Annotated in this window: 48 protein-coding genes (1 of these 48 only partly in view); 23 read left to right on the top strand and 25 right to left on the bottom strand. The window is 62.2% G+C overall.

The genetic code is table 11. The features are described 5' to 3' along the window. The first annotated feature begins 461 nt into the window (after positions 1–461). A complete protein-coding gene (locus tag ACQY7R_RS11050; protein ID WP_428305658.1) occupies positions 462–983 on the top strand; it encodes a GNAT family N-acetyltransferase in 522 nt (173 codons plus the stop codon). Positions 984–1,028: 45 nt separating this feature from the next. Here the strand turns inward: ACQY7R_RS11050 and ACQY7R_RS11045 are convergent, their stop codons facing one another. The 5 genes from ACQY7R_RS11045 to ACQY7R_RS11025 form a co-directional block, all read right to left on the bottom strand. Continuing rightward, positions 1,029–4,967: an FtsK/SpoIIIE domain-containing protein gene (locus ACQY7R_RS11045; RefSeq protein WP_428305657.1), complete on the bottom strand. Its 3,939-nt coding sequence runs from the start codon at positions 4,965–4,967 to the stop codon at positions 1,029–1,031. Between the two features lie 73 nt (positions 4,968–5,040). Continuing rightward, positions 5,041–5,265: a hypothetical protein gene (locus tag ACQY7R_RS11040; protein WP_428305656.1), complete on the bottom strand. Its 225-nt coding sequence runs from the start codon at positions 5,263–5,265 to the stop codon at positions 5,041–5,043. Beyond that, a complete protein-coding gene (locus ACQY7R_RS11035) occupies positions 5,265–5,882 on the bottom strand; it encodes a hypothetical protein (protein WP_428305655.1) in 618 nt (205 codons plus the stop codon). The genes ACQY7R_RS11040 and ACQY7R_RS11035 overlap by 1 nt, the downstream gene beginning before the upstream one ends. Positions 5,883–5,985: 103 nt before the next feature. Further along, positions 5,986–6,258 (bottom strand): WXG100 family type VII secretion target, encoded by a 273-nt coding sequence (locus tag ACQY7R_RS11030; RefSeq protein WP_152100103.1) that lies wholly within the window; start codon positions 6,256–6,258, stop codon positions 5,986–5,988. A 266-nt stretch (positions 6,259–6,524) separates the two neighbouring features. After that, complete coding sequence (locus ACQY7R_RS11025; protein ID WP_428305654.1) at positions 6,525–10,037, bottom strand: aminotransferase class I/II-fold pyridoxal phosphate-dependent enzyme; 3,513 nt, start codon at positions 10,035–10,037, stop codon at positions 6,525–6,527. A gap of 907 nt (positions 10,038–10,944) precedes the next feature. On the opposite strand from ACQY7R_RS11025, the gene ACQY7R_RS11020 reads away from it, so the two are divergent. Next, the gene (locus tag ACQY7R_RS11020) at positions 10,945–11,133 is read left to right on the top strand and encodes a hypothetical protein (RefSeq protein WP_152100102.1); all 189 of its coding nucleotides are present in this window, start codon (positions 10,945–10,947) and stop codon (positions 11,131–11,133) included. A 200-nt stretch (positions 11,134–11,333) separates the two neighbouring features. On the opposite strand, the gene ACQY7R_RS11015 is transcribed toward ACQY7R_RS11020, so the two are convergent. After that, complete coding sequence (locus ACQY7R_RS11015; protein ID WP_428305653.1) at positions 11,334–12,722, bottom strand: BBP7 family outer membrane beta-barrel protein; 1,389 nt, start codon at positions 12,720–12,722, stop codon at positions 11,334–11,336. Between the two features lie 535 nt (positions 12,723–13,257). Here ACQY7R_RS11015 and ACQY7R_RS11010 point away from each other — a divergent pair. The 4 genes from ACQY7R_RS11010 (at position 13,258) to trmB (ending at position 15,875) form a co-directional block, all read left to right on the top strand. After that, entirely contained in the window at positions 13,258–14,226 is a 969-nt protein-coding gene (locus tag ACQY7R_RS11010) for a hypothetical protein (RefSeq protein ID WP_428305652.1), read from the top strand. Between the two features lie 161 nt (positions 14,227–14,387). Then, positions 14,388–14,486 carry a 50S ribosomal protein bL37 gene (locus ACQY7R_RS11005; protein WP_369299135.1) on the top strand — a complete coding sequence of 33 codons (99 nt, stop codon included), beginning with the start codon at positions 14,388–14,390 and terminating at the stop codon, positions 14,484–14,486. A 132-nt stretch (positions 14,487–14,618) separates the two neighbouring features. Beyond that, positions 14,619–15,137 carry a 3-hydroxyacyl-ACP dehydratase FabZ family protein gene (locus ACQY7R_RS11000; RefSeq protein WP_428305651.1) on the top strand — a complete coding sequence of 173 codons (519 nt, stop codon included), beginning with the start codon at positions 14,619–14,621 and terminating at the stop codon, positions 15,135–15,137. Positions 15,138–15,233: 96 nt separating this feature from the next. Continuing rightward, positions 15,234–15,875, top strand: coding sequence for a tRNA (guanosine(46)-N7)-methyltransferase TrmB (gene trmB / locus ACQY7R_RS10995; RefSeq protein WP_428305650.1), 642 nt, complete (start codon positions 15,234–15,236; stop codon positions 15,873–15,875). A 108-nt stretch (positions 15,876–15,983) separates the two neighbouring features. Here trmB and ACQY7R_RS10990 read toward each other — a convergent pair whose 3' ends face one another. The 3 genes from ACQY7R_RS10990 to ACQY7R_RS10980 form a co-directional block, all read right to left on the bottom strand. After that, positions 15,984–17,576 (bottom strand): amidophosphoribosyltransferase, encoded by a 1,593-nt coding sequence (locus ACQY7R_RS10990; RefSeq protein WP_428305649.1) that lies wholly within the window; start codon positions 17,574–17,576, stop codon positions 15,984–15,986. A 188-nt stretch (positions 17,577–17,764) separates the two neighbouring features. Beyond that, positions 17,765–18,571 (bottom strand): serine hydrolase, encoded by an 807-nt coding sequence (locus ACQY7R_RS10985; RefSeq protein WP_428305648.1) that lies wholly within the window; start codon positions 18,569–18,571, stop codon positions 17,765–17,767. Positions 18,572–18,820: 249 nt separating this feature from the next. After that, positions 18,821–19,585 carry a DUF2817 domain-containing protein gene (locus tag ACQY7R_RS10980; RefSeq protein ID WP_428305647.1) on the bottom strand — a complete coding sequence of 255 codons (765 nt, stop codon included), beginning with the start codon at positions 19,583–19,585 and terminating at the stop codon, positions 18,821–18,823. Between the two features lie 268 nt (positions 19,586–19,853). On the opposite strand from ACQY7R_RS10980, the gene ACQY7R_RS10975 reads away from it, so the two are divergent. Continuing rightward, positions 19,854–21,764 (top strand): mucoidy inhibitor MuiA family protein, encoded by a 1,911-nt coding sequence (locus ACQY7R_RS10975; RefSeq protein ID WP_428305646.1) that lies wholly within the window; start codon positions 19,854–19,856, stop codon positions 21,762–21,764. Positions 21,765–21,880: 116 nt separating this feature from the next. On the opposite strand, the gene ACQY7R_RS10970 is transcribed toward ACQY7R_RS10975, so the two are convergent. The 3 genes from ACQY7R_RS10970 to ACQY7R_RS10960 form a co-directional block, all read right to left on the bottom strand. Beyond that, positions 21,881–23,203 carry an alpha/beta hydrolase gene (locus ACQY7R_RS10970; protein WP_428305645.1) on the bottom strand — a complete coding sequence of 441 codons (1,323 nt, stop codon included), beginning with the start codon at positions 23,201–23,203 and terminating at the stop codon, positions 21,881–21,883. A gap of 249 nt (positions 23,204–23,452) precedes the next feature. Beyond that, complete coding sequence (locus tag ACQY7R_RS10965) at positions 23,453–24,370, bottom strand: permease prefix domain 1-containing protein (RefSeq protein ID WP_428305644.1); 918 nt, start codon at positions 24,368–24,370, stop codon at positions 23,453–23,455. After that, positions 24,367–24,723 carry a PadR family transcriptional regulator gene (locus ACQY7R_RS10960; RefSeq protein ID WP_428305643.1) on the bottom strand — a complete coding sequence of 119 codons (357 nt, stop codon included), beginning with the start codon at positions 24,721–24,723 and terminating at the stop codon, positions 24,367–24,369. Before ACQY7R_RS10960 ends, ACQY7R_RS10965 begins: the two co-directional genes overlap by 4 nt. Positions 24,724–24,942: 219 nt before the next feature. On the opposite strand from ACQY7R_RS10960, the gene ACQY7R_RS10955 reads away from it, so the two are divergent. Further along, entirely contained in the window at positions 24,943–25,512 is a 570-nt protein-coding gene (locus tag ACQY7R_RS10955) for a PEP-CTERM sorting domain-containing protein (protein ID WP_428305642.1), read from the top strand. Positions 25,513–25,549: 37 nt separating this feature from the next. On the opposite strand, the gene ACQY7R_RS10950 is transcribed toward ACQY7R_RS10955, so the two are convergent. Further along, a complete protein-coding gene (locus ACQY7R_RS10950) occupies positions 25,550–25,927 on the bottom strand; it encodes a DUF2237 family protein (protein ID WP_428305641.1) in 378 nt (125 codons plus the stop codon). Here ACQY7R_RS10950 and ACQY7R_RS10945 point away from each other — a divergent pair. Then, positions 25,926–26,048 (top strand): hypothetical protein, encoded by a 123-nt coding sequence (locus ACQY7R_RS10945; RefSeq protein WP_428305640.1) that lies wholly within the window; start codon positions 25,926–25,928, stop codon positions 26,046–26,048. The two genes, ACQY7R_RS10950 and ACQY7R_RS10945, sit on opposite strands and share 2 nt — an antisense overlap. On the opposite strand, the gene ACQY7R_RS10940 is transcribed toward ACQY7R_RS10945, so the two are convergent. Beyond that, positions 26,038–26,856, bottom strand: coding sequence for an alpha/beta hydrolase (locus tag ACQY7R_RS10940; protein ID WP_428305639.1), 819 nt, complete (start codon positions 26,854–26,856; stop codon positions 26,038–26,040). The genes ACQY7R_RS10945 and ACQY7R_RS10940 overlap by 11 nt on opposite strands. Before the next feature lie 265 nt (positions 26,857–27,121). On the opposite strand from ACQY7R_RS10940, the gene ACQY7R_RS10935 reads away from it, so the two are divergent. Further along, entirely contained in the window at positions 27,122–28,141 is a 1,020-nt protein-coding gene (locus ACQY7R_RS10935; protein ID WP_428305638.1) for a class I SAM-dependent methyltransferase, read from the top strand. Positions 28,142–28,246: 105 nt separating this feature from the next. On the opposite strand, the gene ACQY7R_RS10930 is transcribed toward ACQY7R_RS10935, so the two are convergent. Next, a complete protein-coding gene (locus ACQY7R_RS10930) occupies positions 28,247–29,656 on the bottom strand; it encodes a zinc-dependent peptidase (protein ID WP_428305637.1) in 1,410 nt (469 codons plus the stop codon). A 188-nt stretch (positions 29,657–29,844) separates the two neighbouring features. Here ACQY7R_RS10930 and ACQY7R_RS10925 point away from each other — a divergent pair, with 188 nt between their 5' ends. From ACQY7R_RS10925 to flhB, 5 genes are all read left to right on the top strand, one after another. After that, on the top strand, positions 29,845–30,936 hold the full coding sequence (locus ACQY7R_RS10925) for a flagellar biosynthetic protein FliO (RefSeq protein ID WP_428305636.1): 1,092 nt from the start codon (positions 29,845–29,847) through the stop codon (positions 30,934–30,936). Between the two features lie 109 nt (positions 30,937–31,045). Continuing rightward, positions 31,046–31,807, top strand: coding sequence for a flagellar type III secretion system pore protein FliP (fliP, locus tag ACQY7R_RS10920; RefSeq protein WP_428308890.1), 762 nt, complete (start codon positions 31,046–31,048; stop codon positions 31,805–31,807). 44 nt (positions 31,808–31,851) lie between these two features. After that, a complete protein-coding gene (gene fliQ, locus ACQY7R_RS10915) occupies positions 31,852–32,118 on the top strand; it encodes a flagellar biosynthesis protein FliQ (RefSeq protein ID WP_152100083.1) in 267 nt (88 codons plus the stop codon). A gap of 67 nt (positions 32,119–32,185) precedes the next feature. Continuing rightward, positions 32,186–33,064: a flagellar biosynthetic protein FliR gene (locus ACQY7R_RS10910; RefSeq protein ID WP_428305635.1), complete on the top strand. Its 879-nt coding sequence runs from the start codon at positions 32,186–32,188 to the stop codon at positions 33,062–33,064. A 9-nt stretch (positions 33,065–33,073) separates the two neighbouring features. After that, positions 33,074–34,159, top strand: coding sequence for a flagellar biosynthesis protein FlhB (flhB, locus tag ACQY7R_RS10905; RefSeq protein ID WP_428305634.1), 1,086 nt, complete (start codon positions 33,074–33,076; stop codon positions 34,157–34,159). Between the two features lie 519 nt (positions 34,160–34,678). Here flhB and ACQY7R_RS10900 read toward each other — a convergent pair. Beyond that, positions 34,679–35,830 carry a sulfotransferase family protein gene (locus tag ACQY7R_RS10900; protein ID WP_428305633.1) on the bottom strand — a complete coding sequence of 384 codons (1,152 nt, stop codon included), beginning with the start codon at positions 35,828–35,830 and terminating at the stop codon, positions 34,679–34,681. Positions 35,831–36,306: 476 nt separating this feature from the next. Here ACQY7R_RS10900 and ACQY7R_RS10895 point away from each other — a divergent pair, with 476 nt between their 5' ends. Continuing rightward, the gene (locus tag ACQY7R_RS10895; protein ID WP_428305632.1) at positions 36,307–39,441 is read left to right on the top strand and encodes a hypothetical protein; all 3,135 of its coding nucleotides are present in this window, start codon (positions 36,307–36,309) and stop codon (positions 39,439–39,441) included. A 101-nt stretch (positions 39,442–39,542) separates the two neighbouring features. After that, a complete protein-coding gene (locus ACQY7R_RS10890) occupies positions 39,543–40,598 on the top strand; it encodes a tetratricopeptide repeat protein (RefSeq protein ID WP_428305631.1) in 1,056 nt (351 codons plus the stop codon). Between the two features lie 95 nt (positions 40,599–40,693). Here ACQY7R_RS10890 and xerD read toward each other — a convergent pair whose 3' ends face one another. Beyond that, the gene (gene xerD, locus ACQY7R_RS10885; protein WP_428305630.1) at positions 40,694–41,632 is read right to left on the bottom strand and encodes a site-specific tyrosine recombinase XerD; all 939 of its coding nucleotides are present in this window, start codon (positions 41,630–41,632) and stop codon (positions 40,694–40,696) included. A gap of 204 nt (positions 41,633–41,836) precedes the next feature. On the opposite strand from xerD, the gene ACQY7R_RS10880 reads away from it, so the two are divergent. The 3 genes from ACQY7R_RS10880 (at position 41,837) to ACQY7R_RS10870 (ending at position 44,578) form a co-directional block, all read left to right on the top strand. After that, positions 41,837–43,048: a 1-acyl-sn-glycerol-3-phosphate acyltransferase gene (locus ACQY7R_RS10880; protein WP_428305629.1), complete on the top strand. Its 1,212-nt coding sequence runs from the start codon at positions 41,837–41,839 to the stop codon at positions 43,046–43,048. A gap of 12 nt (positions 43,049–43,060) precedes the next feature. Continuing rightward, a complete protein-coding gene (locus ACQY7R_RS10875) occupies positions 43,061–43,387 on the top strand; it encodes a hypothetical protein (RefSeq protein ID WP_428305628.1) in 327 nt (108 codons plus the stop codon). A gap of 66 nt (positions 43,388–43,453) precedes the next feature. Further along, positions 43,454–44,578 (top strand): 3'-5' exoribonuclease YhaM family protein, encoded by a 1,125-nt coding sequence (locus ACQY7R_RS10870; RefSeq protein WP_428305627.1) that lies wholly within the window; start codon positions 43,454–43,456, stop codon positions 44,576–44,578. Here the strand turns inward: ACQY7R_RS10870 and ACQY7R_RS10865 are convergent. The 4 genes from ACQY7R_RS10865 to rpmE form a co-directional block, all read right to left on the bottom strand. Continuing rightward, the gene (locus tag ACQY7R_RS10865; RefSeq protein WP_428305626.1) at positions 44,575–45,351 is read right to left on the bottom strand and encodes a DUF4261 domain-containing protein; all 777 of its coding nucleotides are present in this window, start codon (positions 45,349–45,351) and stop codon (positions 44,575–44,577) included. The two genes, ACQY7R_RS10870 and ACQY7R_RS10865, sit on opposite strands and share 4 nt — an antisense overlap. Beyond that, on the bottom strand, positions 45,351–46,313 hold the full coding sequence (prmC, locus tag ACQY7R_RS10860) for a peptide chain release factor N(5)-glutamine methyltransferase (protein ID WP_428305625.1): 963 nt from the start codon (positions 46,311–46,313) through the stop codon (positions 45,351–45,353). The genes ACQY7R_RS10865 and prmC overlap by 1 nt, the downstream gene beginning before the upstream one ends. A 10-nt stretch (positions 46,314–46,323) precedes the next feature. Next, entirely contained in the window at positions 46,324–47,397 is a 1,074-nt protein-coding gene (gene prfA / locus ACQY7R_RS10855) for a peptide chain release factor 1 (protein WP_428305624.1), read from the bottom strand. A gap of 161 nt (positions 47,398–47,558) precedes the next feature. Continuing rightward, positions 47,559–47,813: a 50S ribosomal protein L31 gene (gene rpmE, locus ACQY7R_RS10850; protein ID WP_428305623.1), complete on the bottom strand. Its 255-nt coding sequence runs from the start codon at positions 47,811–47,813 to the stop codon at positions 47,559–47,561. Positions 47,814–48,859: 1,046 nt separating this feature from the next. On the opposite strand from rpmE, the gene ACQY7R_RS10845 reads away from it, so the two are divergent. Then, positions 48,860–50,146, top strand: coding sequence for a reverse transcriptase domain-containing protein (locus tag ACQY7R_RS10845; RefSeq protein WP_428305622.1), 1,287 nt, complete (start codon positions 48,860–48,862; stop codon positions 50,144–50,146). Positions 50,147–50,559: 413 nt separating this feature from the next. Here ACQY7R_RS10845 and mgtE read toward each other — a convergent pair whose 3' ends face one another. After that, a complete protein-coding gene (gene mgtE, locus ACQY7R_RS10840; RefSeq protein WP_428305621.1) occupies positions 50,560–51,942 on the bottom strand; it encodes a magnesium transporter in 1,383 nt (460 codons plus the stop codon). 384 nt (positions 51,943–52,326) lie between these two features. Between mgtE and ACQY7R_RS10835 the strand changes: the two genes are divergently transcribed. Together ACQY7R_RS10835 and ACQY7R_RS10830 are read left to right on the top strand one after the other, a co-directional pair. After that, positions 52,327–52,860 (top strand): DUF5662 family protein, encoded by a 534-nt coding sequence (locus tag ACQY7R_RS10835; RefSeq protein WP_428305620.1) that lies wholly within the window; start codon positions 52,327–52,329, stop codon positions 52,858–52,860. Positions 52,861–53,007: 147 nt separating this feature from the next. Continuing rightward, positions 53,008–54,033 carry a dockerin type I domain-containing protein gene (locus ACQY7R_RS10830; protein WP_428305619.1) on the top strand — a complete coding sequence of 342 codons (1,026 nt, stop codon included), beginning with the start codon at positions 53,008–53,010 and terminating at the stop codon, positions 54,031–54,033. 118 nt (positions 54,034–54,151) lie between these two features. On the opposite strand, the gene ACQY7R_RS10825 is transcribed toward ACQY7R_RS10830, so the two are convergent. From ACQY7R_RS10825 to ACQY7R_RS10815, 3 genes are all read right to left on the bottom strand, one after another. Continuing rightward, positions 54,152–55,237 (bottom strand): hypothetical protein, encoded by a 1,086-nt coding sequence (locus tag ACQY7R_RS10825; RefSeq protein WP_428305618.1) that lies wholly within the window; start codon positions 55,235–55,237, stop codon positions 54,152–54,154. Positions 55,238–55,512: 275 nt separating this feature from the next. Beyond that, positions 55,513–56,391 carry a transposase gene (locus tag ACQY7R_RS10820; RefSeq protein ID WP_428303583.1) on the bottom strand — a complete coding sequence of 293 codons (879 nt, stop codon included), beginning with the start codon at positions 56,389–56,391 and terminating at the stop codon, positions 55,513–55,515. 210 nt (positions 56,392–56,601) lie between these two features. Beyond that, positions 56,602–57,243, bottom strand: the 3' portion of a protein-coding gene (locus tag ACQY7R_RS10815; RefSeq protein ID WP_428305617.1) for an MFS transporter. Its footprint extends 543 nt past the window's final position; the window shows 642 of its 1,185 coding nt (coding positions 544–1,185); its start codon lies off the right edge, out of view; its stop codon occupies positions 56,602–56,604.

Below are 57,243 nucleotides of genomic sequence, written 5' to 3'. Positions count from 1 at the left end.
CGGAGGCCTGCAGCCGCCCGCCGCCGATTATACCCTGAGTGCCGCTTCCTAGCCCCGGGCTCCGCCCGGGGGTGAGTTTCCACGCCGTTAGATGCCGCCCCTCGTGCACTGCCATGTCCCACCAGCGAAGCCCTTCCCCCAACATGAGGGTGGCCGAAAATCGGCGCCTGCTTCCCCTCGCCTACTCTGCTAGGCTGCACCTATCCGCGGACATGCTACGCGCCGAGTGAACGCGCCACACATCGCGCGGTTCGTGAGATGGCAACGATCAGAAGCAAGGTTCAAATGACATTCATGTCGCCCCGACCTGAAGCGTGTCGCCTATTTGCGACATCGCAACGCGAGCGACGAAAACAACTTGCGCTTAGTGTCGCCAAAAATGCAAAACACGACATCAAGCGACACGAAGCCTAGGACTCGCTTCGGCATCGACTCCCAAAAGTTTTATACGGTGATACGCTTTGGAAATAATCACGAACCGGCTCGTCTTACGACCGGCAACGGTCGAACTGGCGCGAGCGGAACTCTACGATCAGAGTGAATTTGCACGGCTCCTGTCGGCGAGAGTGCCAGCGTCCTGGCCGCCTGAGACGCTGGCCGACGCCCTTCCGCTATTCTTGAGCTGGCTCGAAGCGGCGCCTGAGCAGGTCGGTTGGTTCGGCTGGTATGGACTGGAGTTAGCGGCAGACGAGTCTCAACCGACGCTCGTCGGCAGCTGTGGATTCCTTGGTCCTCCAGCAGAGGGAACCGTGCAGATCGGCTACTCCGTGCTGCCGGAGTTTCAACGTCGCGGGTTCGCGACGGAGATGGTGAATGGCATCGCCGCGTGGGCTGCCGCGCATGCCGAAGTTAGTCGGTTGGTCGCAGAGACGGAGTGGGCGAATCCTGGATCCGTGCGAGTTTTGGAGAAAGTTGGATTTGTTGCGGATGGTAGCGCTGCCGAACCCGGCGGACAACGATTTCACTTAGTCGTCAATGCGTAGTGCGCCGCTCCAGCGGGTCGTTGACCCGCGGCTGCTTGGCGAAGTTTATTCCGCGATCACCGATCGCGGCTTTGTTTGTTCGGCGATCCAGGCGAGCCATTCCTTCGCCGGCGGGCCGTAGGGGCGGAACTTGGTTTGCGTGCCGATATCGTCGCGATAGAGCAGCGCCCGGTTCTCGCCCAGTAGCGTCGCCGCCGGCGAGTCGATAAGGCTCGTCGAGTCGGCGCCGCTCATTTGCATCGCGACGCGGAACTCCACCTCGCGGAGCGACAGCCGATCGACCGCACGAGTGAGCGAGTTGTACGATTCGCACCACAGGAGCACATGCACGCCGACGACAGGACCCTCTTTGAGGATCTCGCGGAACCGTCGATCGGGCGCCGGCGGGGCGTTTTTATCTTTGCCGAACGAGAAACTAAAATCGTCCTCGGTCTGGCGCAGATCGCGGATTTGGGCGACGTCGTAGATGATGAGATAGAGCGACGGGTAGCGTTCTTCAGGCGATTCGCCGCGACGTTTTACTTCGTCGGCGAGGGCGTGGATCGCGGCGGCCGCGCCGCGCGGCGGAACGACTTCGACCGCGTCGCCGACCGCGGCGGCGACGTTGCCCCACATGCCGGGGACGTGCGACTCGGGCCGCGTGCCGTCGAGGATGGTGAACCGAGCGCCTGCCTCGCCATGCTGCGCGGCGAGCGCAATGACGATGTTCGCCAACACGCCCGCGGCCATCTCTTCGTCCTGGCCGATGACGATGAGATTGTGACCACCTTGCCGGCGTAGAACGAGATGCGTTGAGGGTTCAATGCGCACTGCCGAGCCGAGCCACAGCGTCGGCTCGAGATGCGTCGTCCGCTCGGGACGGGTGATCGCCGCGATCATGTCGGGATTGTCGAACGGGTTCGCGGGAATGTTTCCTTCGAACACGATCGTCGGTTCTTCGGTCGGCATCCGCGGCGTCGGTTGCGCCAACAGTGCGGCGAGGTAGGCCTGCCGCTGCGGATCGGGGAGCCACACGACTTGGAACGGATGGTTGCCGGCGACGAGGCCGTTTTGGTCGTTGTAGATCGCCTCGCCCGGGCGATTGAGCAGACGGGCGGCCGTGTTTTCATCGCTGAGGATGAGATGGGCGTCGGCTTCGCTGCATTCGAGCGCGATGCGGACGGCCATCTGACCGAGCGTGCTGCGGGCGAGCGAGTAGGCGCCGGCCAGCGTTTGCGAACCGAGCATCACATGAATACCGAACGCGCGGCCTTGCCGTACGAGGCGATCGAGCAGCAGCGCCGCGTCTTGGGCAAGTTTATCGTCGGCGACGAACAGTTCCTGGAATTCGTCAACGATCAGCATCGTCCGCGGCATCGGAATCTCTGGCGCCGCGCGACGGAAGCCGCCGAGATCTTGCACGGCATACGAACGGAACAACTCGCCGCGACGGCGCAATTCGGCGTCGAGCCGTTCGAGCACGCTGACGCCAAACTCCCGTTCGCTCTCGATCGCGATCACGCGCGCGTGAGGCAACCGGCCGTTGGCGTACGCCTTGAATTCCACGCCCTTCTTGAAGTCGACAAGGTACAACTCAACCTGATCGGGAGCGTAATGAAGCGCCACGTTTGTAATGAGAGCGTGCAGCAGCGTCGACTTGCCCGAGCCGGTCTTGCCGGAGATCAGGGCATGCTGAGACGTGCCGACGCCAAACCGCAGCGACTGCAATTCCTTCGCGCCAGCGCGGCCAATGGGGACGACCAGCTCGCGCGAGCTATCTTCCTCCCACAGCCGGTCGGGCGGCGGTGCCACCATCGAGAACGGCACCTCGACGCGGCTCGCCTTGCGCGATTGTTCGCCAGCGATGCGAAGGAGCGAGTTCAACTCCTCCGCCTGCGGCATGCGATCGAGCTCAAGCGGCAGTTTTTCGAACAGTGGATACTTCCAGACGAGTCGCTTATCGATCCACTGCAGGTGGACCGCATCGTCGAGGAGCGGCTGCAGCCGAAACTCATGCGGCAGTTTCACATCCGTGTCGATACTCAGGAGCGTGAAGGCGCCGCACCGCGGGCCGCTCTGCGAGATCGAAACGAGCTTGCGCGCCGCCGCATCGGAGAATCCATGCGGGAAGTTGGCGGCGACGATCACATGGTACGGCTCGGCGACTTCGCCGGCGCTTTCGTTGTACTCATGGATCGTGGCGAACTCGTTGCGGAGGTACTTTTGCAGCACCTTTTCCATGTGTTGGCTGATGATCCCAAGCCGTTCGTCGATCTGCTTGTAGTCGGTGAGGATTCGGGCGGCGACGAGCTGCTCGTCGTAGTCGGCCAGATGCATGAACGCGGCGAAGTTCTCGCCGAGCCCAGCCGGATCGATGATCGTAAACCGCAGCTTGCCGGCGGGCATTGACGTAAGGAATCGCAGCATCATCAGCTGCAGCACTTCGGCAGCCGCGCGGCGCCCTGCCCCGTCGGCGGTGATCACCATCCGCGGTTGTTCTTTGAGCGGCATCGTCGCCGGCAGCACCAACCGTCGCACGCCAGGATCGAGTCGCGGATCGTCCGGCACGCCATGCTTCACCGCCTGCAGCGGCAGCGGGCAAAGGCCGAAGGGAATCGCTTCCGGCGGCTCTGTGGGGCGTTGCCACGCGGCGAGATCGGTCGTCGACCAATCGGGGAACAACTCACGGCAGCGGGTCTGCATCGCGGCGAGTTCATCGGAGACCTCGCGGAAGCCAGTGTGCCACGCATCGGCCATCTGCTGCCAAGCTGACGATTGCTTCGCATGCGCCGCAGCGCGACGAGCATCAAAGCGTTCGGCGTTCGCGCGCTCCTCTTGCGCGCGTCCGGCAACGGCCTGTTCGATGAGCGGCGGGTACTTGGCTTCGGCGGCCGACAGCGCCGCGTCGCGTTTTGCTGAGATCTCGGCGATCGCGGAGGCGACTTCCGCCTCGACGCGAGCGAGTTCCGTAGCATGCGCTGCTTGATACTCCGCTTGCTTCGTCGCGAGTTCATTGCGAGCGTGCGTGACGTCGCGCTCGCGTCGTCGAACGTTTTCTTGCGTGAGACGCTCGCTGTGGGCTTTCGCCTCGGCGAGCGTGGTCTGCTCCAACTGCTGGCATTGTTCAAGCAGCCGTTGGATCCGGCCGAACTGTTGCAGCGAACGCCTCCGCCCGCGCGGCACGGCGACCGCCACGAGGGCGCCGCCGCCGATCGAGCCTAGTGCCAATCCGGAAACTAGGCCGATGATCCAGCCGAGGCCCGCTAGAGCTCCGGCGACAGTTCCAAAAATGGCGCCGAGCGCTGCCGCTCCGCCGAGCCAACCGAGCCAGCGTTTCCCTTCGATGAAGAGTGAGGGGAGCTTCTGATCCTGTAGGTCGAGGACCGCTTGTTTGAGTAAGTTGAGCGTCTGTTGCAACCGATCGTCGGCCGTTGCCGCTGCGGGAGTCTCGGCCGTCGACAACTCCGTTGCGGGATCGGCGCGCCAGTCGAACGCAGCGGCCGCTTGCGTTTGATCACGCAATTCAAGCAGCGTGTTGGCATCGCGTTGCAACCCTTCGGCGATGCGCCGCCGCGATTGCAGACGCTTCGTCGTCTCTTCAACTAGCTGCAGCGGTTGCCCTTTATGGGCTTCGAACACGGTGTTCGCTTGCCACTCCAACTCCTGGGCATGATGGTCCGCCGCGGCGAGGTTCGCATTGCGGCGGTCGTCATTGCTCTTGAGCGCCGTTTTGTGCCGAGTCTCCGCCTGCCGGATCGCTTCGTCGTGAGCAACGATCGCCGCTTGGCTAACGGTCGCATATTCCTCTTCGAGGACGCGCGACTTTGCCGAGTACGATTCGTTCAGCTTTCGCGCCGTCTGCTCGAATTCCTTTTCGGCCGTTTCGAGTTCCGCACTGATTGCGGCCGCTAGGATGCGCTCCTCGCCCGCGCGTTTGTCAGCGACCTGCTGCAGTTGCTGCATCAGCTCGAGCTCGCGGCGGGTGGAAAGGCGTGGCGTCGTCAAAGGCTTAAACGTGGGAATGGGAAAGGGGAAAGTGGAAATGAAGCGTGGTCAACAATCTCCCTGGCTCCTGGACTCACTGTTCACACTCATTGTGCATGTGGGCGACCATCACCCCCATCCGCTGCATCGAGTCGAGGGCCAGTTTGACGGTCGGGCCCAAAGGTTCCAAGTGATTTTCGCAAAAAGCGCGACTGACGCCGTCGTTCCACTGCTCCGAGACATCCATCCAAGCCTTCTGCAGGTCTTCGAAGGCGTCGCGAATATAGGCGGCGTTAGTATGCAGGTCGGCGGGACGCATCAGGTTTCGTCCTCCGTGTTCAATGCCGTGTCGTCGGTCGGCAAAGCCGCGACCGCCGGTCGCGGTGCAGCGCTAACCGGCGCCGCATTCGAAACCGGCGCCGCCACCGGCTCAGCCGGCGTCTGCGCCTCCGGCGGACGTTCAATCTGATATTCATCAAGCCGCCGGACGATTGTCTTCAGCAGTGCTTGCGCTTTCGGGACGTCCAATTCCATCATGCGGCGCAGCTGCCCAATTCGGCCATCGTATTCGAATTGCTCGTGCCGAAAGCTACGCTGCCACCGTTTGACGGCCTCGCATTTCTCCTGGCAGTAAGCGCGATGCGCCTTCGCGGCCACGAGTGCAGCCTTTTGCTCGCGGCAGGTCGGCCGCTCGCCGGCGACGGTCATCAACAGGCAGCGTTCGAGGTCAAGTTTGGCTTGATGCACCGCATCCTCGGCGAGATGGGTTTGGCTTTTCCAATGGGAGGGGCGATCGTGTTCCACCCAGTTCGATGCACGATGGAGTTCCCCGTCGAGCGAATCGATCGCATTCTGCACCCGTTCCTGAAACTTGACCAATGCGAGGCGAAAGGCCTCGATGGCTGCAGTCGATCGGACTTGGGCGGGGGAAGACATTGATAGGAATGCTGAAGGATGAATGCGGAATGCTAAAGGGTGCGATGCGGGTGGGAATGGCGAGCAGCCTTCCTTCTTCCGCATTCGTCGTTCAGCATTGGCTCTATCGCTGCGTCAGATACTCTTCGATCCGCTCTGCCTTGCGCAGCAAGAACGGCGCGTATTCGTTGGTGGCTTCGATCGAGCGGCTGATCAGCTTCATGTGCTGTTCGAACTCTTCGCTGAACTTCTTCTGCTCCTGGTCGCGCCAGGTGACGTTCAAGGCGTGAAGTTGACCTGCGAGCGTGGTCATCCGCTCTTCGAGTTCCGCGTTGAAGAGCTTGAGCTGATGGGCGAAGCGGCGAAGCTCCGCCGGGTCGACGACTGCCTGCGACATGATGAGGCCTCTTTCTCCGGGCGTGTTCCGCGGCGACGGCTGGAGGCAAGAAAACGAACGTCGCACCGCCCGTAAGTTTGATTCTAACCCCCTTCAATTAGAGGGTAAAGAAAACGCCTGCGCAACGGCCAGTTCGGGGAGCGACGCCGGACGCTGGGCCCGATCGAGCGGGTTGTACCGGTTGTAGCGGCACGAAACGCTTAGCCCCCGGTCGAATGACCGGGGGCTAAGGCAACGTCAGATTAATGGTTCAGCCAAGGGCTGCGTTACCGTGGCGGCAAGGCGGCCGTCCGGGAATCGAACGGCGTCTCCAAAAGCTCCGGCAACGGGCGATCGGCGCCACGGTAGGAAGGATCGATCGAGTCGAGTTCCTCGGCAACGGCCCGCACCGTGTAGTGGATTTGCTCCGGCGTGTGGTTGCTCGTAATAAAGAACCGCAGCCGGGCGGCCCGCTCTTCCACGGCCGGGTACAGAATCGGCTGCACGTTGATCCCGCGGCTCCGCAGCAGTTGCGACAGCACAAGCGCGTGTTCCGAGTTGCCCGTGATCACTGGCACGACCGCCGTGTTGTTGCTGCCGCCGGTGTTCAGGCCGGCGTCTTTCGACAGGCGGAGGAAGAGCCGCGAATTCTCAGCCAAGCGGGCGACCCGCTCTGGTTCCTCTTGCAGCAGGTTCAGCGACGCCAATGCCGCGGCTGCATTCGCCGGGGACAGGCCGACGCTGTAGACGAAGCCAGGCGCCGTGTACTTGAGGTACTCGACGATTTCCTTCTGAGCGGCGATGTACCCGCCGCAGCTACCGAGCGACTTGCTGAGCGTGCCCATCCACAGGTCGACTTCGCGCGGGTTGATGCCGAAGTGCTCCGACATGCCGCGGCCGTGCAGACCCATCGTGCCGAGCGAGTGGGCCTCGTCGACCATCAGGTAAGCCTTATGACGCTTTTTGATTTCAACGAATTGCGGCAGATCCGGGTAATCGCCGTCCATGCTGTAGACGCCTTCGACGACGATCAGCACGCGGCGATACTCGTGGCGAATCTCACCGAGGATCTTTTCCAGAGCACGCCAGTCGTTGTGCGGGAACGGCCGACGACGGGCGCCCGACAGGATGGCGCCCTGCATGATGCTGTTATGCGACAGCGAGTCGTGCAGGATGAGGTCGCCCGGGCCGAACAAGTGGCCGATGACCGTCTCGTTCGTCGAGTGACCGCCGACGAGCACAATCGCCGCTTCGGTCCCGATGAAGTCGGCGATGCCGCGTTCGAGCGCGCCGTGGAGCGGCTTCTCGCCCGAAACCAACCGGCTGGCCGAGACGCTGGTGCCGTACCGAGCTACAGCGTCGCGGGTCGCGTTGACGACCACGGGGTCGCCCGACATGCCGATGTAGTTGTAGCTGCAGAAGTTGATGTACTCCTGCCCGTTGATGATCGTGCGATCATTCATGATCCCTTCATGCACCGTGAAGAAGGGATTCGACATGCCATGCTGTGTGGTGAGCTTGAAGTTCTCCTGCAGGCGGAGGTACTCGGCACACTTGGCGAATTGGTAATCTTCCTCGGCGACTTCGTACGCCGCCGGTGCGCCGGTGCGAACCTTGAGTTCGCCGCCCATGAACTGCTCGATCGCTTCGACGACCTCGCCGCAGGTTTCCATCGACGGCAGGACCGAATCCGGGAAGCGGCCGCCGAACGCTTCTTCCAGCGAGGCGACGATTTCCATCCGCTCGAGCGAATCGAGGCCGAGCTCGACGATGTTCGTGTCCCAGTCGAGGGCGCCGACGCGCTCGCGGCCGATTTCGCGAACCTTGGCGTAGACGACTTCGATGATTTGCGGACGGTTGCCGGTGAGGCGCGGGTCAGCGCCAGCGGGAGCAGCGACTTTAACTGGCGCCGGCTTGTGAGCGGCGAAGCCGTTGATCGCGGCCGGTGCTGGGGCTGGCTTCTGCGGCAGGTCGGCGGCGACTTCCAGGCCGTCCGATTCGTCGTCGCCTTCGTCGCTATCGCGACGGCGGACCGACTTGATCACTTCGACCTGGCCCGTCTCGGCCGACCAAGTGGCGACCGCGGCTAGGGTGCCGGCGAGGTAACCCGCCTGGCAGGCGTGACGCTGAATCTTGCCGCTGGAGGTCTTCGGGATGCTGCCGGTCTTCAGCAGGACGACTGCTGCAACGGGAAGCTCAAAGTCTCCGGCGATGCGCTTGCGGATCGCGGTGATGATCTCTTCGAAGTCGAGGTTGCGACCGCGCTCGGTCTCTTGCACAACGACCAACCGCTCGGCGCCCTGATCGCCCACGGCAAATGCCGCGGCGACGCCGAGCTTCACCTTCTCGTGAGCGACGCCGATCGATTGCTCAATATCCTGCGGGTAGTAGTTTACCCCGTGGATAATGATCAGGTCCTTCAAACGCCCGGTGACGAACAGCTCGCCCTTGTGGAGGAAGCCGAGGTCGCCCGTGCGAAGGAACGGCCCGCGACCGTCACGCAGGCGGGCTTGGAACGTTTCGTGCGTGGCGTCTTCGCGGCGCCAATAACCTTGCGCGACGCTGGGGCCGGAGACCCAGATTTCGCCGACCTGGTTGGCCGTGCAGGGTTCAAACGTATCGGGATCGGCGATGACGATGTTCTGGTCGAGCAGGTTGCCGCCGCTGCCGACGAGCTCGCGGGCATGCTCGGCGCCGGTCGGGGCCGGGACGACTTCGTGCTTCTCAAGGGCATGCAGGTCGAACGACTGGACCACCGGTTCCGACTGCTTGTAGCCGCCGGCGACGATCAGCGTCGCTTCGGCCAACCCATAGCATGGGTAGAACGCTTCGCGACGGAAGCCGCATTCGGCGAAGGCGTTGCTGAACCGCTCGATCGTCTCGGCCCGTACCGGTTCGGCGCCGTTGAAGGCGAGCGACCAGCGGCTGAGATCAAGTGTGCGCTTCTGCTCGGCGGTCACCTTCTCGGCGCACAGGTCGTAGGCAAAGTTCGGCCCGCCGCTGATCGTCGACCCCGACTGCGAAATCGCCTGCAGCCAGCGAACCGGCCGTTGCAGGAAGTGCGTCGGCGACAGCAGCGTATTGAGGCGGCCCATGTAGAGCGGCTGCAAAATGCCGCCGATGAGCCCCATGTCGTGATATAGAGGGAGCCAGAAACAGCCGCTGCCCGAGCGCGAGTGCTCGAAGGCGTAGGTGATCATGGCCGAGTTGTGCATCAGGTTCGAATGGGTGAGCATCACCCCCTTCGGCGTGCCGGTCGAACCAGACGTGTATTGGAGGAAGGCGAGCGTATCGCCATGGACGTCGGGGCGACGCCATTGGTCGGCGAGCTCGTCATCCCATTGATCGGTAGCGCGCCAACGAATCCGCTGTAGCGCGGGGGTGTCGGCGATCATCGTTTGCACCCGTTCGAGCACTTCGAACGTGGTGAGTGCGATCTTCGCTTCCGCATCGTTGGCAATCGCGTCGATGCGGGCCATGTTTCGGTTGCGACGCGGCGGGTAGGCCGGGACGGCAATCACGCCTGCGTAGAGGCAGCCGAAAAAGGCGGCGACGAAGTCGAGGCCGGACGGATAGAGCAGCAGCGCCCGTTCGCCCTGCATGTCCATCGCCTGCAGAGAGGCGGCGATGGCGCGGGCTTTGCGGTCGACGTCGGCGTAGGTCCATTCGAGCGTCGACTTTTCGCCGTCGAGCAAGAACCGATAGCCGAGGTCGTCTCCTTGGTGGAGCGCGCGGTGGCGCAGCAACTCAACCAGCGTCGATGGGCCGAAGAACGATCCAGGAAGTTGATCCGTGTGCACTTCTAACTAACTCCTAGCGGGTGGCGCCAACCATCAGCGCGAAACCGCGGAAACGCAGGGCTCGTAGGCGGGCGGTCGTGGCGGGGTTTGCAGAACCCTTAGTCGCCGCGATCGGGGAGGTAGCAGCCCCGCTCAAGATATTCTGGTACTAGCCGCGCCCTCGCTCTGCTGGCACTCGGCGACCGGTGGGAACCGGGGCCAAAACCAAACGAGGAGAGGCGGGGCCAAACAACCGAGCGGTCACATCCTGCAGCGCTCGGTACAGTCGTGAGCCCGTTCCAGGGGCCCAACGTGGTCGGGAGTTATTGTATTTGGCTGACATCGACCGTTCACCCCCTTGGAGAGCTATTTTTGGGGTCAGGTGGGCGCGAGGGAAGGTCTAACCATCGAGCCTACCACCCTCCGGAACCCCGGGCAAATCGCGGCAACCCTGCTAACCAGCGTATTTGCTTTGACTTTGTTTCTCTGCCGGGCGCTGCCAGCAGAGCCGGAGAAGTTTCGGGAATCGGCGCCGTTTTGCTGGACGGAGCCACCCGCACAACCCCCGAAGTCGCACGGCGGGGCGGTCCCGGGAACCCAGCTGAGTGACGATTCGCATCGTCCCTGCCCCGCAATCGGCGTCCCAATCCACAACGCCCATTTAGCCGCGGGCTACCGCCCGCGGCCAAATGGCCCGTTTGCGATGGGATGCGTATCTTGTAGTTCAAGATTGCGGGACGGGAAGAGTTTGAGGTGGCTTCTCCATGGTGCGCTGTCACTCGCAGTAGTGTTGGCCGCGAAGAATGACGCACATTTTGCGCGAAGCACCGCGCCTGCGACTTGCCGTTTTTGCCGCTCCGAAGCATAATGACAAGGAGCGTCGAATGCTGTTGCCGGCCCCCGAAGTTGCCTTTTAAGGAGCTATCCCTTGTTAACCGAAAGTGAAGTCTCGCGTAGCTGGACCAAGCTGTTTAAGAGCGGAATTTTCACCGAGGTGAGCTTTGAAAAGGCTGAGGCGTTGCTGGAAGAACTCCGGCCAACGAGCCCGCTGCGTCACCGGCTGATGTCGGAGCTTGAAGAGCTTCGCCAGCTTCACGGCGAGCGCGTCGAAGCCTAGTCCGCTCTCGACGGCAGAACGATCGGCGATCTAGTCGCCGAGTGACAAGACACCAAGCGATCGCAGTCTAGGCTGCGATCGCTTTTTTCATGCGCTGCTGGCGCTAACAACTTTGCCGCGGCCTGCTTCTGCAAACGAAAACAGCCCCGACCTAAGCTAGGTCGAGGCTGTTGAAAGTTTCGATTCTCGTCAGGCGTCGCTTAGAAGTTCACGTCGAAGCCGAAGTTGGCGCCGTTCATGAACACGTTCTGCTTGCCTGCTTGGTCGTCGATGAAACCCATCCGCGGCAACTCGTACCGAACTTGGCTCGCTGCCCGGCTCACGTTGTCGATGAACATCGCGGTGTAGCCGATTCGCAAGGCGATTGCCCGGGTGAGTTGATAGTTCAAGTCGGCACGGATTTCGGCAGTCGGCGAGAAGTCGTTCTCCTGCTTGCCGTGGTCGGTGACCGTCGTGACCATGTAGAGCGGACGGTTGTACTGACCGGGGACCAAGTCCCGACCGAGAGCCGTATTCTGCTCGAAGTCCTGCATGTTGTAGGCGAACATGAACCGGCCGCCGACGCCCAGGTTCCACCGCTTGTTTTGGTGGTTCCACTGAGCCGAGATCTGCGGACCGAGGAGGTTGTTCGTGACCCGAGTATCCCAGAAGCTCAAGCCCATCGTACCGCCGCTGCCGGCGACGTCGAAGTCGTCTCGCATCCGGAAGTAGCGAATGCCGGCGCCGATTTCCACAGTGTTGTTCTGGTCCTTGGTCATCTTGTGCAAGTTGCTCAGACGATGGGTCCGCATCAGTTCGATGCCGCGAGTCTGAGTCGCCTGACGCACGCCGAGGAACCGGAAGCTCACCGGCAACGTCACCAAATCGTCGAAGTCGCCGCGTTGGTCATCTAAGAGGATGCTGTCTGGCTCGCGGCCTGGAGAGTCGAGATCGTATCCGTCAGGGCCAAACTGACCGTCGCCGTCGATGTCGTCGGCGATGCCATCTGGTTGGTAGGCGCCGCCGAGCGGCCCCACAACGTCAATCCAGCCGACCATTAGGTTCTGCGGATCGTCGAATACGATCATCGTCGAACCATAGATCGTGTCCTGCGTCTCCGAACCGTAAAGCTGCTGGTTGGCGAAGGTCGGACCGTCGAGGACGTTGATATTCCACGCCTCGTCGCCATTGTAGTAGCTGAAGTTGTACCGGTGACCCCAGTCGAATACCGCGTTGGGCGGAGCCGAATCGAGACCGCCGAGTAAATCCGGCGGTGGGATGACGACGGGAGTGGCGGTGCCGTCCGCGAGGAACCGGCCCGTCAGGAATTGACGCCATGGCGCCAGCGAGCCGTTGCTCGTTCCAGCTGTGCCGATACGGTTCCGTTCGCCAGTCATCGCCCAGACCAGGCGGTCATAGCTGAAACCATAACCGCAACCACGTTGGATCGGTTCGCAATCGAAGTCGAAGTCGACCGGAGCGAACCACTGCATATCGTGCTCGCAGCAGTCTTCGCACCAGGCGTCCGTGGCCTGGGCAGCAGCGCGATCAGCGCCAGCGGCGACCAGTAAACAAGCAGCGAGCCAGCGAGTTAGCTTTCGTACAGTCATGGTATGGAACTTCCCCTCGTGGGAGCGTCGCTCGGTGAACGACGCTGTCCGGTTGGCGGCGGCGCTGCCATTGTGCAGCCGGCGCGATGTCTCTGTGCCGGTAGTATCGGATTCGCCTGATTCTCCGGTTGAGTAAGACTGGTAAAGTCTGACGAAAATGACGGTAATCCGGCCCGAAGTGCTAGCGGCGGCAGAGGCGCCGCGCACCCGAGAACCGTAAAACCCTCGGGAAAACGGCGGTTTCGCGGCCGAAGAGGGGGCCGCCGACGGTCTTCACACGGCGACGAAATGCGTGACAAATTCACTCGGCGCGCCCGCAAGAATGGCGAACCGAGCGTCGAGCATGAGTTGCAAACCCCCCTCCCTTTCCTAGCTTCACGACCGGTCAGGGTGATCGGTTCCGCGAAGGCGGCAGGCGGCGAGTGCGCGGTTCGTTTGTACGCCTATTTCCGCGGGGATATACTTTCGCAACATGCATCCCACTTGGAGCGCTTTGCCGCCAAGGGGACGTTGCCGATTGCGAAGACCTCTCTATATGACAAAGCACCCCCTCGATTTCTTGCGGCGAAAGACGGTTTGGGCGTGGCTGTTGGCCCCGCTAGCAGCCTTGGGTTGCGACGCTGCTCCAAGCCACGCCGAACCGGCCGCCGCCTCGGCTACGGACGCCGCCGAAAAGGCGGACGCGCCCGGCGAAAAGTGGGTCCGCCTGCTTAATGACAAGCAAGGCGAACCAGTCGCCCTGGAAACCGCGATCGTCCGCTACGTGAAGAAGGACGATTTCGTCGCCGGGAAATCGCCGGATAAGTACCGGGAGTACGTCGATCTCGTCGGCGCCGTCCACATCGGCGACAAGCGGTACTACCGCGACATTAACCGGCGATTCAAAGGGTATGACTCGGTGCTTTACGAGCTAGTCGCCCCGGAGGGGACGAAAGTCCCGCGTGGCCGCGGCACCTCGAACGCCCACCCCCTGGGCGCCCTGCAAAACGGCATGAAGTCGGTGCTTGAGGTCGAGCACCAACTCGAGCAGGTCGACTACACCCAAGACAACATGGTCCACGCCGACTTGTCGCCCGACCAGTTTATGGAGTCGATGGCCGCCAAGGACGAAGGCTTCGTCGAGATGTACTTCAAGCTCCTGGGCGCCTCGATGGCCCAGCAGAGCCAAGCAGCGGCCGGCGGGTCGAACCCCGACGTCGACATCATGTCAGCCATGTTCGCCACCGACCGGGCCCGGCAGCTAAAAATCGCTCTCGCCAAGCAGTTTGAGGGAATGGAGTCCCTGATGATGGGCTTTTCCGGCCCGGAAGGGTCGACCCTCATCACCGAACGGAATAAGCGAGCGTTGGAAGTCCTCCGCGAACGGCTCGATGCCGGCGATCAAAAATTGGCTATTTTCTACGGCGCCGGGCACCTGGCGGAGATGGATGACCAACTGGAAAAGGACTTCGACATGCAGCCGGTGAGCATCGAATGGCTGGAAGCCTGGGATCTGAGGCAGTAGCCATCGTTCGAGACGGGTTTTCTCGGCCATTCAAGCCGTCGGGGCCCGGCGGACGATACTGCCTTTTCGGCTCGCCACTTCAGTGCTAGAATGGCGAGCTTTCGCCGGCGCCGTGTGGGCTGTCCGTGCAAGCTCACACCGTATGTTTGGGAGTTAGTTCGATGGCCAAGCCAGGTCGTAAGGTGAAGAAAGCCAATCATGGCAAGCGTCCCGCTTGCAGCCGCCCTCGCAAGAACCGTCGCCAGCAGGTGAAGACCTAGTTCGCGGCTGCTTGCTGAGTGCTGTATTTCGAGCCCTCTAGCTCGGGGTGAAATCGCCGCCGTCCGCACGAATCGCGGACTTGCTGGGCGCACAAGAATACGTTCCCAAAGAACTGGCAAGGAGCGACCGTCGTGCCGGCTCAAGAACTGATCGTCGATCCGGCAGAGATCGACTTCAGCAGAATCGTCGCCGACCTCGATGAGATTCGGCAGTACATTCCGCAACGCTTCGCGATGGAGCAGCTCACGGCGATCGTCCTCGACGACGTTGAGCGCAAAATCTGCGTCGGTTACCGCGACCTCACGGACCAAGAGTTCTGGGTGAGCGGCCACATGCCGGCGTACCCGCTGCTGCCGGGCGTGATCATGTGCGAAGCGGCGGCGCAGGTGCTGTCGTTCCATGTGCAGAAGAACGACCTCTCGGGCGTCGAGGTGGTCGGCTTCGGTGGGCTCGACAAAGTGAAGTTTCGCGGCGTGGTGCGCCCCGGCGATCGGTTGATGGTTGCGATCCAGGTGACCAAGTTTCGCCGTGGACGGATGGTCGTCTGCAAGTTCCAGGAATTCGTCGGCACGACGCTCGTCTGCGAAGGCGAACTGACCGGCATCGCCCTGCCGCCGGATATCTTCGACTATAGCCCGGCCGCAAAGTAATAACGGCTGCATTCGCTCTGCGTCTCCGCGCCTCTGCGTGAAAATTTGTATTTGAAGTCTCTCGCAGAGGCGCGGAGACGCAGAGTGGGAGCAACGATGGGCCGAAGAGCTCTTCCAAAAATCGATCAAACGCTCGACCTGTCGCGGCACTTCTACAAGGTCGAGACGCTGCCCGCGCCGTGGGATCCGGTGGCGATTTTCGGCCGCGAGGCGCCACTTGAGATCGAACTCGGCAGCGGCAAGGGCTTGTTCTTGCAAAACGCTGCCATGGGAACGCCCGAGCGGAATTTCATCGGGGTGGAAGTCGCCTACAAGTACGCCAAATTCATCGGGCACCGCCTCGCGAAACGCGACATTACGAACGCCATCGCGGTTCATGGCGACGGGTTGAAGATGTTTCGCGAGCAAGTGCCCGACGCGTCTCTCGCCGCCGTTCACGTTTACTTCCCCGATCCCTGGTGGAAGGCCCGGCATCACAAGCGGCGCGTGATGAACGAATCGTTTCTTGAAGACGTCGTCCGGACGCTGCAGCCGGGCGGCAAGCTGCACTTCTGGACCGATGTGAAGGATTACTATGATGCAGCGTTGGAGCTGATCGCCCAAGTGACGCCGCTCGTTGGGCCGCTGGAAGTTCCCGAACGCGAGGCCGAGCACGACCTCGATTTCCGCACGCACTTCGAACGCCGCACGCGGCTGCATGGCGAGCCGGTCTATCGGTCCGAGTTCGTGAAGCAGTAGTGTCTTCTCCTAGCCCCGGGCTCCGCCCGGGGGTGACGTGGCGTAGCGTTGGGCGACGCGTGCCAGAATGGGTAGCGACCCCCTGGCGGAGCCAGGGGCTAGGGTGCGCTAACCGGCAGTCGTTGCGGCCGCTTCGTAGGTCCGCTCGGCGGCCAGGTCGGCGTGCGTTTGGTAGTTGTCGAGCGCCACCTGATACAGCTTCTGCCCCCACGGCGTCGGGTAATCGCCTGTGATGCAGGCCCGGCAGAGCTGCTCCGGGGGTTTGCCGACAGCTCGCGAAATCGACTCAACAGGCAGATAGCGGAGCGAATCGGCGCCCAGTTCTGCCGCCATCATCGCGAACATCTCTTCGCTGGGCAGATTCTTTTCGAGGAATCGCGGTGCGAACAGCTCGCTGATCCGCGACATGTCGATGCCGTAAAAACATGGGGCGATGATCGGCGGACAGGCGACGCGGACGTGAATTTCCTTGGCGCCGCCGACCTCGCGAATGCGGTCGAGCAGCACCCGCATCGTCGTACTGCGGACGATCGAATCTTCGACGAGCAGCACGCGCTTGCCTGACAAGACCTCGGGAAGCGGCGTGTACTTCGCCGCCGCTTTAGCGACGCGACCTGCTCCCCCTTCGATGAACGTGCGGCCCGCGTACCGATTGCGGATGAGGCCTTCGACGCTCGGCACGCCCAGCGAATAGGCCATCGAGTCGGCCGCCGCTTTGCTGGTGTCTGGCACCGGCACCACGACCAGGTCGTCGCCCGGCGGAATTGTTTCCATGCGGGCGAGTTCCTCGCCCAATGCCGTTCGCGACAGGTAGACGCTGCGGTCGTCCATCGTGCTGGCGACGTTGGCGAAGTAAATCCACTCGAAGAAGCAGTGGGCCGTCCGCTTCTTCTCGACGAATCGCTCGATCGAAATCTTGTTGTCGATCACCGTGATCGCTTCGCCCGCTTCGAGCGAGCGGATCGATTCGGGTTGAAAGCCCAGGTTCAAGAGCGCAACGCTCTCACTCGCCGCGGCGAGCAGCGGTCCTTCGATGGCGTAGCACATCGGTTTGACGCCGAGCGGGTCGCGGGCGATTAGCATCTCGCCCTTGGCGTTCAGGAGCGCCAAGCTGTAGGCGCCGTCAAATCGCTCTGAAACGGACCGCATGATTTCGATCAGCGACGGCTTGCGGTCGCCCGACATCTCGCGGCTGATCTCGTGCATGATGATCTCGGTGTCACTCTCGCGAGTGAGGTGGTGATCATCTTCAGCCAGCAGCTTGTCGCGCAAGGCGGCGTAATTCGACAGCTGCCCGTTGAACGCGAAGCTGAACCACTTCCGCTTCTGCAGATGGTGCCGCTCGAACGGCTGGGCGTAGCTCACGTCGTCTTCGCCGCAGGTGGCGTAACGAACGTGGCCGATCGCCGCGCGGCCGGTCAGGCTCTTCTGAATGCTCTCAGCCTTCGCCTTGTGATTCAGGCGGAACGCCTCGCTCACCGTTCCCAGCTTGCGGTAGGTCTTCAGCAACTGGTCGCGGTTCGGATTGTACGAGGTCATCCCCGTCGAGAGCTGGCCGCGGTTTTGCACATCCAGCAGCATTCGCGGCATGAGCCGCGACACTTCGTCGGGGCCTTGCGAGGGGCACAGAGGGCTGATTTCCTCGCCCTGGAGGTGGTAGACCGCGACAACGCCGCATTCGTGGTGGAGTTCATCGCTCATGCGCGAATGGCGGGGCCCGAGGGTGTTCTGTTCCGAGGCGGGAAAGCGAGTCGCGAGGTTCACCCCCGCGGAACACCTATTCTACGCGCGGCATACCATTCCCTCAACGCCCGGCCTGCCGCACTGACAGCAGCGAGGCGGAGTTCTGAGCCGATTTTGCGGCGCTCCGGCGGGTCGTTGACCCGCGGCTACTTTTGGGCCTTGAAGAATTTGTATGCTTCTTTGCCGACTTGCTTCATCGCGGCGTCGAGGTCGTCGTCGGTGCTCGTCTTCGGGTTGTACGTCCCCATGACAATGACGATATAGGGCCGCTCGGGAAGCTCCACCAGCGCCCACTCGGTCAGCAGCCCCGGCAGTTCGCCCGGTTTGAACGGCACCGGCACGCTCAGCGGGACGGTCGAACGAATGGCGCCCGACTTCGACTTGCGAAGAATCGCGAGGGCGTGGTCGCTCACTTCCTGGTTGACGAACTTCCCCTCCTTGAGCAATCGCATGATGCGGGCGGCGTCAGCCGGCGTCGAGCGGTTCTCTTCGCCGCGAGCCGCCGCGGCCATGTCCATCATTCGTCGCCGCAGCACCGTCTGCCCGCAGCCGATCGACTCCATCGTCGCGGTGACGTTCTCCATGCCGACTCGGTCGATCAGCAGGTTGGTTGCCGTGTTGTCGCTGAGGAGGATCATCAGCACGCAGAGATCTTCGATGCTCAGCTCGACCGTGCCGTTGCCGAGTTCAAAGAGTACGCCGCTGCCGGTCGTCTTGTCCTGCTGCTCGACCCGCACGCGATCGGTGAGAGCGAGTTTCCCCTCATGCGCTTGCTTGAGGACTTCCATCAAGATTGGAATCTTGATGCAACTCGCTTGCGTGAAATGGCGGCCGGGATCGATGGCACAATAGTGCTCGCCTGCGACATCCGCGACGACGACGCCGAATTCTCCGTCGACTGTATCCGCGATCGCCTGCAAGCGAGCTTCCATCTGCTGATCCACCTCGCTCATTTCCTCCTCCCCTGCCCTGGCCGACGTCGCTACCAACGCTGCCAGCAGAATCGCGATGGTGAGTTTGTATGTCTCTCGCAGAGACGCAAAGGCGCAGAGGGATCGCAAAGAAGAAATGCTTGATAGAACTTTTGACTTCGCAAAGCCGCCAACCCAAGTTGATAAATGTTCCATCAACTTTTCCCCGCTGTTCCTTTGCGTTTTCTCTGCGCCTTTGCGCCTCTGCGAGAGACTTGTCCCCCAAACAGCTCAAGGAGTCGCTGCCTTCTTCGCCGGCTCTTCGTGCTTGTACTGCAGGGCCGCGATGAGGGCGTCGCCATATTCCTTCCACAGCACTTCTTCGTCCATCCCCGCATCGACCGGCAGTTCTAGCGTGATGATCGGACGCCCCAGCGTTGTGCCGACGAACGACCCCAGCGAACCGGGCCGGCTGCCCAGCTTGTTTAGCGGCAGCTTGCACTTGGCGGCCATCGCTTCAGCCATCTTGTCGGCGGGGCCGTCCCAGTCGACGCAGTTCAGCGGCTGGTGAATGCTCACCACGCGATTCGGAAAGTATTGGCACAGCACCCGCATCAGCACGCGGCTTTCCGGTTCCGACAGCGGCGTGTCGCCGTGCGGCTTGACGTCGGCTTCGCCCCAGTTGCCGGCGGGGAAGTTGCGGTTGAGGTCGACGCCGTTGCGATTGAACCGCACGTTGTCCGCGAAGCCATCGGGATTGGCGACCGGCATGATGACGATCTTGCGGCCTTCAATTTCCTTCGGATTCGCCTTTAGCCACTCTTCGAACTTTGCCACCAGCGGCGTGCCGGCCGCTTCGTTGCCGTGGATCGTCGCAATCAGCCAGAAGACGTCTTTGCCGTCGCCGTAGACGTTGCATTCAATCGGCAGGCCGCCGAGAGTTTGGCCGACGACGATCTTTTCAAACTTCACGTCAGCGGCGGTCGCCGGCGAAACGGCGGCGCCGAGCGCCAGCAACGACAGCGAACAACAGGCGAGGAAAGAGCGGCGAATCATGAAAACTCCTGGGCGGGAACTTTGGCGGGAGCGAGCGCGTCGAAATGCCAGCGTCGTACTATGACGCGATGCTGTTGATCATCACTGGCAGCAGCTAGCGCGTCAATTCACGACGATGCCGTTACAAACGCGTTACGCGAAAACCGTTGCGATCGACGCCCGTCGGGCCGTAGTGTGTCTACCAGCGATGCTGCAGATTTCTCGGTCAGAGCGTGCCGAAACGCACCGTGCGCAGCATTTTCTCTAAATCACGCAGGAGGTGGCTTTGATGTTCCGATCGACCCTAATGCTTGTCCTCGTAGGCTCATCGATCTGTTGGTCGTCGACGCCCAGCGCCCGCGCATCGAGCGCGGTCGAAGGCCGCGTCACCGAAGTGACGCTCTACCGCGGGCAGGCGCAGATCACCCGCACCGTGCCGATCGACGGCGCCGCCGGGCGACGCGAAGTCGTGGTCAGCAATCTCCCCGAGCAAATCGTGCCGAATAGCTTGTTCGCCGAAGGGGGCGACGCTGTGGAGATTCGGGCCGTTCGCTTCCGCACCCGCGCCGTCGGTGAAGAACCGCGCGAAGAGGTTCGCAAGCTCGACGACGAAATCCTCGCCGCGCAGCAGGAACTCGATCTCACCACGAAGCGGCAGGCGCTTCTCGTGAAGCGAACCGAATATCTCGCGAAGCTCGAGGGTTTCATCGCCCCGACCGCTCAGTCTGATCTCACGAAAGGCGTACTCGACGCCGAGGCGCTGGAGCGGCTGACGACGTTCGACTTCGCACAGCATGAAACGATCGCTACCGAGGAAGTCGAACTCGCCAAGCAAGCTCGCACAATCAACGAGCGATTGGAGCTTCTCAACCGCAAACGAGCCGAGATCACGGCCGGCGCCTCGCAGACGATCCGCGAAGCGGTGCTGTTCGTGCAAAAGCAAGCGGAGGCGCCGACGGAAATCCGCCTCAGCTACCTCGTGAGCAACTGCGGCTGGTCGCCGTCGTACGCCATGCGGGCCGCGGCCGACGGCAAGCAGGTGCGCGTCGAGTACAACGCTCTCATCCAGCAGCTTTCGGGCGAAGATTGGAACGACGTTGAATTGACGCTCTCCACGGCTTCGCCGGCGCTCAGTGCGGCAGGTCCCGGTTTGGCGCCGCTGCATGTGATGCTGGCGAGCGATGCGCAATTAGCAGATCCATTCGGAGCCCAAGTAGCCGCCAACGGACCAGCGAATGGGGGCGAACAAGCGCCGCAGCAAACGGAGGCCTACTTTGGCCGCGGCCTCTCGAAGAGCCAAGTCCTCGGCAAGCTCGAAGGCCTCCAGTCGCAGAAGCAAGAGTACAGCAACGCCGTCGGCAACGCCGGCAACTTCGTCGACGTCAATCGCTTCAGCTGGAACCTCAACGACGTCGCCAGCAACTATCAGCAACTGGAACTCAACGGCGACGCCACGACCCTCAGCGTGTTGCGCAGCGAAGCGAACGGCGACAGCGACGGGCCAAGCCTCAGCTATCGGCTCGGCTCCGGCGTGAGTCTCGCCAGCCGCACCGATCAACAGATGGTGCGGATCATGCAGACCGACATGGAGAGCCAGTTTTACCATGTCGCCGTGCCGGTGCTCACCTCGTACGTCTACCGCGAGGCGGAACTCAAGAACACGAGCGATGAAGACCTGCTTGCGGGGCCGATGACGGCCTACCTCGATGGCCGCTTCGTGGGCAAAGGCGAGTTGCCGACGGTGGCTCGCGGCCAAAAGTTCGTCGTCGGCTTCGGCGCCAATCCGCAACTGCGTGCCCGCCGCGAACTCGTCGACAAGAGCGACAGCGTCCAAGGCGGCAATCGCGAAACGCGATTCGAATACCGGCTGGTCGTCGAGAACTTCAGCGACCAAGCGACGCCGATTCGCGTCATCGACCGCCTCCCTCACGCCGAACATGGCGCCGACATTCGCATCACGCTCGGCGAAACGAGCGACAAGGTGAGCGAGGACGCCCTCTACGTCCGCGAAGAGCGCCCGATGGGCCTCCTTCGCTGGGACGTCGAAGCCCCGGCTGACGCCGCGGGCGAAGCGGCTCGCTTGATCACCTACAAATACGCCGTCGAGTACGACCGCAAGTTTGTCGTTTCGGCGCCGTCGTCGAAGGATACGCTGCAGGAGGAGTTCGAACGCCTGCAACGCGACCGGCAGAAGCGGTAGGGCGTTGGCGAGTCGTATGCGTCACACTCACCTCGACAAAAACGCGAATAGCCCCGACCTAGCTAGGTCGGGGCTATTTTCTTGCGCGATGCGATGTCTCTAGCGACAACTTTCGTTTACTTCGCACTTCGCGAAGCTTCCAGCCACTCCACTCCTTCGCGGATGCTGCCGAGCATGTCGCCATGCCAACCGTGTCCGCCGGCGTACTCGACGAGCGTTGTCTTCGCTCCTGCCGCCGACAGAGTGTCCTTCGCCTCGTGCGCCATCCGCGGCAGACAGACTTCGTCCTCCGGCGAATGGTAAATGTAAAAACTCCTCTCCGCGGCGTTGGCGGCAGCGGCATAGTCGTCCTTGCGGAAAATCGACATCGCCACGAACGCTCCGCTCGCGGGCGACTCCTTCTGCAGCAGCGAGGCATAGCATGGCGGCCCCCCCGATGACCAGCCGAGCAGGTATACGTTCTGAGGATCGACCACTTGCCGCTTCGCTGCATCGGTAACTGCGGCAGCGATGAACTCTTCGGTGGTGAACTTCATCCCCGGCGTTCGCGTGCGGTGCGTTGGCCAAGTGATCTGTTGGTTTGGCCGCCAACGTTTTGAGACGAGATGCGCGACGGCGTACTTTCCACCGAGCCCATGAGCGTGGATATTTTTCACGAAGGGATGAAATTCCGCGGAGCCGTCGCCGCCCGGCAGCACGACGAGCAGGCCGGCCGGTTTGTCCTTGGCCGGGAGGAAGTAGTATTCGCCCGATTCGTCGTCTTTCACGCTGAGCGTGATCGCACCCTCCGCGGCCGGCGCCTGCGTTGCGTTGGTTCGCGTTGGTGCGGCCGGAGTCGCTGTGGACGTCGCCTCGCTGGCCGCCGCTTGTCCAGCCTTCGGAACATACCGAGCCGTCAGTTCATCAAACCAAACTTCGCCGGGCCCATAGATTTGCAGCGCCAGGCCAATCTTCTTGGTTCCCGCCGGCACGGGAACAACGCCGCCGTAACGCGCCCAGTGATGATCGGCGGGCCCGTCGCCCTCCTCTTTCGCGCCGAGATACGCCAGCCATTGATTTCCAATCATCTCGTCGCCGTCGGCATAGAACTGCACGTCGACGATCGCCTTCTGGGCCTGCACGGCTTTGGCTTTGAGGCAAACTTCCAAATTCGCTGCACCGCCGGCGTGCGGCACGGTGCGAATCCACTGGGCGATCGGAAAGTAGCGATTCTCGGTCTTCCGCAAGCCGAGGCTGCGTTTGCCATGTGACGCTTCGGAATCGGCCCAAATGTATTCGACGCCGGGGATGTTCGCCCCCTCCCGCCAACCGGTGGGGCTTTTCTTTCCTGACTCGAAGCGCTCTTTCAGGAGGTAGTCGTCAGCGGCAATAGCCAATGTTGAGAACGCAAAGACAAGCGTGTTTGATATCAACGCGATGAGCAAATGGGGGGACTTCATTCGTAGTTCCTCTGATGAGTTAGAGGATTCGCGTCCTGAAAGGACGCCATGATAGTAGCCCAGCGTTTCAACGCTGGGTTTAGCATTCAAGCGCAGGCCGAAGTCCCAGCGGGACGACTGAACATCCAGCCGTTCCTACGGAACTAGCGAGCGTACAAACCGCTTCTTCCCAGCGTTGAAACGCTGGGCTAGTGTCAAATCCTCCCGCTGGGACGGCGGTAGTTTTGAGTTTCACGATGAGTTTTCGGCTTACGATGAATTTGGTAACTTCACCACTACTTCGCCGCTGTCGTCGATCGATGCGTCATGCGTTTCCCATTCGCCGGTGGCTTGGCGAATGTAGAGCGCCGCTCGGTCTCCGGGCGCGAAGTAAGGCAAGGCGACGCGGCCCTCGGCGTTCGATTCGCGAACGATCGGCGCCGCGCTGCAGAAGTACACGGCATGCCGCTCGCCGCTCGCGTCGATCCGTGCGAACGGAAACACGTGGACGCCGACCATTGGTTGGCCGTTCGGCGATTCAAATCGCACCGCCAGCGGCGTGGTTTGGCGGAGCGTGAAGTCGATCGGCGTATGCTCGCCCGAGCAATCTTCCGAGTAGTTCGATTCCAGCAGCCGCTCGTCGGCGATCACCGCAATCTGCACCTCGTACTTCTCGTCGAGCGGGTAAACGTTTTTGATGCGATATATGCCGTCGGCGCCGGTGATCGCCGTATACGCCAATTGGCGGAACGCATGTTGCGGCCAAGTCTTCACCACCGCCAGCACATGAGCGCCGGAGATCGGCTTCCCCATTTCATCGACGACTTGCCCCACGAGGTCGCCGTCGCCAATCCACGGCGGCGCGTTGAGCGCTCTGTAGCTCCAGGCGCCTAGCGCCGCGGCGCCGGCGATGAGCAGCGCCGTCAGCGCCAAATGCCGCCGATGCCAGCGCGAGTGAGTCTCCGCGGAATCGGCTGCACATTCACGGATGACGCCGGTCACGTCCCCGAATCGCTCGACAGCCGAGCGCCGCGCCTCGTCGGCGGAGACGCCAAGTTCGGCCTGCCGCGCCGCGGTTTCGGTCAAATGAAAGGTGATCTCATCGCGAATCGAGTCGCTCACTCGATCGGGGACGCCGCGCGGCGACATGATGTAATCACGAACCTCGCCCCACCAGCGCTTGATCATGATCGCCCCTCCGCCGGATCGGCGTCGAGCACCAGCGTAATGGCCGACACCAGTCGGCCCCACATGGTCACTTGCTGCCCCAGGTTCGTCCGGCCGGTGCGCGTCAATTCGTAGAATTTCGCCCGGCGGTTCGATTCTGATTGCCCCCACGAGGCACTGATCCAGCCGCGCCGCTCCATCCGATGCAGCGCGGGGTACAGCGACCCCTCTTCGACGCTAAGGGCATCGTTGGTCGTTGCGCCGATCCACTGCGCGATTGCATACCCATGCCGCGGGCCCCCTTGCAGCGACTTGAGAATGAGCATGTCGAGCGTCCCTTGTAGCAGCTCGGCTTTGTCGTTTGGCTTGGCCACAGTCGCTCCCCTAGAAGGTCTAGGTGAGATTTTGCGCCTGCTCCCCTAGGATGTCAAGGGAAGTCGACGCAAAATCGACCGATACTGTAGACGCCTTCGCATCAGGCAACGCCTACAATCAGGTTTCGGTGACCAGTAACATTCAAGTGGCGCTCACTCTTGGCCGTCGCTGCGAGATGCGCTTGCGACTTGCCTCTCCTCACACCCGGAGTTGATCTCATGCGAACCGCTGCATTGTTGACATTCGCCTCGCTTGCCGCGTGGCTAACATTGGCGGCGCCCTCGCACGCCGTCAATCTTGTGGCGAATGGCGGGTTCGAAACGGGCACCTTCGCGGGCTGGACGTTGAATGGTACGCCCAGCACTCTTTTCAATGTTTCGAACTTCGAGCCCCACTCTGGTCAGTACGCGATGTTCATCGCCGACTACGAGAGCGATCACGACCAGATCTCGCAAGTTGTCCCCAGCGTCAACGGCCAGGGTTACACACTGGAATTCTGGCTCCGTAACTTCGAGCAAGGCAACGACGGCCTGCAGGTCTTTTGGGAAGGAAGCCTCGTCCTCGAGCAGAAACCAGTCCTCGCCCCAGTCGATCTATGGACCAAATACTCACTGCCAGTGACGGCGACCACGAACGGGTCCGAGTTGCGACTAGGCGGGTTCGACGTGCCTAATAGCATCTATTTCGACGACATCAGCGTTACGCAGATTCCTGAACCGAGCACCTTGCTGTTGGTTGTTGCAGGAGTTGCGGTGCTAGTGAAGCGTGGAATGAGACGCTCGATCTAGCGGTTCGCGCCCACGAACGCCCTGGGTCTGCGGCGCCTCAACCCGCCGAGACGTCGATCGCGTACGCTCGCAGGTCTTCAAGGTCGACGAACTCCAGCGCCGAAATATGCGTTGATGCCAGCACGATCGCCGGCGCCATGTCGGCGTCGAGCGCTTCCTTCCACCGTTCGACGCACAGGCACCAGCGGTCGCCGGCGACGAGCCCGGGAAACTGATACATGGGGTTCGGGGTGCTGAGATCGTTGCCGCGCGATTTCGAGAAGGCGAGGAACTCGTCGTTCGCTTCGATGCAGACGAGGTGCAGGCCATGATCATCGGGCCCGGTGCGGCAGCAGCCGTCGCGATAGAAGCCAGTCATCGGGTCGGTGCAGCAGGTTTGGAGTTCGCCGCCGAGGACGTTTTTAGGCATGCGCATGGCTGAGACTTCGCGGGAGCGTCGGACGATGGAAACGATGGGCCTCAGTTTACCATCGTCGTCGCTGCTTGGCGAACCATCGGTCGTTGTGCACGACGGCGGAGCGTGGTTCACCGATTGAAGAATTCGTCGAGCGCGCTCACGTACTGGAACGTCGGCTTCCAGTTGTGTCCTGCCTCGGGAATCGTGAGCAGCCACTTGGGCTCGTTCGCAGCGGCGTAAAGTTGCGTCGCCTGCTTCACCGGGATCACGCGATCGTTTTCGCCATGAACAATGAGCGTCGGACCTTCGTAGGCGCCGATCAGTGTGGCTGAATCGAGCTTGTCGCTCAGCAGCCCGCCGGTGAGCGGGTACTTGTGGTTCGCCACGGCCGAGAGCGAGGTGAACGTGCTTTCCAGAATCAAGCCATGAGCGCCGTCGTGGGCCGCGAGGTCGACCATCACGCCGCCGCCGAGCGCTTGTCCATAGAGAATGATTTCGTCTTCGGGAATACCCGCCTTCTGGGCGAGCAGGCGCCGCGCGGCCCGCGCATCGGCCAGCAAGCCTTCGTTGCTTGGTTTCCCTTCGCTCTTGCCGTAGCCGCGATAGTCGAACGCGAGCACGCTCACGCCGAGCCGTTCGGTCAGCAGTCGGTAGAACGGAGCGCGAGTCGCCAGGTTGCCGTCGTTGCCGTGGGCATAGAGCACCACGGCGCGCGGATTCGCCACCGGGCAGTACCAAGCGTGAAGTTTCACGCCGTCGGCCGATTCAAAGGTGAGGTCTTCCTTCACCAATCCTTGCGGATTCCAACTCTCGGCGTCGGCCGAAGGTTGGTACACGATGCGGTCTTCGAGCACCGAGACGCCGGAGTCCTTGATCGTCGCGCAGCCGGTCACGTCGCCGATGAATGCGGCGAAGGCGAGCCCGTAGATTGCGTAGCGACGCGGCATGGCGTCCAGCACCGTTTGAAATTCGAGACAAGAGGCGGCGGGATGCTACTGAATTCAGGCCGCGGCGTCCATCGCGACCCAATTGCGCCCGCGCAAAGGCATAATTTTGCACTTCCTCGGTAACGATGACGGCTTTTGCCCGCTTTTCGCACCAGAGTCTATTTCGTCGGTCAGGCGGCTGATTGCAATTGCTAGCACTCAGCGTCACACTACAGCCGCTCGCTGGCCGAACTCACCCCCCTGCCCTTCCTTGCAGACGAGTCCCATGCTCCGCCACGCATTGTTCCCCGTCGAGGCCGCCGCCTACGGCGTCTCTTACGCCTTCCTGCAGAATCTCATTCGCACGCCAAAACCGCTCGACCCGGCCTACACCTGGCATGCGATCACGCGCGAAATGCCGCGCGGCACCGACTGGATTCGCACGAGCTGGCCGATCAAGCCGCTCCGCAAGCTCGTGATTCACGCCAAGATGAAGCAGGACCATGTTCTGGGAATCTCAGAGCATTACGACGTCTCAAACGATTTCTACAAGCTGTGGCTCGACCGGAAGTACATGTTTTACACATGCGCTGATTTCCACTCGCCGACCGACACGATCGAAGAGGCCCAGCAACATAAGGCTGACTTCATCCTGAAGTTGATCGATCCACAACCGGGCGAGAAGATCATGGAACTCGGCTGCGGCTGGGGGCCGATGCTCAAGCGAATCTACGAAGCGACCGGCGAGCGCGAAAATCTCTACGGCCTGACGCTTTCGAAAGAGCAAAAATCGTACAACGACGAACACAATCACTTCAACGTCGACTTCGACAACTTCATCACCCGCGAATATCCGCGCGAATCGTTCGACAAGATCTACTCGATCGGCGCTTGGGAACATGTGCGGCAGCACGAGATCCCGCAGCTGCTCGACAAACTCTATGCCGCGCTAAAGCCGGGCGGAAGGCTCGTGCAACATTTCTTCTGCCGCACAAGCGACTCGTACATGGGCCCCGTCGCTTGCTCGCAGATTTACTTTCCCGGCTCGATGGGATCGTCGTATCGTTATCACGCGAAAGCTTGGGAGAACGCCGGCTTCCGCATCACGCACCGCTCAATCCACGACTACCGCCAAACGCTGCGGGCGTGGTTCGATCGCATGGTCGAGCACAAAGAAGAAGCGCTGCGGCTGGTCGACGTGCAAACGTACAACCGCTATCTGACGTTCTTCCCCTCGTCGTGGCGTTACTTCAACGACAACTGGGGGATGGTGACGCGCTGGGTGCTGGAGAAGCCGAAGCGGTAGCGCCTTCTAGCCCCGGGCTCCGCCCGGGGGTCGGTTACCAATTCGTTACGCATCGTCGTGCGCGGTGCCACCCCCGGGCGGAGCCCGGGGCTAGAAGACGGCGCCCTACGCTGGCCAAGCCATCCCTGGTTCCAGCAGCCGCGCTCGCGTCAAATCGCGATTCCCCTCGGCCGTTTGCTTGAGCGCAAAATACGCCCGCGCCCGATCCGCAAACGAATCGGCGTCGTGCGGGTCGACCTCCAGCGCGCTCGTCAAATCGGCCACAGCCTTTTGCGGTCGAGACACTGCCATCCAACCGCGCGCCCGGGCCCGCAGAATCTCGATATTCCGCGGCGAACTCTCGAGTGCTGCACTAAGGTCGACGATCGCTTCCTGAGCACGCCCTTCCTGCAAGTACGCTTCGCCGCGAGCCCACAGGGCGTCGGGATCGCCGGGATCGATGGCAAGGGCGGCGTTGCTATCGATGCGGGCTTCGTCGAACCGCCGCAGCCGCACCTTCGCCAGTGCACGATGGGCGAGCGACTCTTCATCGCGCGGGTCGACCTCAAGCAACTGGTCGAACAACCGAATCGCATCTTCCGATCGGTTGCGGCGCAGGTGATCCATCGCCAGCGCGAACAGCGCATCGCCGGCCGCCATCGACTGCACGGCGCGTAGCTGTGAAACATCCTGCCGCCGTTGTCGCGCTCGAAAGCGTTGGTAGTCGCCTGTCTCATCCGAATCCTCGTGCTGCGGCGTTTCGATGCGGGGCAGCCACGCGCACGGATCGAGGTGGTAAAACTCCCGCAACACCGCGTAGAGCTCCGCGTGCCGCTCGCGCAGTTGATGCGGCAGCTCGAAAAAGTACTCCGTCGACACGGCGAAAAACTCCGCCCGGTTCGACGCTCCGTAGTGATCAAGCAGCGTCGCCTCGCCGCGGCGGGCGCTGCCGACGAGTCGCAGGTACTCCGCTTCGGTGACGGCATACCACTGTCGCTCGCGGGCGGCAGTCGGGAGCGGCGGCTTGCCGTCGGTGTTGCCGTCGAGTCCGTCGAGGTAATGCGCGAACTCGTGCAGAATAACGTTCCGTCCCGGCGAATGACCGGTGAGTTCGTTCCGCACCTCGCCCCACGAGAGGACGACTGGGCCGCGATGCCACGCGATGCCGCTAAGCATGCCCGCTGGCAGGTTCGGATTTCGCGACGTGTGCTCGGGCGAGAAGCGAATCGTCCGCGGGTGGATCACCAGCGTGTGCAGGCGATCGAAGAAATAAGGTTCATCGAAACCGCTCGCCATGACGGCCGCTTGGCCGGCGATCGTCACCGCCATGTCGGGCGTCACCTTGAACTCGCCGGCGCCCGCCCACTCTTTCTCAGGCACCATCACCGCGACGATTTGCCGCACCCGCTCTTGATGCGACGCCGGCAGGTAGCGGTAGTGGCGCACGCGACGCTGCAGCAGCTCTTCCCAATCCTTCGGAAAGGGCTGAGCCAACAAACGGCGACGACGACGGTTCTTCAGCCAGTTGAAAATCATGCGTTCACGATAGCGGAATTGTACCGACCCGACAGCACTGCTGGCGCCGTGGGCGGCCATTGTCGGTTGCCAGCAGCCCGAAACTTTAAGTGATCTGGTCGAGATTGTGGCGGAATTCTATAAGTCGCCCGCTTCGTAGCGATTCCCGCTCGCTCGCGGAACAATTTTTCCCCGCCCAAGACCCTGCGATGTCCCACCCCCTCCAACAATTCGTCGCTGCCTGCGCCCGGCTTAGTTGTCGTTGGGCGGTGATGTTGGCGGCTGCGAGCGGGACGATCGCGGCCTACGCGAGCGGCGGCGAAGATCTCCTTCTGTCGTATCGACGCGACAACAGCGCGACCGCCGCTGGCGCCGCGGAGAATGCGGCGCCCCCAGCCGCTGCTAGCAATGGAGCCGCTGCGGAGAATCCGCTTCGTCCCGCAGGGACGCCACCGATTCAAGAGCCTTCGGCCTACCAATTCGGCGACGCAACGCCGTCTTCGACTGCGAACGTCGCTGCTCCTGCTCAAGCGCCCAATGCAACCGATGCGGCGCCGTTGCCCTACGCTGAACTCGCGACGCCGGCAGCTCCGCAGATCCATCAACTGCCGGGGACGCCGCTCGTCCACGAAGACAACGCCCTGCAGCAGGCGAAGCTTGAAGAGCCCGCTATCCCTGCATCGCCTATCGACGCTGCACCGCAAGAACCCGCTCCCGCCGCGCCGCTCGCCTCCGTCGATGCGAAGCCGTTGCCGCTCGGCGAATCGTTCGCTCCCGTTCCCGATGAATCACGCCGCTTGGCTCCTCGCTCGCCCGGCTTCGCCGCCATGGCCGAGCAGTCGCCAGGCGCGAGTAGCAGTTTGCGCGATCGCTTGCCGACCTCGTTTTCCCGCTTCGGCTCGCTCTCGACGGCTGGCGCCGGGCTGGCGATCGTGGTCGGATTGTTCTTCGTTTGCATGTGGCTTTTGCGACGCAGCAGCGGCGCGAAACCCACAGGCATGTTGCCGAGCGAAGCCTTCGCCGTGCTCGGTCGCGCTCCGCTCACGCCGCAAAGTTTTGCCCAATTGCTTCGCGTTGGCAACAAGCTCGTACTCGTCGCCGTTTCGGCCGATGGCATTCAGCCCCTCACCGAAGTGATCGATCCGCTCGAAGTCGATCGCCTCACCGGCGTCTGTGCCAGCGGCCGCGGCCACGGACCTGCCGCCGAGTTTCAACAAGTCCTCGCGCAGCTCGCTCGTGAACCGGCCCGCGGCTTCCTTGGGGCCGAAGCAGCCAACGGCGGAGGACGACGTCGTGCGTAACTTGCTGCACTATCCCGTTGCGCGTGGCGTTGCCGCAATCGTTGGCGTTGCACTGCTGTTCGCCGTGAGCGCGCAGCCAGCTGCTGCCCAAACAGCCGCCGGCCCGTCGATTCTCGGTCCTGCCCTGAACGGTCTCAATGGCCTCGGTGGTCCGCAGCAATGGACCAGCCCGCAGGGAATCGGTTCGTCGATCCAAGTGATGCTCCTGCTGACCGTCGTCAGTCTCGCTCCGGCGATTCTGCTGATGACGACCAGCTTCGTGCGGATCATCGTCGTCATGGGCCTGCTGCGGCAAGCACTCGGCACCGCGCAACTGCCGCCGAGTCAAGTGATCACCGCTATCGCGATCTTCATGACGGCGCTCCTCATGGCGCCGACGTGGACGAAGGTTTATGAAAACTCGCTCAAGCCTTACTCGGAAGAGAAGATCAGCCTCGACGAAGCGTGGGAACGCGGCACCGATCCCGTGCGGCGGTTCATGGCGGAGCAAATTCGCCGCACCGACAACGACGATGACGTGTATCTGTTCCTAAAGTACCTGCCGAGCGAGATCGATCCCGAAACGGGCGAACTGCCGACTAACTACGTTTACTTCGACGCAAAGGCCGACGAACGCAACGTGCCGCTGACGGCGCTGCTGCCGGCGTTCATGCTCAGCGAACTGAAGACGGCGTTTCTGATTGGCTTCCAAATTTACCTGCCGTTCGTGGTGCTCGACATCATCGTGGCGAGCGTCACGATTTCGATGGGCATGCTGATGTTGCCGCCAGTGCTCATCTCGTTGCCGTTCAAGCTGCTGCTGTTCGTGCTAGTCGACGGCTGGCGGCTGGTGGTCGAGATGTTGATGGAAAGCTTTCAGGTGGTCTCTTAGCGAGCGCCGCCCCGCTGCGCGCTGTACGAGCCGAGTAAGAAGACATGGATCCCCAAGACGCCGTTGACCTGGGCCGCGAGGCCCTGCTGATCGCGACCCTCGTGTCGGCGCCGATTCTCATCGCCGGCATGGTGGTGGGTTTGGTGATCGGCTTGCTACAGGCGCTGACGCAGATTCAAGAACAAACGGTCGCGTTCGTGCCGAAGCTGCTGGCGATGGTGCTGGCGCTGGTCTTCTCGCTGCCGTGGATTCTCTCGCAGCTCATCGAATACACCGACGAACTGATCGCCGACATCCCGAACAAGTTGTGACCCTCGCCGCTCGTTGCCACGCTCCGTGTGGGAAACGAACTTAGTCTCTCTGCAGCGTGACGATCCGATGAACATCAACGCTGCCCTCCTCGAGCCCTTCCTCGTTCAGCAACTCGGCACGTTCACGCTCGTGCTGGCCCGCGTTGGCGCCCTGATGATGACGGCGCCCATCTTCGGCCCTCGCTCTGCCCCGTTCCAAGCTCGGGCGCTGCTCGCCTTCGCGATGGCAATCATCATCACGCCGCTCCACGCCTCGCAGGCGCCGGTCGACATGCGCAACATCATGGCGTTCAGCCATTTCGTGCTCAACGAAACGCTGATCGGCCTGCTGCTCGGCCTGGGGCTGATGATTCTCCTCAGTGGCATCCAACTCACCGGACAAATCATCAGCCAACTCGGCGGCACGGCCCTCGCCGAAGGGTACGACGTCATGTCGGAAGAAAGCTTGCCGGTCTACTCGCAGCTGTTTTACTTTTTGACGTTGACGATGTTCGTCCTGCTCGGCGGCCATCGGCTGTTGATCGAAGCGACGCTCGACACGTACGAATGGCTCCCGCCGGGACGCGCGATGATTGGCGAATCGTACGTCTCCGCGATGACGACGCTAATGGGTCAAAGTTTTCGTCTTGGCGTCCGCGCGGCGGCGCCGGCGATGGCCGCTTTGCTGCTCGCAACGCTCATCCTCGGCCTCATCGGTCGCACGCTGCCGCAAATCAACATCCTTGTTGTTGGCTTCAGCGTGAACGCCCTCCTCACCGCCGGCGCGGTGCTCGTCTCCATCGGCGCCATCGCTTGGGCCTTCCCGCAACAAGCGGTCGCCTCAGTGGAGATGATGGTCGACGCCGTCCACGCGGCAGCCACTGGAGAATCAGAAGAGAAGGACCCTGAGCCAACCAGCTTCCAGACTCCCCCCCCTGAACCCCGAACCCCGAACCCTCAACCCTAACGCCTTCGCATGGCCGACGAATCCGGCGAAAAATCACATGACGCAACGCCCCATCGCCGGCAGCAGGCCCGCGAGCAGGGGCAGGTTGCGTACAGCCAGGACCTCGGTTCCGCCGCGCTCTTGCTCGTCAGCGTGATCGTGCTCAGCTACTGGGGCAAGAGCGTCATCGACTACGCGATGCTCTACATGGAGCGTCAGCTCAGCACCGGCGGCGGTTCGCTCACGGTCGACGATACCGAGCTCATGGTGCAGGGCGAGTCGGTGATGAAGACCTTCGGCCTCGCGATGTTGCCGATCATGGGCGTGATGGCGGTCGCCGGCGCCCTCTCGACGGTCCTGCAAATCGGTCTGCTGTTCGTTCCCGACAAAATCCAGCCCGATATTTCGCGGCTCGATCCGCTCGCCGGTTTGAAGCGGATTTTCTCGCTGCAAGGCGTCGTGAAGCTCGGCTTCGGCTTGATCAAGATCCTCATTGTCTGCGCGGTCGCGTGGTCGGTGATCCAAGGGCGTTGGAACGAGATCGTCTACGCGAGCGAACTCGACGTCCCCGACCTCGCCCGACTGCTGATCGACGTCATCTTCGCCACCGCCCTGTGGGTCGGCGCCACGCTCTTCGCGCTCGCGATTCTTGACTATGGCTTCCAACGTTGGAAGCACGAGCAAGACCTGAAGATGACGCACCAAGAGATGCGCGAAGAGATGAAGAACATGCAGGGCGACCCGCAAGTCATCCAGCGTCGCCGGCAGATCCAACGGCAAATGGCGATGGGTCGCGTCGGCGACAAGGTGCCGAAGGCCGACGTCGTGGTGACGAACCCGACGGAACTGGCGATCGCGATTCAGTACGACCCCGAAACAATGCGGGCGCCAATCGTGCTCGCCAAAGGCGCCGGCGTCATCGCCCAGCGGATTCGCAAGCTCGCGCTCGAAAACAATATCCCGGTCGTCGAACGGAAGCCGCTCGCTCAATTGCTCTACAAAGAGGTCGAAGTAAACCACCCGATCCCCGACCAGAGCTACGGCGCCGTCGCGGAAGTGCTTGCGTACGTGTACCAGCTGAAGGGCAAGAAAATGCCGATGCCGAAGGTCGCGTAGGCCGCCTTCTAGCCCCGGGCTCCGTCCCGGGGCGAGCATCCATCCCGCTAGATCTCGTCGCAGGTGAAGTCGTCGTCTTGCAGATGCAGTGGGCGAGCGAGCAACCCAGACCGCGCATCATTCTCTGAAGTTTCTAGCAGAAATCGGCCGCGCGAACTGGTAAGTTCGCAGCAGCGGAGCGTTCAAGTCCGTCTGCCGTTCTTTGAAAACTCAACGCCGTGTGCGCGCCACGAAAGCGATTCTGCAGCACGCGACTTTTGCACGCGAAAACTTTTTTCGAAACGCGCAAAAGTCCCTGGCCAAAAATCAGTCCTAGCAACCTGATTCGGTGCGGCAGTCGCCGTCTAAAAATCGGATGCCAAACGTCGGCGGAGAAGACTTTTGCACCTTTTGAATGGGGCCCCCCGTTCGCGTGCAAAAAGTCAAAATTCCCTCGATTGGGGGGCGGCCATGTTTCGCTACTTGACGGAGCCGGCAGGGCCTCGGGGTGGCGTTCGCCACGAGCGCTGCGCAGTGCAGCTACTCGTACCCGAACTCGGCAAAGTACCGCGCCCAATCGCGACGAATCCGCTCGCTCGACTCATCGTCGATCGCATGCCGATTCGTGCGATAGTTCTTCACGTCGGCTAGGTGATCGTCGAGCGCCGGCTCAATGCGAGCGAAATCGCCCAGGTCGAGCCGTTCGTAGATCGAACGGACTTGCGTCTTCGGATCCTCGACCAACTCTTCGTAACTCAATTCGACGAGTTGATTCGGCCCGAGCAACTGGCGATCTTCGAAGTAGGCATCGTACATCCGCTGGAGCGAGTCGATCACAAAATCGTCGAGCCAGCCTTCGTCGCGAATCGCCTGCAGGCCTTCCTCTGAATTGAGCGAATGCCACAGCCCGAGCGTCGAACGAAACAGGGCGTACGGATCGCGTGAAATGTGGATGAACTTCGCGTCGGGGAACATCTCCAGCAGCGTCCGCACGCGGGCGGTGTGGGCCGGCGACTTGATGACGATCCGACGGTCGTCCCGCAGCGTCAGTCGTTTGCAGAATTGCAGCAACTCGTGCTTCCACGATTCGCGCTGAGCGGGCGTCAGGTCGCGCAGCGTCAGGTATTCCGGATAGGCCTCGCCCCGATTGGGGAACATCGTCGACAGATATGGAGTCGGCACGCCCAAGCTTTGCAGTGCGAACTCATCTTCCATCGGCCGATCCCAACCGGCGGCCATGTTGTCCATCGGCCTGCGTTCAGGAACGAAGATGCCGATCCACGGCACGACCTTCCGCTCAGTCAACACAAAGTGATGCGGCGTGAAGCACTGGTACGTGGTGAAGTAGGTGTGCTGAGGATCGCGGATCATCAGCTCGTGAAGGAACGTCGTCCCCGAGCGCCAGTGTCCCAGAATGAACACCGGCGGCTGTTTCAGTTTCGTCGCGTCGACCTGACGTCCGTAGACGAGGCGATCAACGCCGGCGAGCACCGAGTTGATTCCCGTGAAGCCGGTGATGGCGCACGTCATCGGGATACGGCTGGGCGAGACGGCGAGCCGATTGCGAGCGAGCTCCCGCAGCCACGTCGACAGCCGCATGCCATGCCAAAAGCGCGGCATGTACCACGCCATCGGATGCTTGACCGTCCGCTCCGGCGGGGGGACGTTCGGACGCTCGGTAGTGACGCTCATGAAAATCCAGTCTGCGGTCGCCCCCACGCAGGGCGCCATAATGGCTCGAGCAGGCTTTCGAGTCGTTCATCGTAACGCGCCGACTCCCCCCCGGCCAATCGGTCGCCCGCAACTCGGCCCCGCAAAAGTGCTGGGAAAAGCGACTCGGGCGCTAGCCGATCGCCGCGTCGGCCGTTTCGTGGCGCATTCGTTACAGCCGCGCCATTCCGACAGGAACTCGCCACCCTCCCAGGAGTGGGGAGGGCGGCTCCGATTTCGCCCCAAGAAAACTTTGTCCCTGCGAAGTCGACCGTTAAGATGAGAGGTGGAACAGAGACTGAATCGGCGTAAGGCGTTGGCCTGACGACGGTTCCTTCTCACTGGCTACAACTGCAGCGACGACTCCTCTGCCGCCATCGCAACTGGTCGGCAATGTCGCTGTCTGGATGCGTACCGTTTGTGAAGCCGCCCTGGGCACCCTTCGGCTGACAACGTCTGTGACTCAACAGCGATCCCGCCAACTCACACGAAGCAACGCCGCGCCTGTCGTCGGGCTGAAGCGTCGTCTCGTGCGCGTCTCGCTCTGGGCCTGCCTCGGAGTAGCGTCGCTGCACGCTGCGAATCATGCGGCTTACGGGGCCGATTCGAACGCAGCGTTTTTGAAAGCACTCCGCGACCGCGGCTGGGATGATACGGCGGTCGAGTATCTCGAATGGGTTGAAGCCTCGCCGCTCGCGACTCCCGAGTTTACGGGCAACCTCGCCTTCCAACGGGCGTCGAGCCTCGTCTCCCAAGCGCGCCAATCACGCGACCGCAGCGAGCGCGAACGTTTGCTCAACCAAGCGGCCAGCGACTTTGAAGCGTTCGCTGCCAAGCAGGAAGACCCGACGCTGGCGATCGACGCCCTTCGCCAGGCCGCCAATATCTACGCCGAGCAAGCGCTCGTCGCGATTGCCGAGTCGCGGCAACTAAGCGCCGACGCCAGTGCCGAACGCGACGCGCTCGTGGCGAAGGCTGGCACGCTCTTTGGCAAAGCCACTGCCGACGTCAAGCAGGTCGTCGACGTTACGACGAAAGAAATCGCCGCTCTGCCGAAGGCGGCCGAGATCCAATCCGACCCCGCGGCCAAAGCGAAGCGCGACCAACTCCGCGACCGCCAAGTCGAAGCTCGGTTCCTGGAGGCGCGGCTCGCCTTTGAGGGAGCAGCCACGCTCGATCGCGATTCTGCTGAGTTTGCCAAGCAACTCAACGCCGCATCGAAGCAGTTCGGCGAGCTGATCGAAGAATACCGCAATTCGCTCGTCGGCATGTCGAGTCGCTTTTACCAGGGGCGTTGTGCGCAAGACCTCGGCGAGTACGAAAAGGCGCTCAGCTGCTACGAAGACATCACCCGCGGCGACGGAACGAGCGCCGAGGCCCGTCGGCTCACCGCTCGCGCCCACCGTTACCGCACCGAAACGCTGCTCGAACTCGGCAAGACCGACGACGCGATCAAGCGCAGCGACGAGTGGCTCCGCCAGTCGCCCCCCGCGGAGCGCCAGCAGCCCGAGTGGATCGAAGCCGGCTACCGCCTAGCCGACGCCCTGCAGGCGAAGATTGCCGAAGGCAAACTGAGCGACGGCGACGCCAAGAAGATGGAGGCCCACGCCCGCAGTCTCGTCCGCGAGGCGGCGACGCGGCCGAACGAATTCCGCCAGCAAGCGCAGGTCGCCATGGCGACCGGATCGGCGGGCGGCCCGAACGGCGCGGATGCGAAGACATTCGAAGAAGCGTTCACCGCGGGTAAGGCGGCGATCGATCTCTGGAACTCCGCCAATCTCGCCGCGAAGCAAGCCCGCGAGGGGAACCCTGACGCGGCTGGCGATCTGCTGGAGCAAGCGGCGACCAATCGCAACGAAGCGCGGCGGATGCTGGAAAAAGCGGTCGCGCTCGCTGATGCCGAAACGCCGACCGATCAGCTCAACACGGTTCGCTATTTCCTCAGTGTCCTCTACTGGGAAGAGAAGCAGTATCAGGAAGCCGCCGTGTTGGCGGAGTTCCTGGTGATGCGGTACCCGGAGAGCGACTATGCCGCGAGTGCCGCGAAGGTCGCCCTGGCCGCTTACGAAGCGCTCGCCCTGGAAGCGAAATCCGCCGGCAGCCAAGCCGACGCGGTGTCGTACGAAGCGCTGAAGCTCATTCAGTTGGCTGAGGTCGTCGCGACCCGCTGGCCCGAATCGACCGAAGCCTCGTCAGCGACGAACGCGCTCATTCAAACGGCGCTGCGTGAAAATCGCCTCGCCGAGGCCGAGGCGCTGCTCGAACGCCTGCCGGCGGAGAGCCGCGGCCCCGCGCAACTCAGCCTGGGCGCCGGCTTGTGGACCCAATATCTCCGTGCGACCTCCGCCAACCGCGAAGCCCCCGCCGCAGAAGTTCTCGCCATCCGCGAGAAGGCCGGCAAGCTGCTCGGCGAAGGGTACGCGGCGGCGAAGACCAAGGGGGCGCCGTCCGCTTCATCCGCCGCCGGCATCCTTTACTTGGCACAGTTCCTTCTCGCCAACGGCGATGCTGAGCAAGCGATCGCGGTGCTGGAAGATGCGAACGTGGGACCGCTCACGCTCCTTGGCAAAGGCGCCGAAGCCGCGAAAAACCCCCAGTTCGTGCTGGAAACTTACAAGGCCGCCCTACGCGCGTACCTCTCGGCCAATCAGCCCGATCGCGAGAAGGCGAAGCAAATGATGGAGGCGCTCGATAAGGCCGTCGGCGCCGACGACGCCGGCAAGCTTACCGACGTCTATCTAGGGCTCGGCGTGCAACTGCAGCGGCAGATGAAAGAGCTGACCACGATGGGCCAGCCCGACAAGGCTGCGAAAATCGCGACCGCGTTCGGCGACGTGCTCCAACGAATCTCCGCGCGGCCCGACGCCAACGATTGGCGCGTCCGCGGGTGGATCGCACAAACAAACTTGCAGCTGGGCCAGGAGCTTACGGGCGATGAAGCGAAGCCGTACATCGATCGCGCTCGCACGGCGTTTGAAGCGATGTTGAAGGCGGCGACCGAGGATCCGAAGTATGCTCCGAGTGCCGCCGCGGTCTTGAGCGTGCGGATGCAATTGGCCCAGTGCTTGCTCGCCGCTGGCGAGCAGACGGCTGCGGTTGAGCAGTTCGGCGCGATCCTGAAAGAGAATCCCAACGTGCTCGATCTCCAGAAGAGCGCCGCCGTGGCGCTCCAGCAACTCGGCGTCCAGAAGCAAGATGTATCGGCCTTCAACCGGTCGATCCAGGGCGACCTGCCGCAGAAGGATGGCCGCAACCTCATATGGGGCTGGCAGCGGATCAGCAGCGTGGCGAACGCCGCCCGCATGCAGCAGGCAAAGGTTTCGCCGGTTACTGAGGAATCGCGGCAGCGGACTCTGCGCTTCGAGAACCTGTTCTACGAAGCCCGCTACAACGTCGCGAAGTCGCGCTACCTAGCGGGCAAAATCGCCGAACCAGCCAAACGCCGCGAGCAACTCGAAGCGGCCAAGATGAACATCGAACAGATGGCCAAGCTCTATCCGGGGCTCGGCGGCCCGGCGTGGAAGCCACTATTCGACGAACTGCTCAAGCAAGTGAATCAAGAACTGGCTGAAAAGCCCGCCGAGAAGTCGTGAGCGGTTTGAATTGCCGTCGCAACGCACCTGCCAAATCACTGAACAGAATAGATCGAGCGGAATCGAAGGTTGCCACTATGCCTAGCGACCCATATCCAACCATGAACCGTCGCCCGTCTCACCGCCTCGCGATTCGCGTGGTCCTGCTGGCCGTCGCGCTGCTGTCGCTGCCGACCGCAGCCAACGCCCAAAGCACGATCGACCGCGTCCGTCGCCAGAACGGCGTCGATAGCGGTAAGATCGTCGCCACGACGGCGCTCGGCGTGACGATCTCCAAAGGGGGCGTCGAGTCGACGATCCCCACTGAGGAAATCGAAGTTGTGACGTTCGCCGGCGAGCCGAGCGAGTTGAACTCGGCTCGCAACGCACTGAACGCCGGCAAGGTGCAAGAGGCGTTCGACATCCTGGCGAAGATCGACGTTGCCGAGATTCAGCGTGACGAAGTCCTCGCCGACGTGGAGTTTTACCGGGCACTCGCCACTGCGAAGCTCGCGCTCGCCGGCAAAGGAGAACCGTCGGCCGCAGCGGGGGAGATCCGCACATTCATGGCGAAGCGGAACAAGAGCTACCATGTGCCGCAAGCGATCGAAACGCTTGGCGATCTACTAATGGCCGCCGGCGAGGCGTCGAACGCCCGCGCCGAGTACGCCAAACTCGCGAAGGCGAAGTCTCGCTACTTCGAGTTGAAGAGCGCGCTGCTGGTCGGCCGCACATACCAGGCGGAAGGCGAAGATGCCCAAGCGCAAGCCGAATTCGACAAAGTGGCCTCGTCGTCGGACGACGGCGCGCTCATCGCTCCGCTAAAACTGGCCGCGACGCTCGACCGGTCAGTCAGCCAAGCGGCCGCCGGGAAGGTGAAGGAAGCGACCGCTGCGATCGGCGAGATCATCGCGAGCGCCAAACCTGAAGACGCCGCGCTGCTCGCTCGCGCGTACAACGCCCTTGGCGATTGCTACCTCAAGAGCAACGATCCGCGAGCGGCGCTCTTCGCCTTCCTGCACGTCGACTTGCTATACAGCCAGGATGCCGAGGCGCACGCCAAAGCACTCCACGAGCTTACAAAGCTCTGGAAAACAGTCGGCCGCGAAGCCCGCGCTCAAGAAGCCCAGCAGAAGCTAGCGGCGCAGTACCCAGGCAGCCGTTGGGCGAAGCAGTAGGGTGTATGGTGATCGGGGATCGGTGACTGGTGATCGGTAAAACGACTTCCTCTAGCAACCAGTCACTGATCACCGCTCACTGATCCCCCCTCCCTTCACGCCCGCGGATGAAAACTCTGATGCACCCTCTTCAGCCGCGAGTGATCGACGTGCGTGTAAATCTGCGTTGTCGCGATGCTCGCGTGGCCAAGTAGCTCTTGCACCTGTCGCAAGTCAGCTCCGCCCGCCAGCAAGTGGGTCGCGAAACTATGCCGCATCGAGTGCGGGCTTACTTCTGGCGAAGCCCCGACGCGGGCTGCGTATCGTTTGAGCAATTCCCAAATCCGCTCACGCCGCAGTCGATCGCCCCGCGGCGATAGCAACACCCACTCAGGAGCCGGCGTTCGCTTCCCGGCCAATCTGCCTCGTTCATCACGCAGGTAGCGTTCAACCGCTTCGATTGCTCGTCGCCCTAACGGGACGATGCGTTGCTTATCGCCCTTGCCGCGACAGATGCAATACCGTTCGTTGAGGTGCAGGTCGCGCATCGGGAGGTTTGAAAGCTCCGACACGCGGCAACCCGTTGCGTATAGCAACTCAAGCAGCGCCCGGTCGCGGAGGCACCAGCCGTCTGACTTGCGGGGGGCATTCAGCAACTCTTCGACCTGGGCGGTCGACATCACTTGCGGCACGCGTTGCCAGAGCTTGGGCGAGCCGAGTAGCTCCGCCTCGTTTTCCGCCAGCACTCCCTCAAGCTGCAGGTAGCGGAAGAAAACTTTGAGCGAGGCTACGTGTCGGACGACGCTCTTTGGCGCCAGTTGCTGCTCGGCGAGCCAAGCGGGGTAGCGCGCCAGGTCGCTGACTTTGAGCTGCCCGAACCGCCGATTACCGAGCCACTTGAACATTCGCTTCAGGTCGCGACCGTAGGCCGCCACTGTGTTCTCTGACAGGTGGCACTCGGTGCGCAAGTAACGCTCGAACGACTCCTGCCAACGGACGGCGTCGTTCTGGGCGGCCTCGCGGCGCGGTTTGATGACCTTCTTCAGCGGCTTCACGGCGAATCCTGCTTCCTGGTGGCAGAGCAGACTGTAGAAACTATCGACAACTAGCCGTCTGGACTGGGCAGCCGGCTGGAAACTGCGGTATCTTTTCAATCGCCCCCGCGAACGCGCGGATTAGGTAAACTTTGCGGAGCGGCTACTACTCGGTTGCTCGCCCCGAATAACACTCGCACAGCGATTTTCGACAGACCGCCACGGATGCAAAACGTCGTCATCGAAGAGCCTTACAAGTTCATCCCCCCGATCTATTCGAAGATCTGGCCCGAACTGCTGCGCTACTACATTCCGCATTGGATTAAGAAGACGTACGGCATCCATTCCGTTGAAACGCGTGACGGAGAGAAGCTGAAGGCCTCCCTGGCCGCGGGCAACAGCGTGATTCTGGCGCCGAACCACTGCCGCCTCTCTGACCCGCTCACATTCGTGCAACTGTCGCGGATCGCCAAATGCGACCTCCATGCGATGGCGTCGTGGCACCTGTTCATGGAGAGCCGGCTCAGCCGGTTCATGCTGCGGCGCGTCGGGGCGTTCAGCGTGTACCGTGAAGGGGTCGATCGGCAGGCGATCAACACGGCGGTCGATATTCTGGTCGACGGCAAGCGGCCGCTGGTGATCTTCGCCGAAGGCGCCATCTCACGGCACAATGACGAGCTGATGCCGCTGATGGACGGCACGGCGTTCATTGCCCGCACCGCGGCGAAGCGTCGCGAGAAGATCCCGGGCGCCGGCGGCGTGGTGATTCATCCGGTGGCGATTCGCTACTTCTACCAGGGCGATCTCGAAGCGGCGGTGAACCCGGTGCTCGAGGAAATTGAAGGGCACTTCTCCTGGTTCCCGCAGAACGATAAGCCGCTGGTACAGCGGATCCGCCAGATTGGACAGGCACTGCTCTCGCTCAAAGAGATAGAGTACTTTGGAGCCGCCCGCACGGGAGACTTCTATGAACGCGTCGACAATCTGATTGAAGACGTGCTCACGAAGCTCGAAGCTCGCTGGAACATCAAAGAACGCGCCGAGGGGGTCGTCGCCCGCGTGAAGAACCTGCGGGTAGCGATCATCCCGCCGCTATTGGCTAAGGAAACAAACGAGACCGACCGACAAGAATACCGAAAGCAACTCGCGGCATGCTATTACGTGCAACAGATGTCTCACTATCCGCGGAACTACGTGCGGCTCTCCCAGCGCAACATCCGTGAACACATCCTCGAAACGGTCGAGCGGTTCGAGGAAGATTTTACTGATGAGATTCGCGTCCATCGGCCGCTCCACGCAGTGGTGCAAGTAGGCGATCCGATTCCCGTCGCCAGCCGGCGCGATCGCGAGGCGGCGGTCGATCCGGTGATGGAAGAGCTGCGCGTGCAGCTGGGCGGGATGCTGAAGAAGCTCTCCGACGAATCACCGCGGATGTAGTGGAGTGAACCGATGGGCAAGTCGGTTCGCTATCAGTTCACCATGCGGCGGCTGTTGCTCCTCAGCACGGCGATCGCCGTCGCGTTTGCCGTGGCGGGCGGTTTTCGCGGGCCGCTGATCTTCAAGGTCTTCGTCGGCGTCTATTTCGCCTCGCTGGCGGGGTGGGTCGTGATGCGTTGGCCGGCAGTACGGGAGAACTGGCGCGAGTCGCAGCGGCAGCGATTGGCAGCCATTCGGCAGAAGCGGGAATTGGCCCTCGAAGTCGCCAAACAAAAGCCGCGAGTCGAGCTGCCGAAGCTTGCCGACGCGGAAACGGTCCCGGACTCTGAGTCGCAATAGCACGCGACGCGCTCCCTTGCTATCGTGGTCCGTATCAATCTTCCCCCTGCCCCGGACCCTTGCGCTATGGCACCTGCCGCCGCTCCGACGCTGTTGCTCTCTGAACTTACCAACGGCCAAGAGGCCGATTTCTTCGCGCTGCTTGCCGCAAAGGAGACGCTGACCACTCGCGACGGGAAGCCGTACTTCCGCGTGACGTTCCGTGATGCGAAGCGCGAAGTGAGCTTCCCCATTTGGGGCGATGCGCCGCTGGCTGCCGCATGTAAGGATGAGTGGAAGGTTGGCGAGTTCTACAAGCTTCGCGCGGCGTATCGCGAGACGAACTTCGGGCCGCAGCTCGATATCCGCCGCATTCGCGCGGTGACCGACGAGGACGTGGCGGCAGGGTTCGATTCGTCGATGTGCCTGCCGAAGGCTCGCGTCGACGCGGCCATCATGTTCGACGAGCTGCGGGCGCTCGTCGTGGAGACAATCCAGGACGAAGCGGTGTCGGCGTTGGTCGCGGCCATTCTCGACGAGTACCGTACGGAGCTGCTCCGCTTGCCGGCGGCGACGCACAACCACCATGCCTACGCGGGTGGGTTCCTCGAGCATGTGCTGAGCGTGACGAAGACCTGCGTCTACATCGCCGATAAGTACGCCGAGATGTGCCCCGAGATGCAGCCGCCGCTGGACAAGGATCAGGTAATCGCCGGCGGGGTGCTACATGACATCGGCAAGCTGCGCGAGTTGCAAGTGACGCCGATGGGGGCCGAGTATTCGCCGGCCGGCGTGCTCATCGGGCACATGCTGCAGGGGCGGGATATCCTTCGCGAGATGGCGGAGAAGCATCCGATCGATCCCGAGAAGCTACTGCGGTTGGAGCATATCATCATCGCGCATCAGCGGTTGCCGGAGTGGGGCGCCCCGAAGCCGCCGATGACTCCAGAAGCCTTATTGGTCCACTATGCCGATGATATGGATGCGAAGCTGCAGATGATGATGGCCACGCTCGCGACGGAGCCGCATAGCGGGCCGCTCACCAGCAGCAAGAATCCGCTGCGGCAGCGGATTTACCGCGGGCCGCTGGTGATTGCCGAACGCGGGCCGGGGGAGGATGGCGGTGGGATTGGGGCCGAGGGCGAGGAAACGGCCGGGGGCGGGGACGCCCCGGCTCGCTCGGGCGGAGAAGCGCCGACGCTTTTCGGTTAGGCGCTTGGGCCGATCTCGAATTGGAGTTGAATGACCTCGATGTCGCCCCCGAGCATTGAGGGGCCGCGGTGAGCGGTCACTTGCACCGCATCGGTGAGGCCGATCGTGTCGCCGTCGCGAATGAGTTTCTTTTGGTCGATCAGGTAGTGGGCGAAGTTGTAGACGAAGTCGAGCAGCGCCTGCGGCTCGCCGTCGAAGCGTTCGACTTCGATCTCGTTCTCGCCGAGGGCTTCGAGCCCCGTCGAGTAAAGCCGGTAGACGCCGTCGTCGATCTGCTCGACGCGGAAGTCGATCCACAGAAACAGCGGCAGGTTGTCGGCCTTCATCTGCACGGCTTGTTCGACGAACGCGCCGGCCGAGTGAACCAAACGCCCTGGCCCCCAGAAGACGCCGATGCTCGTTGATGACGAGACCGCCGCTGCGGTGAGACGCGTGAGCGTCATCGCCTTCTCGATCGACTTGCCGCCTTCATCAACGACCGCAATCAACAGGTGGGCCGCATGCTCGCGCATCTCTGCGCTTGCTTCGGGCCAGTACCACGCCGTCGCGCACGGGCCTTCGAGTTGCGACCACGGAATTGGCCGCGGGATGAGCGTTGCCGCGGCGGTGAGATCGCCGATGGTGAACGTCATCAGCTTGTCCGTCCCCGCGGCCAGGACCGGCTGCGGCGCGTCGGGAAACTGCTCCGCATGCCACGCGGCGAAGTGCTCGAACGTCGGCAGCTCGGCGCGTTCCAGGGCGACTAGCGCTAACCAGCGGAGTGGGTGACTCATCACGCTCCCTTTCGTCGGGCCTGAACGACCCGGGCGAGACCGGCGATATCCTTTTGCGTCGGTTCGCGTTGCAAGCGAGAGTCGGCTTCCAAGAGTTGCTCGACTCGCTCCACAATCGTGGGACTGATTTCCATGAGCAGCCATCCCCCCGGGCGAAGTCGTTCGGCCGCTTGGCCGATCAACCGTTCGATCACCGTGGTTCCCTCGGGGCCGCCGTCGAGCGCAAGCGTCGGCTCGTAGCGGCGGACGTCGACGGCCAACTCCTGCATCTCGGCACTGGTGATGTACGGCGGGTTGCTCGCGATGAGGTCGAATTTTTGCTCGGCGGGCAGGGCTGCAAACAGATCGCTTTCGATCGCGGTGATGCGATCGCTCACGCCGTTGCGTTCGGCGTTTTTCTTGGCAATCGCGAGCGCGGCGGGGCTGACGTCGATCATTGTCAGCGTAGCGTGCGGGACGTGCTTGGCGAGCGTGATCGCCACGATGCCGCTGCCTGTGCCGACGTCGGCGATCGCGATTGGCTTGGCTGGGGCGGGCGTTGGCTTGGTGAGGGGAGCATCGGGGGCGGCGTCGTTCGAATCTCGCTCCGGCGGGTCGTTGACCCGCGGCTGCGGTTTGGCGATGTCGATTGCGCGGACGACCAGCAGCTCGGTTTCGGGGCGGGGGATGAGCACGTCGGGCGTCACGGTGAACGGCAGCGAGAAGAACTCGCGGTGGCCGACGAGGTAGGCGACCGGCTTGCCGGCGGCGCGCTGCTTAATCAGCTCGCGAAACTTCGTCCGCAGCTCTTCGCTGGCCGGCTGCTCGAACGAGGTATACAGCTCGATCCGCTTGCAACCGCGAACGTGGGCCAGCAACACTTCGGCGTCGAGCCGCGGCGACTCGGCGCCCTTTTCTTTCAGGAAGTCGGTCGTCCAATTGAGGAGCCGGCCGATGGTCCAGGGCTGATCAGTCGTAGACATCGCCTCTCCCTTATTCGGATACGGCGAAGGCGTCGCGGAGCTGTTGGCGGTCGTAATCGACGAGCGCGTCGGTCACCGGTTGCAGGTTGCCGGCGATGATTTGGTCGAGCTTGTAGAGCGTCAGCCCGATGCGGTGGTCGGTCACCCGATTGTCGGGGAAATTGTATGTTCGGATCCGTTGACTGCGATCGCCCGAGCCGACGAGCGTCTTGCGCTCTTCCGAACGCTTCTTCTCTTCCGCTTCACGCTTCACCTCGTAGACGCGGGCCTTGAGCACGCGGAGGGCCTTGGCGATGTTCTTGTGCTGGCTCTTTTCGTCCTGGCACTGGACGACGATGCCGGTCTCGTAGTGGGTCAGCCGCACGGCCGATTCGGTCTTGTTGACGTGCTGACCGCCCGGGCCGCTCGCGCAGAACTTGTCGAGCCGGTAATCGTCCGGCTTGATGTTCACTTCGACGTCTTCCGGCTCGGGCATCACGGCGACGGTGGCCGCGGAGGTGTGGATGCGGCCTTGCGTTTCGGTCGCGGGGACGCGCTGCACGCGATGGCCGCCCGACTCGTACTGCAGTTCGCGGTAGACCCCCTCCCCTTCGATCGAGAGGGAGATTTCCTTGAAGCCGCCGAGTTCGGTGGCGCTGTGATCGAGGATCTCGATCTTCCAGCGCTTCACTTCGGCATGGCGCTTGTACATTTCGTACAAGTCGCGAGCGAAGAGGGCCGCTTCGTCGCCGCCGGTGCCGCCGCGGATCTCCATCACGCAGCGGGTGCGGTTCGCATCGGCGCCGCCAAGCGTCAGGGTGAGGAGCTCGTTCCAGAGCTCTTCGCGCGCTTCGACCAAGCCGGGCAATTCGCCCTCGGCCAGCTCGCGCATGTCGAGGTCGTCGCCCTCGATCATTTCGCGGGCTTCAGCGATCTCGACGTTCAATTCCTTGAACCGCCGGTACTTCATCGCCAAGCGATTGAGCGACCCATGCTCGCGGATCGCGGCGGTGAGCTTCGTCGAGTCGCCGAGGATGACGGGGTCGACGAGCTGGCCTTCGAGTTCCTCGAAACGGCTAAGGGTTTTTTCGAGGAGGTCGCGCATGGGATGGTTGGAGGCTGGAGGAAGTTGGCGAATGGAACTGGCAAAGGGAAATGCGCGCGAGTGAATCCGCGGTAATCCCTCACCCTGCCCTCTCCCTTCAAGGGAGAGGAAATACGGGTGCGCCGCTGCGTAAGAGCAGGCGGCGTATAGAGTTCCGGTCGCTACTTCTCGGCCGCAACCTTCTTGTCGGCAGTCTTCTTGCCGAGGCTCGCGTAGCCAGCGCCAGCAAACTTGGTCTTGAACTTCTCGATGCGGCCGGCCGCGTCGACGAACTTCAACTTGCCGGTGTAGAAGGGATGGCAAGCGCTGCAGATATCGAGCTTCAGCTCCTTGCGGGTGCTGCGCGTCGTGAAGCTGTTGCCGCAACCGCAGGTGACCTGGGTTTCGTAGTAGGCGGGATGGATGTCGGCTTTCATAGCGATGATTCCTGAAATGGGTCGAATCAAGGATTTTATCGGCCGGAGGGCGTGGGAACAAGAGCTGCGGCGGGGGAGTGATCAGTGATCGGTTACAGGTGATCGGTAATTCGAGGGGGGAGAAATCGCGAGTGGTGGCCGAGCCGGGATTTTGGGGGTGTTTTCGCGGTTGGATGCGGCGTCGAGGCGGGAAAGGGCTGGTTTTCGCGTGTGGGCCATGTTGGCCGTCTTGTCCGTGTTGACCAAGGGATATTGAGTGGTCAACACGGTGGATGTCGGTTTGGGCGACACTTGCTGGGGGCACCTGACGGGTGAATAGTGTCGCCGAGGCATTTTGTCGCGAAACGCGTTTGTGGCGACACAATTCGTAAGTTGTTGTGAGAGTGTGGGTTAGCGTATCGCTGGCGGCCTCGTGCGGAGGGTGGAACGCGACAGAAGTGGCGGTGCGCGGGGCGGACGGGTGGCAGGACGTCGGCGGTACTCCGCGGTCGCCGTGCGGGGCGCTATTACAGGAGACGGTGGTCGGCAGTTGCGCATGTTCACGGCTTGGGGGCGAGAAGGTGGCGCGGGGAGCGAGGGACGCTCCGTTGGGGCGGTGGCCGGCAGTGTTCGTGCACTGTGTGTACATGCGATCACTGTAGCGGATTGGGTGGCGGATTTCTAGCTGCGAGTTTCGGCCAGGGGGCTTCGGCGGTACTCCGGCTTAGCCATGGCTAGTGGGAGGAGTTCTGCTTGTTCACGGCTTTGGGCTGATCGCTCGTATCCATTCGGAAAGCGTCGCAGCCCGAAAGTTTGACTTTCCAAACCCCAGGCATAAGATGGCAGACGGTTGGGACTTCTCGGGCTTGCACGGCAAGCGTCGCACCTCGCGGCACATGCCAGGCGGCGCCGATTCGGAACCAAGCCATCCGCACGTCGGAGGGCAAAGTGCCGAGACGCAATCTTAGAACAGCGACTGGTTCCTTCCTTTAAGACTCGCCAGACGCCAACAACTAATTGCTAGTCACGCAAGGATGCCCAGCAGGACTCTAGTAGAGCTGGCAACAATGCCCAAGCGGCTTGATGCCGCATGGGGTAGCGTGCGCCAAGGCTCATCCTCTCGCAGCAAGGGCCCGGACGGCATCACCCTAGGTGAATTTTCGCGAAACTGGCACCTGCATCGCGATGCCATTCGAAACCAGTTGCGAGGTAACTGCTATATCTTCGGCGGCTATCTCGGTCATGCGATAGCGAAGGCGGGACCTCGAGATCCCCCAAGCCTTAAGTCGTTTCGCCCAATCTCTGTTGCAAACATTCGCGACCGGGTTGTACAGCGCGCCATACTTGAGGCTATCTGGCCCGATATTCGCGATCGGGTAGTCACGAAATCGAGCTTCGGTGGGGTACGACGCTATGCGCAATCTAGCCGAAATGTGCAACCAGACGACAATGACCGGCGCTGTATCAAGCGGGCTGCCAACAAGATATTTTCGCTTCGCCAATCCGGCTTCTGCTGGATTTTCGAAACGGACATCGTCGACTTCTTCTCATCCATAGATAAAGTCTCCCTCCTTGAATCGCTAGCCGGGGCACTACGAGACCAGTCCTTAGTAAAGGTGATTTCTGATTCACTAAGCACTGAAGTTACGAACGCTGGGCAACTGGGGTTTCGCGCCGGTCTTTGGAATTCGTTGTGGGGAGTTCCCCAAGGAGGCGTTCTGTCTCCGGCCCTCGCGAATTTCTATCTCTTTGCTCTAGACAAAGCGATGGAAAGAGAGGGGTTCAAAGTGATTAGATACGTCGATGATCTGATCATTCTGGCGAGAGACGAACCCGAAGCCACCGCCGCACATGACCTGTGCTTGGAAACTCTGAGTGAGCTGAGGCTCAAAATTCATCCACTTGGCGAGAACTCGAAGACTAGAATCATTGCTCCAAACAAACCGTTTCGATTTCTGGGGCTTGAGTTTTCAGCTCGGTCGATTCGTCCGACACTCGAAAAGTTTGCAAAGCTCACCGATTCAATTGATTCAATCACTGACCCCAGGCGCCGTAATCAACTTACGGGCGTCATACAGGAGTTGAATTGGCTAGTACTGGGTTTTATGAGCGCGTACGATTTTTGCAATCTCACACAGAATGAACTTGCGATCTTCGATTCGCGAATTGGATTTAGAGTCAGGCAGTGGATGTGTCGGCGAGGAATCATCCGAAATGTTCGTCATGTTACGAGTGATGCGTTTGCTTATCTTGGTATAAAACGTTTTTCGGATCGTCTTTTGAATCCTATAGTGGATCGAGCGAGGCCGGGTGAACTCGTCAAATCGGAATCGCATGCGACAAATGCCATGTAGGCTTCAGAACGTGGCTGGACTCCCCAAATTCTCGGCGAATTGGTCGCTTCACTGAGTAGCGGGGGATGCGGGGTTTGGTGGGCGAGGTGGGTGCGAGCACGCCACCCTACGGTGCAATCTATGCAGGGTTGGCTTTGTGCGCGGCGACGTTGATCGGGATGGTTGCCGACCCCCGGGCGGAGCCCGGGGCTAGGGGGTGGCGATGCTGGGCGTGCGACTCGGGGTGGATCGCTGATGCGATCGTGATGTGCAACGCCGTTGACGTTGGAGAGTTGGCGGCGAGCTTGGTTTCGGTGGCGGGCCTCTTGCGGCTGCGCCGCCCTGGTAGGCGAGTACACCAACCGGGGCTACCCTGCTGCATGCTCACGGCTGGGGCCGAGAGCATGCCACACGATGAGTGCGCCGCGACTTCGCTACAGCAGCGTTCCTTGGAGGACGGCGAGCGCTACTGTGAAGTAGATGACCAAGCCGGTGACGTCGACGAGCGTGGCGACGAACGGGGCTGAGCTTGTCGCGGGGTCGAAGCCGGCTTTGCGGAGGGCGAAGGGGAGCATGCTGCCGGCGATGGAGCCGAAGCAGACGACGCCGATGAGCGACAGCCAGACGGTGGCGGCGACCAAGTAGTAGTGGTCGCCGTAGTCGAACCAGCCGAGCTTTTGCCAGAGCATGATCCGCGCGAAGCCGACCATGCCGAGCCACATGCCGAGCGTGGCGCTGGTGCGCAGTTCGCGCCGCAACACCTTCCACCAATCTTTCAGCTTCACTTCGCCGAGGGCCAAGGCGCGGACGATGAGCGTCGCCGCTTGAGAGCCCGAGTTGCCGCCGCTGCTGATGATCAGTGGCACGAACATCGCCAGCACGACGGCGTGGGCGATTTCTTCTTCGAAGAAGCCCATCGCGGTCGCGGTGAGCATTTCGCCAAGGAACAGCACCGAGAGCCAACCGCCCCGCTTGCGGATCATCTTCGTGTACGAGACGTCGAGGTAGGGGGCGTCGAGAGCTTCCATACCGCCGATCTTTTGCATGTCTTCGGTTGCTTCGCGCGAGGCGACGTCCAAGATGTCGTCGATCGTGATGATGCCGAGCATGTGGCCGTCGCAGTCGGTCACCGGGAGGGCGATGCGGCCGTACTTCTCGAAGGTGCGAAGCGCTTCTTCGCGGTCGGAGTTGGCGGTGAGCGAGATCGTTAACCCGCGATGGATATCGTGGACGCGATCGTCGGGGTTGGCCATCACCAGGGCGCCAAGCGAAATGTCCGCGAGCAGTTTTCCTTTTTCGTCTAAGATAAAGACGACGTTGACGGTTTCCTTGTCGCGGCCGTGGGCGCGGATGTAGTCGAGGGCTTCGCGAGCGGTGAGGCCGGCGTGGATCGCGACGTACTCGGGCGTCATGTAGCGGCCGGCGCTGTGGAGCGGGTAGCCGAGCAGATCGCGGGCCGCCTGCAACTCTTCAGGCGAGAGCGACGCGAGCAGCCGCTTGGTGACTTCGGGCGGCAACTCTTCCAAGAGCCGCGTTTGATCGTCGGGCGACATGTCGCTCAGCAGCGAGCGCATCTGATCGCTGGAGACGGAGCGAATGAGCATCTCTTGATGCTGCTGCGGAAGATGCGCGAAGACCTCGGCGGCAAGCGTGCGGGGCAACACGCGAAAGATCGGCACATCATCGGCGTCGGGAATGTCTTCGAGGATTTCCGCGATTTCGGCGGGATGGAATTGAGAGAAGGCCTCGCGGAGGACGTCCCATTCCTTGGCAGCGATCAACTCTTCCAACTCAGGACGCAGCAGGTTGCCGATCATGGATCGCTCTCCGAGGGGGAAGCGGCGATTTCTGGCGATGCGATTTCGCGATGCGGTGAGCGAGTGATTGTATGCCGCGGGGTGGCTGCGCCCAAGCCGGTTGGGGGGCGTTGAGCGGGCCTGAGGGGTGACGAGTTCGTAAGCGGGCGAACTCGTAGGGTGGGTGGTTCACCCACCTCACGATAGGCAGGCCGTTTGGAATCCGCGTTGAGAGCGGCGGGCTTCGTGATCGTTGCGGGGCGAGGTGGGTGCGAGCACGCCACCCTACAGGCTGGAATGCAGTTAGCGTTTGAGGATTGCTGTGCGGCGGGATAGGCTAGGGAATCGCTTGTTTGATTTCTTCAGTGAAGCAAAATCGCTGATCGTTCTTTTGGCCGTGACGTTATGGAACTGATTCCCAGAGCGCCGACGCTGGAGATGATTACGTTTTACGAGCGTCGCACGCGCGAGCACATTGAGCGCGTTGCCCGTTGTCTGACGTTGCTCGCGGAAGCGACTTCCCATGGCGATGAACTGCGCGAACGCGCGCGGAATCATGATGCGTCGAAGTTCGGGACGGAAGAACGCGTCCCCTACATCTGGCTGACCGAATACCATCGGCGGCGTCGCACAGGCGATCCGCTGCAGTATCCGCCCGGGGTGGCCGAGCAAGTCGCGCGGGCGGTTCAGCATCATCTGAGTGTCAATCGCCATCATCCGGAGTTTCACGCCGATCCGAATGAGATGACGGAGGTCGATCTCATCGAGATGGTTTGCGACTGGACAGCGATGGCGCAAGAGTTTGGGCAGGACGGCGGCAGTGCGCGGGGCTGGGCCGATAAGACAATTGGCCAGCGTGTGATGTTCAATGCGGAGAAGCGGCGGTTTGTCTACGCGATGATTGAACTGCTGGATCGGCAACTGGCGGCAGCAGGCTGAATAGGGACGACTCCGCTCGTCCAGCGGTAAAACGCGGCGGTTTGGGTGGATTTGCGACGGTAGGCGGGAGCGGGTTAGACTGTTGCGATTGCGGCGGCGCCGGGTGGCGGGTCGGCTGCGGTAGTCGCCTCGATAGGTGGAATTGAGATGAAGCGGATTCTTTTCTCGTGCGGATGCCGTGCGGCGCTCGCGTTGATTGGTTGTGGAGCACTTTTGGCGAGCGGGGTTTCCCCGGCCCGCGGCGATTTGTTGGCGCTCGAAAACTTCGATTATGCCGGCGTCGGCTCGGATCTTTCCGGCAGCAGCGGCGGCGGGAGTTTTGGGTTTTCCGACTCGTGGTCTGGCAACACGTCGTACAACATTGCCAGCGGGAGCTTGAACTCGCCGCGCGATCCGTTGCCGCTGGTTGGCAATAGCGTCTCGGGCGTTGCTTACGGCGAGAACCGCGGCATTGATCGCACGCTTGCGGCGTCGTTGGGCGCCGACGACACGACCATTTACGTCAGCGTTGCGATGGAGCCGCGCGGTATTCTCGGGCAAGGGGCGTATGGCGGCTGGTTTGGGCTCGCGCTGCGCGGTTCGACCGACGTCATGATTGGCATGAACTACTCGCAGGGGACGTATGGTCTGCGAATCGCGGATGTCTATCGCAGCTCGAGCGTGGCGCCGGTAGTTGGGAAGCCGACCTTCCTCGTGCTGCGAATCGATTTCACCGAGGGAGTGGAGTCGGCGTACTTGTACGTCAATCCGCAGCCGGGGGCGCCGGAGCCGGCGGTCGCGCAGGCGTCGGAGATCAATCTCGATTTTCGTGCGTTGAGCAAGCTTAGCCTTACCGGACCGGGCGGTTCGGCATTTGATGCGATTCGGATTGGCACGACGTACGCCGACGTGGCGCCGGCGACTTCGGACTTCGATGGCGACGGCGACGTGGATGGCGATGATCTAGCGCTGTTGCAAACGGGCTTCGGCAAGTCGAGCGGCGCGACGGCGGCTGATGGCGACGCGAACGCCGATGGTCGCGTCGATGGCGCCGACTTCGTGATTTGGCAGCGGCAAGAGGGTTTCGATTTGACGCCGGGGAGCGTGGCGGCAGTGCCGGAGCCGGCGAGCATTGCGATGGGCAGCATTGCGGCGATGTTTGCGGTTGGAGCGGCCCGCCGTCGACGCGTTTAGCGGTCGCTTACTTCGATCAAATAGCGACGCCGCCCCAAGTTAGTGAGCTTGGGGCGGCGTTTTCGCTGCTTAGATCAGGACGCTCGTCGTGAGTGGACGAAGCGTCTCGCGACGATTCTTACTTGCGACGCTTGAAGTTGCGTTGCTTGCCGGAGTTGCCGTTTTTCGCGTTTCCGTTCTTGCCGCCACTGCGGGCGAGCGAGGCCGATTCGCCGCCTCCTTCATCGCCGCCGTCGGCTAGCGAGCCGCTCGGAGCAGTGCGGACCACGACGAACTTGTCGACGTTGCCGAACACGACCCTCGTGTAGTCGCTGGCGTCGTCGCCCTTGTGGTCGCCGAAGACGCTCACGGGGCCAAGGGGCGTATCGAACTTGTCGACGTTGTGGTTCGTGTCGTAGTAGCTCACGAGGTTGGGCCAACTCGTTTGGCCGCCGAGCGAGGTGATGCGACGGCCAGCGGGGGCGGTGTACATCAGACTGCGGGTTTCGCCGACAGCGGTCGTGTTATCGGGTTTCGTTTCCTCGGCGATCATCTTGATTACGAAATAGACCGCCTTGCCGTCATGTTCGACCGAGGCGTCGACGACGACGCGGGGGCCGTTGCCGTCGAAGTCTTTGTCGCCGCGAGTGGGAGGCGGCGTGTAGGTGTAGGTGCGCGGGAGGTAGGCCTCTTGCTCGGGGCGCGGGCCGTTCATTTCGACGTTGAGCGGGATCGACGCGTCGAGGTTGAGTTCGAGCTTCGTGTAGACGCCGGCGTCTTTGCCCTTCGTGTCGCCGTAGAGGGTGACGCGGCCGAGGGCGGTGGGGTAGGTCTTCGAGTTGTGGCCGCTCATCGTGTCGATGACCAGCTCGTATTCCGACTTGGGAACCGAAACGATTCGCATGCCGGGAGGAGCGGTGTAGACAGTGCGGGACGGCGACCAACCCGAAGCTTCGGTCCAGTCGCTCTTTGTTTCCTTCGCTTTGTAGTAGACGCTGTACAGGAGCGTGTTATCGCTGACGGTGAACTTTACCTTCACGTTGACGGCGGGGCCGTTGCCGTCGAATTCGGCGTCGCCCGCAACGTGCGGCGGCATGAAGATGAGGTTGTCACGTAGGTTTGGCGCGACGACTTCAGCTTGGGCCGGGACGGCGGCGCCGGCGGCGAGCACGGCGGACAGGGCCGCAGCGAGCTTGCAGGACTTACGGTTCAATTTGATGCACATCGGACTTCTTTCTCTGTTCGCTTTGAGTTGGTGTCTGCTCCGAAGATGTTCGGAGGTATGACCAAAAGCGTCTTCGCAGTGGGGTTGTTACCGCGGGCGAAAAAGTGGCGAGAAAGTTGCAGAGAAGCGGCCGGATGGTAAGCGGCGCTCTAGTGGCGAAGTCTCAGAAAAACTCAACTATGAGGTCCCCTCCCCTTGAGGGGGAGGGTTAGGGAGGGGTGAAAGATGCGGGTACAAGCGTTCCACCCCCTCCCCAGCCCTCCCCTCAAGGAGGATTATGCAAGTGCCAGCAGTTCCGGTTGCCGGATTTTGATCCACCGGAGGCCGTTGAGAATGAATTTGGCTTGCACCCAATGTCGGACTCGGTGGAAGCGTCGCACCCAGGCTGGCAGCGGGGCTAAGACTCCTCCGGTGCTTGCCAAGACGCCGAACTGTCGCTCGATGGCGCCACGCTCGCGATAGAGCTCGCGGCCGAACGGCGTGGCCAACAGTTCGATCGATCGCAGGCGGCTCGGGCTTTGGCGACGATGGCCGAGGCCGTTGCGACCGCGACTGGGCGTCTTCTTGGCGACGAGTTGAAACCCGGCTTGCGCCGCCGCATCGTAGAGCCCGTTCGCGTCGTACTGCGTATCTCCCAGCAGATAACCGCCGCCTGGCAGTGATTCGAACAACTGACGCGCGACGGTCTTCTCGCTCACGTTCATCGGAGCGAGCGACCACGTCGTAAACAACGGCCCTCCATTCCACACGGCGTGCAGCTTGTAACCTTTCTGCTTCCCCTTCGCGCCGCGACCCCAGGCGGCGTCCCGGTCCTGACTGATCGGACTGACCGCCAAGGCCTTGCCGTCGATGATGTGGATCCACTGCCGCCCTAAACCAATTAAGATCAGCAGTTGCTGCTCTACCGCCGTCAACAACTCCACGGCGTCCGCCTGCTTCAGTCGTCGACTGAGCGTGCTCTGCGGCGGCAGTGGATCGAGCCGCAGATCAGCCGGCCACTCCTCGGCACACGCCGCCCAACTCGTCGGCCGATCGTGCACCACCGCCCAGAAGTAAACCGCCACAATCTCCGCCGTCGAGTACTTCCAACTTCCCCAACGCTTGTCCAATCCGCGCGCTAATAGGTAAAGTGCCAGCCAGAGTTCGCGTTCCATAAAACTCTCCTTGTCAGGGGTTTGCTACCGACAAGGTGGAACGCGGACTCCTTCTTTTCAAGACGCTGCTAGCAGTTGCATAATCCTCTCAAGGGGGAGGGAGCCAGAAGCATTCACTCACTACCGTTGCGTGCCACGACGTCTGGTGGTGTGGAACGCGACCCCCGGGCGGAGCCCGGGGCTAGGGGGACGCGAGCATCCCGCCAAGCGTTAGTTCGTTCCGCGCGGTTTGGCGAGGTTTGCGCTCGCGCCTAACACGCCGCTGAAGAGGACGAGCAGGCCCAATGATAGCGGCAGGCCGAGCGTGCGGCTGAGGGCGCCGATGATGGGGGGGCCGATGAGCAGGCCGACGTAGCCGACGGTGGAGACCGAGGCGATCGCGGGGCCGGCGTGGCCGTGGCGGGCGGCGGCGCGGAAGAGCGCTGGAATGATATTCGCCAAGCCGAATCCGGCCATTGCGAATCCGAGCAGCCCGAGCCAGTAGGTTTGCGATGCAAGCGAGAGCGCGAGGCCGAGCGCGGCGACGGCGCCGCTGAACCGCATCAACACGACGGGGCCGAGACGGTGGCTCAGTTGGTCGCCGCAAAAGCGGCTGGCCGTCATCGCGGTGGCGTAGGTGGCGAAACCGAGCGCTGCCGAGGCAGGCTCGGCGCCAACGACGTCGGCGAGGAAGACGGCGCTCCAGTCGGCCATCGATCCTTCGCAGAACAGCGCGATGAACGCGAGCGCGGCAAGCGGCGCGAGTCGGCCGCGGGGCCAGAGCGAGTGGCGGTGATGCGCGTGTTCGTCGGGGCGGTCGTGCTCGGTGAGGCGACGACCGGAGAACGCGGCGAGGCCGAGCAGCAGCAGGCC

Source organism: Lacipirellula sp. (assembly GCF_965279485.1).
Lineage (GTDB): Bacteria > Planctomycetota > Planctomycetia > Pirellulales > Lacipirellulaceae > Lacipirellula.
This window is presented reverse-complemented; position numbering and strand designations above follow the sequence as displayed.

Excerpts from the sequence above, each read along its gene's own strand:
- ACQY7R_RS11040 (WP_428305656.1), bottom strand. The coding sequence starts at position 5,265 with ATGCGTCCCGCCGACCTGCATACTAACGCCGCCTATATTCGCGACGCC.
- ACQY7R_RS11035 (WP_428305655.1), bottom strand. The coding sequence starts at position 5,882 with ATGTCTTCCCCCGCCCAAGTCCGATCGACTGCAGCCATCGAGGCCTTT.
- ACQY7R_RS11030 (WP_152100103.1), bottom strand. The coding sequence starts at position 6,258 with ATGTCGCAGGCAGTCGTCGACCCGGCGGAGCTTCGCCGCTTCGCCCAT.
- ACQY7R_RS11015 (WP_428305653.1), bottom strand. The coding sequence starts at position 12,722 with ATGACTGTACGAAAGCTAACTCGCTGGCTCGCTGCTTGTTTACTGGTC.
- ACQY7R_RS11010 (WP_428305652.1), top strand. The coding sequence starts at position 13,258 with ATGACAAAGCACCCCCTCGATTTCTTGCGGCGAAAGACGGTTTGGGCG.
- ACQY7R_RS11005 (WP_369299135.1), top strand. The coding sequence starts at position 14,388 with ATGGCCAAGCCAGGTCGTAAGGTGAAGAAAGCCAATCATGGCAAGCGT.
- trmB (WP_428305650.1), top strand. The coding sequence starts at position 15,234 with ATGGGCCGAAGAGCTCTTCCAAAAATCGATCAAACGCTCGACCTGTCG.
- ACQY7R_RS10990 (WP_428305649.1), bottom strand. The coding sequence starts at position 17,576 with ATGAGCGATGAACTCCACCACGAATGCGGCGTTGTCGCGGTCTACCAC.
- ACQY7R_RS10985 (WP_428305648.1), bottom strand. The coding sequence starts at position 18,571 with ATGAGCGAGGTGGATCAGCAGATGGAAGCTCGCTTGCAGGCGATCGCG.
- ACQY7R_RS10980 (WP_428305647.1), bottom strand. The coding sequence starts at position 19,585 with ATGATTCGCCGCTCTTTCCTCGCCTGTTGTTCGCTGTCGTTGCTGGCG.
- ACQY7R_RS10975 (WP_428305646.1), top strand. The coding sequence starts at position 19,854 with ATGTTCCGATCGACCCTAATGCTTGTCCTCGTAGGCTCATCGATCTGT.
- ACQY7R_RS10970 (WP_428305645.1), bottom strand. The coding sequence starts at position 23,203 with ATGAAGTCCCCCCATTTGCTCATCGCGTTGATATCAAACACGCTTGTC.
- ACQY7R_RS10965 (WP_428305644.1), bottom strand. The coding sequence starts at position 24,370 with ATGATCAAGCGCTGGTGGGGCGAGGTTCGTGATTACATCATGTCGCCG.
- ACQY7R_RS10955 (WP_428305642.1), top strand. The coding sequence starts at position 24,943 with ATGCGAACCGCTGCATTGTTGACATTCGCCTCGCTTGCCGCGTGGCTA.
- ACQY7R_RS10945 (WP_428305640.1), top strand. The coding sequence starts at position 25,926 with ATGGCTGAGACTTCGCGGGAGCGTCGGACGATGGAAACGATGGGCCTC.
- ACQY7R_RS10950 (WP_428305641.1), bottom strand. The coding sequence starts at position 25,927 with ATGCGCATGCCTAAAAACGTCCTCGGCGGCGAACTCCAAACCTGCTGC.
- ACQY7R_RS10940 (WP_428305639.1), bottom strand. The coding sequence starts at position 26,856 with ATGCCGCGTCGCTACGCAATCTACGGGCTCGCCTTCGCCGCATTCATC.
- ACQY7R_RS10935 (WP_428305638.1), top strand. The coding sequence starts at position 27,122 with ATGCTCCGCCACGCATTGTTCCCCGTCGAGGCCGCCGCCTACGGCGTC.
- ACQY7R_RS10930 (WP_428305637.1), bottom strand. The coding sequence starts at position 29,656 with ATGATTTTCAACTGGCTGAAGAACCGTCGTCGTCGCCGTTTGTTGGCT.
- ACQY7R_RS10925 (WP_428305636.1), top strand. The coding sequence starts at position 29,845 with ATGTCCCACCCCCTCCAACAATTCGTCGCTGCCTGCGCCCGGCTTAGT.
- fliQ (WP_152100083.1), top strand. The coding sequence starts at position 31,852 with ATGGATCCCCAAGACGCCGTTGACCTGGGCCGCGAGGCCCTGCTGATC.
- ACQY7R_RS10910 (WP_428305635.1), top strand. The coding sequence starts at position 32,186 with ATGAACATCAACGCTGCCCTCCTCGAGCCCTTCCTCGTTCAGCAACTC.
- flhB (WP_428305634.1), top strand. The coding sequence starts at position 33,074 with ATGGCCGACGAATCCGGCGAAAAATCACATGACGCAACGCCCCATCGC.
- ACQY7R_RS10900 (WP_428305633.1), bottom strand. The coding sequence starts at position 35,830 with ATGAGCGTCACTACCGAGCGTCCGAACGTCCCCCCGCCGGAGCGGACG.
- ACQY7R_RS10890 (WP_428305631.1), top strand. The coding sequence starts at position 39,543 with ATGAACCGTCGCCCGTCTCACCGCCTCGCGATTCGCGTGGTCCTGCTG.
- ACQY7R_RS10880 (WP_428305629.1), top strand. The coding sequence starts at position 41,837 with ATGCAAAACGTCGTCATCGAAGAGCCTTACAAGTTCATCCCCCCGATC.
- ACQY7R_RS10875 (WP_428305628.1), top strand. The coding sequence starts at position 43,061 with ATGGGCAAGTCGGTTCGCTATCAGTTCACCATGCGGCGGCTGTTGCTC.
- ACQY7R_RS10870 (WP_428305627.1), top strand. The coding sequence starts at position 43,454 with ATGGCACCTGCCGCCGCTCCGACGCTGTTGCTCTCTGAACTTACCAAC.
- ACQY7R_RS10865 (WP_428305626.1), bottom strand. The coding sequence starts at position 45,351 with ATGAGTCACCCACTCCGCTGGTTAGCGCTAGTCGCCCTGGAACGCGCC.
- prmC (WP_428305625.1), bottom strand. The coding sequence starts at position 46,313 with ATGTCTACGACTGATCAGCCCTGGACCATCGGCCGGCTCCTCAATTGG.
- prfA (WP_428305624.1), bottom strand. The coding sequence starts at position 47,397 with ATGCGCGACCTCCTCGAAAAAACCCTTAGCCGTTTCGAGGAACTCGAA.
- rpmE (WP_428305623.1), bottom strand. The coding sequence starts at position 47,813 with ATGAAAGCCGACATCCATCCCGCCTACTACGAAACCCAGGTCACCTGC.
- ACQY7R_RS10845 (WP_428305622.1), top strand. The coding sequence starts at position 48,860 with ATGCCCAAGCGGCTTGATGCCGCATGGGGTAGCGTGCGCCAAGGCTCA.
- mgtE (WP_428305621.1), bottom strand. The coding sequence starts at position 51,942 with ATGATCGGCAACCTGCTGCGTCCTGAGTTGGAAGAGTTGATCGCTGCC.
- ACQY7R_RS10835 (WP_428305620.1), top strand. The coding sequence starts at position 52,327 with ATGGAACTGATTCCCAGAGCGCCGACGCTGGAGATGATTACGTTTTAC.
- ACQY7R_RS10830 (WP_428305619.1), top strand. The coding sequence starts at position 53,008 with ATGAAGCGGATTCTTTTCTCGTGCGGATGCCGTGCGGCGCTCGCGTTG.
- ACQY7R_RS10825 (WP_428305618.1), bottom strand. The coding sequence starts at position 55,237 with ATGTGCATCAAATTGAACCGTAAGTCCTGCAAGCTCGCTGCGGCCCTG.
- ACQY7R_RS10820 (WP_428303583.1), bottom strand. The coding sequence starts at position 56,391 with ATGGAACGCGAACTCTGGCTGGCACTTTACCTATTAGCGCGCGGATTG.